The 57,671-nt window shown below is 40.2% G+C and carries 48 protein-coding genes and 6 tRNA genes (1 of these 54 only partly in view); 33 read left to right on the forward strand and 21 right to left on the reverse strand.

The annotated features are described in order from the left end of the window. The first annotated feature begins 301 nt into the window (after positions 1-301). The 7 genes from KCG35_RS26630 to KCG35_RS02135 all read left to right on the forward strand — a co-directional run bounded on the left by KCG35_RS26630 (position 302) and on the right by KCG35_RS02135 (position 9,839). On the forward strand, positions 302-427 hold the full coding sequence (locus KCG35_RS26630) for a hypothetical protein (RefSeq protein WP_255561858.1): 126 nt from the start codon (positions 302-304) through the stop codon (positions 425-427). A 261-nt stretch (positions 428-688) separates the two neighbouring features. Next, positions 689-1,366 (forward strand): hypothetical protein, encoded by a 678-nt coding sequence (locus tag KCG35_RS02110; RefSeq protein WP_215818015.1) that lies wholly within the window; start codon positions 689-691, stop codon positions 1,364-1,366. A gap of 182 nt (positions 1,367-1,548) precedes the next feature. Beyond that, entirely contained in the window at positions 1,549-3,168 is a 1,620-nt protein-coding gene (locus tag KCG35_RS02115; RefSeq protein WP_215818016.1) for a hypothetical protein, read from the forward strand. A gap of 29 nt (positions 3,169-3,197) precedes the next feature. Beyond that, entirely contained in the window at positions 3,198-7,010 is a 3,813-nt protein-coding gene (locus KCG35_RS02120; protein WP_215818017.1) for a hypothetical protein, read from the forward strand. 12 nt (positions 7,011-7,022) lie between these two features. Beyond that, positions 7,023-8,210, forward strand: a complete 1,188-nt coding sequence (locus KCG35_RS02125; RefSeq protein ID WP_215818018.1) for a leucine-rich repeat domain-containing protein — start codon at positions 7,023-7,025, stop codon at positions 8,208-8,210. Next, positions 8,203-8,586 carry a hypothetical protein gene (locus KCG35_RS02130; protein WP_215818019.1) on the forward strand — a complete coding sequence of 128 codons (384 nt, stop codon included), beginning with the start codon at positions 8,203-8,205 and terminating at the stop codon, positions 8,584-8,586. Before KCG35_RS02125 ends, KCG35_RS02130 begins: the two co-directional genes overlap by 8 nt. A gap of 359 nt (positions 8,587-8,945) precedes the next feature. After that, positions 8,946-9,839: a hypothetical protein gene (locus KCG35_RS02135; RefSeq protein ID WP_215818020.1), complete on the forward strand. Its 894-nt coding sequence runs from the start codon at positions 8,946-8,948 to the stop codon at positions 9,837-9,839. 220 nt (positions 9,840-10,059) lie between these two features. Here the strand turns inward: KCG35_RS02135 and KCG35_RS02140 are convergent, their stop codons facing one another. After that, positions 10,060-10,668, reverse strand: a complete 609-nt coding sequence (locus tag KCG35_RS02140; protein WP_215818021.1) for an HAD-IA family hydrolase — start codon at positions 10,666-10,668, stop codon at positions 10,060-10,062. 1 nt (position 10,669) lies between these two features. Further along, positions 10,670-10,894, reverse strand: coding sequence for a hypothetical protein (locus KCG35_RS02145; RefSeq protein ID WP_215818022.1), 225 nt, complete (start codon positions 10,892-10,894; stop codon positions 10,670-10,672). A 97-nt stretch (positions 10,895-10,991) separates the two neighbouring features. On the opposite strand from KCG35_RS02145, the gene KCG35_RS02150 reads away from it, so the two are divergent. From KCG35_RS02150 to KCG35_RS02165, 4 genes are all read left to right on the forward strand, one after another. Continuing rightward, positions 10,992-11,855, forward strand: coding sequence for a LysR family transcriptional regulator (locus tag KCG35_RS02150; RefSeq protein ID WP_215818023.1), 864 nt, complete (start codon positions 10,992-10,994; stop codon positions 11,853-11,855). Positions 11,856-12,060: 205 nt separating this feature from the next. Continuing rightward, positions 12,061-12,543, forward strand: a complete 483-nt coding sequence (locus KCG35_RS02155) for a cupin domain-containing protein (RefSeq protein WP_215818024.1) — start codon at positions 12,061-12,063, stop codon at positions 12,541-12,543. Positions 12,544-12,962: 419 nt separating this feature from the next. Continuing rightward, positions 12,963-14,138 (forward strand): hypothetical protein, encoded by a 1,176-nt coding sequence (locus KCG35_RS02160; protein ID WP_215818025.1) that lies wholly within the window; start codon positions 12,963-12,965, stop codon positions 14,136-14,138. Further along, a complete protein-coding gene (locus tag KCG35_RS02165; RefSeq protein ID WP_215818026.1) occupies positions 14,116-15,273 on the forward strand; it encodes a hypothetical protein in 1,158 nt (385 codons plus the stop codon). Before KCG35_RS02160 ends, KCG35_RS02165 begins: the two co-directional genes overlap by 23 nt. An 86-nt stretch (positions 15,274-15,359) precedes the next feature. On the opposite strand, the gene ggt is transcribed toward KCG35_RS02165, so the two are convergent. Together ggt and KCG35_RS02175 are read right to left on the reverse strand one after the other, a co-directional pair. Continuing rightward, complete coding sequence (gene ggt / locus KCG35_RS02170) at positions 15,360-17,135, reverse strand: gamma-glutamyltransferase (RefSeq protein WP_215818027.1); 1,776 nt, start codon at positions 17,133-17,135, stop codon at positions 15,360-15,362. 391 nt (positions 17,136-17,526) lie between these two features. Next, positions 17,527-17,772, reverse strand: coding sequence for a GrxA family glutaredoxin (locus KCG35_RS02175; protein ID WP_215818028.1), 246 nt, complete (start codon positions 17,770-17,772; stop codon positions 17,527-17,529). 588 nt (positions 17,773-18,360) lie between these two features. Here KCG35_RS02175 and KCG35_RS02180 point away from each other — a divergent pair. After that, a complete protein-coding gene (locus KCG35_RS02180) occupies positions 18,361-19,614 on the forward strand; it encodes a YfiM family lipoprotein (protein ID WP_215818029.1) in 1,254 nt (417 codons plus the stop codon). 428 nt (positions 19,615-20,042) lie between these two features. Here the strand turns inward: KCG35_RS02180 and KCG35_RS02185 are convergent, their stop codons facing one another. Further along, positions 20,043-20,615 (reverse strand): hypothetical protein, encoded by a 573-nt coding sequence (locus KCG35_RS02185; RefSeq protein WP_215818030.1) that lies wholly within the window; start codon positions 20,613-20,615, stop codon positions 20,043-20,045. A gap of 312 nt (positions 20,616-20,927) precedes the next feature. Between KCG35_RS02185 and KCG35_RS02190 the strand changes: the two genes are divergently transcribed. The 3 genes from KCG35_RS02190 (at position 20,928) to mepA (ending at position 23,775) form a co-directional block, all read left to right on the forward strand. Next, entirely contained in the window at positions 20,928-21,389 is a 462-nt protein-coding gene (locus tag KCG35_RS02190) for a GNAT family N-acetyltransferase (protein WP_215818031.1), read from the forward strand. 222 nt (positions 21,390-21,611) lie between these two features. After that, on the forward strand, positions 21,612-22,745 hold the full coding sequence (locus KCG35_RS02195) for an acyltransferase family protein (protein WP_215818032.1): 1,134 nt from the start codon (positions 21,612-21,614) through the stop codon (positions 22,743-22,745). A 109-nt stretch (positions 22,746-22,854) separates the two neighbouring features. Further along, positions 22,855-23,775, forward strand: coding sequence for a penicillin-insensitive murein endopeptidase (mepA, locus tag KCG35_RS02200; RefSeq protein WP_215818033.1), 921 nt, complete (start codon positions 22,855-22,857; stop codon positions 23,773-23,775). 416 nt (positions 23,776-24,191) lie between these two features. Here mepA and KCG35_RS02205 read toward each other — a convergent pair whose 3' ends face one another. The 3 genes from KCG35_RS02205 to KCG35_RS02215 all read right to left on the reverse strand — a co-directional run bounded on the left by KCG35_RS02205 (position 24,192) and on the right by KCG35_RS02215 (position 30,857). Further along, complete coding sequence (locus KCG35_RS02205; protein WP_215818034.1) at positions 24,192-25,979, reverse strand: M20/M25/M40 family metallo-hydrolase; 1,788 nt, start codon at positions 25,977-25,979, stop codon at positions 24,192-24,194. A 163-nt stretch (positions 25,980-26,142) separates the two neighbouring features. Next, entirely contained in the window at positions 26,143-27,225 is a 1,083-nt protein-coding gene (locus KCG35_RS02210) for a Glu/Leu/Phe/Val dehydrogenase dimerization domain-containing protein (RefSeq protein WP_215818035.1), read from the reverse strand. A gap of 86 nt (positions 27,226-27,311) precedes the next feature. Beyond that, entirely contained in the window at positions 27,312-30,857 is a 3,546-nt protein-coding gene (locus KCG35_RS02215; protein ID WP_215818036.1) for an indolepyruvate ferredoxin oxidoreductase family protein, read from the reverse strand. Positions 30,858-31,643: 786 nt separating this feature from the next. Between KCG35_RS02215 and gltX the strand changes: the two genes are divergently transcribed. The 7 genes from gltX (at position 31,644) to KCG35_RS02250 (ending at position 34,220) form a co-directional block, all read left to right on the forward strand. After that, complete coding sequence (gltX, locus tag KCG35_RS02220) at positions 31,644-33,155, forward strand: glutamate--tRNA ligase (RefSeq protein ID WP_215818037.1); 1,512 nt, start codon at positions 31,644-31,646, stop codon at positions 33,153-33,155. Between the two features lie 531 nt (positions 33,156-33,686). Beyond that, positions 33,687-33,762: transfer RNA gene (locus tag KCG35_RS02225), tRNA-Ala, on the forward strand. Between the two features lie 16 nt (positions 33,763-33,778). Further along, positions 33,779-33,854 (forward strand) — tRNA-Glu (locus KCG35_RS02230). Positions 33,855-33,860: 6 nt separating this feature from the next. Further along, positions 33,861-33,936: transfer RNA gene (locus KCG35_RS02235), tRNA-Gly, on the forward strand. Positions 33,937-33,961: 25 nt separating this feature from the next. Continuing rightward, positions 33,962-34,037, forward strand: a tRNA-Glu gene (locus KCG35_RS02240). Between the two features lie 6 nt (positions 34,038-34,043). Next, positions 34,044-34,119: transfer RNA gene (locus KCG35_RS02245), tRNA-Gly, on the forward strand. A gap of 25 nt (positions 34,120-34,144) precedes the next feature. Beyond that, a tRNA-Glu gene (locus KCG35_RS02250) sits at positions 34,145-34,220 on the forward strand. Positions 34,221-34,385: 165 nt separating this feature from the next. Here the strand turns inward: KCG35_RS02250 and KCG35_RS02255 are convergent. From KCG35_RS02255 to KCG35_RS02265, 3 genes are read right to left on the reverse strand one after another with little or no spacing between them, the layout of a single operon-like run. Then, on the reverse strand, positions 34,386-35,612 hold the full coding sequence (locus tag KCG35_RS02255; protein WP_215818038.1) for an SAM-dependent methyltransferase: 1,227 nt from the start codon (positions 35,610-35,612) through the stop codon (positions 34,386-34,388). Beyond that, positions 35,605-36,381, reverse strand: a complete 777-nt coding sequence (locus KCG35_RS02260; RefSeq protein WP_215818039.1) for a DUF1365 domain-containing protein — start codon at positions 36,379-36,381, stop codon at positions 35,605-35,607. Before KCG35_RS02260 ends, KCG35_RS02255 begins: the two co-directional genes overlap by 8 nt. After that, positions 36,378-37,676 (reverse strand): NAD(P)/FAD-dependent oxidoreductase, encoded by a 1,299-nt coding sequence (locus tag KCG35_RS02265; protein ID WP_215818040.1) that lies wholly within the window; start codon positions 37,674-37,676, stop codon positions 36,378-36,380. The genes KCG35_RS02260 and KCG35_RS02265 overlap by 4 nt, the downstream gene beginning before the upstream one ends. Positions 37,677-37,853: 177 nt before the next feature. Here KCG35_RS02265 and KCG35_RS02270 point away from each other — a divergent pair, with 177 nt between their 5' ends. Continuing rightward, a complete protein-coding gene (locus KCG35_RS02270; RefSeq protein WP_215818041.1) occupies positions 37,854-38,609 on the forward strand; it encodes an SDR family NAD(P)-dependent oxidoreductase in 756 nt (251 codons plus the stop codon). A gap of 90 nt (positions 38,610-38,699) precedes the next feature. Here KCG35_RS02270 and KCG35_RS02275 read toward each other — a convergent pair whose 3' ends face one another. Beyond that, the gene (locus tag KCG35_RS02275; protein ID WP_215818042.1) at positions 38,700-39,626 is read right to left on the reverse strand and encodes a MerR family transcriptional regulator; all 927 of its coding nucleotides are present in this window, start codon (positions 39,624-39,626) and stop codon (positions 38,700-38,702) included. A 145-nt stretch (positions 39,627-39,771) separates the two neighbouring features. Next, positions 39,772-40,740: a YbgA family protein gene (locus KCG35_RS02280; RefSeq protein WP_215818043.1), complete on the reverse strand. Its 969-nt coding sequence runs from the start codon at positions 40,738-40,740 to the stop codon at positions 39,772-39,774. A 226-nt stretch (positions 40,741-40,966) separates the two neighbouring features. On the opposite strand from KCG35_RS02280, the gene KCG35_RS02285 reads away from it, so the two are divergent. Next, positions 40,967-41,428 carry a PAS domain-containing protein gene (locus KCG35_RS02285; protein ID WP_309227266.1) on the forward strand — a complete coding sequence of 154 codons (462 nt, stop codon included), beginning with the start codon at positions 40,967-40,969 and terminating at the stop codon, positions 41,426-41,428. 40 nt (positions 41,429-41,468) lie between these two features. Here KCG35_RS02285 and KCG35_RS02290 read toward each other — a convergent pair whose 3' ends face one another. From KCG35_RS02290 to phrB, 3 genes are read right to left on the reverse strand one after another with little or no spacing between them, the layout of a single operon-like run. Beyond that, a complete protein-coding gene (locus tag KCG35_RS02290; RefSeq protein WP_215818044.1) occupies positions 41,469-41,987 on the reverse strand; it encodes a DUF2878 domain-containing protein in 519 nt (172 codons plus the stop codon). Further along, positions 41,984-42,418, reverse strand: a complete 435-nt coding sequence (locus KCG35_RS02295) for a nuclear transport factor 2 family protein (protein WP_215818045.1) — start codon at positions 42,416-42,418, stop codon at positions 41,984-41,986. The genes KCG35_RS02290 and KCG35_RS02295 overlap by 4 nt, the downstream gene beginning before the upstream one ends. Further along, entirely contained in the window at positions 42,415-43,839 is a 1,425-nt protein-coding gene (gene phrB, locus KCG35_RS02300; RefSeq protein ID WP_215818046.1) for a deoxyribodipyrimidine photo-lyase, read from the reverse strand. The genes KCG35_RS02295 and phrB overlap by 4 nt, the downstream gene beginning before the upstream one ends. Positions 43,840-44,157: 318 nt before the next feature. Here phrB and KCG35_RS02305 point away from each other — a divergent pair, with 318 nt between their 5' ends. Both KCG35_RS02305 and KCG35_RS02310 read left to right on the forward strand, forming a co-directional pair. Continuing rightward, positions 44,158-45,060, forward strand: a complete 903-nt coding sequence (locus tag KCG35_RS02305) for a TIGR01777 family oxidoreductase (RefSeq protein ID WP_215818047.1) — start codon at positions 44,158-44,160, stop codon at positions 45,058-45,060. 134 nt (positions 45,061-45,194) lie between these two features. After that, entirely contained in the window at positions 45,195-45,440 is a 246-nt protein-coding gene (locus KCG35_RS02310; RefSeq protein WP_215818048.1) for a hypothetical protein, read from the forward strand. Between the two features lie 321 nt (positions 45,441-45,761). Here KCG35_RS02310 and KCG35_RS02315 read toward each other — a convergent pair whose 3' ends face one another. Further along, positions 45,762-46,121, reverse strand: coding sequence for a phasin family protein (locus KCG35_RS02315; protein ID WP_215818049.1), 360 nt, complete (start codon positions 46,119-46,121; stop codon positions 45,762-45,764). 284 nt (positions 46,122-46,405) lie between these two features. Here KCG35_RS02315 and KCG35_RS02320 point away from each other — a divergent pair, with 284 nt between their 5' ends. Beyond that, positions 46,406-48,217 (forward strand): alpha/beta fold hydrolase, encoded by a 1,812-nt coding sequence (locus KCG35_RS02320; protein WP_215818050.1) that lies wholly within the window; start codon positions 46,406-46,408, stop codon positions 48,215-48,217. Between the two features lie 17 nt (positions 48,218-48,234). After that, entirely contained in the window at positions 48,235-49,059 is an 825-nt protein-coding gene (locus tag KCG35_RS02325) for an alpha/beta fold hydrolase (protein WP_215818051.1), read from the forward strand. 109 nt (positions 49,060-49,168) lie between these two features. On the opposite strand, the gene KCG35_RS02330 is transcribed toward KCG35_RS02325, so the two are convergent. Further along, positions 49,169-49,600 carry a PA2817 family protein gene (locus tag KCG35_RS02330; protein ID WP_215818052.1) on the reverse strand — a complete coding sequence of 144 codons (432 nt, stop codon included), beginning with the start codon at positions 49,598-49,600 and terminating at the stop codon, positions 49,169-49,171. A gap of 242 nt (positions 49,601-49,842) precedes the next feature. On the opposite strand from KCG35_RS02330, the gene KCG35_RS02335 reads away from it, so the two are divergent. From KCG35_RS02335 to KCG35_RS02345, 3 genes are all read left to right on the forward strand, one after another. Then, a complete protein-coding gene (locus KCG35_RS02335) occupies positions 49,843-50,766 on the forward strand; it encodes an ABC transporter ATP-binding protein (RefSeq protein ID WP_215818053.1) in 924 nt (307 codons plus the stop codon). 20 nt (positions 50,767-50,786) lie between these two features. Further along, positions 50,787-51,560, forward strand: a complete 774-nt coding sequence (locus KCG35_RS02340; RefSeq protein ID WP_373687349.1) for an ABC transporter permease — start codon at positions 50,787-50,789, stop codon at positions 51,558-51,560. A 249-nt stretch (positions 51,561-51,809) separates the two neighbouring features. Further along, positions 51,810-52,172, forward strand: coding sequence for a cupin domain-containing protein (locus tag KCG35_RS02345; protein ID WP_215818055.1), 363 nt, complete (start codon positions 51,810-51,812; stop codon positions 52,170-52,172). Between the two features lie 74 nt (positions 52,173-52,246). On the opposite strand, the gene KCG35_RS02350 is transcribed toward KCG35_RS02345, so the two are convergent. The 3 genes from KCG35_RS02350 to KCG35_RS02360 form a co-directional block, all read right to left on the reverse strand. Then, the gene (locus KCG35_RS02350) at positions 52,247-52,537 is read right to left on the reverse strand and encodes a hypothetical protein (protein ID WP_215818056.1); all 291 of its coding nucleotides are present in this window, start codon (positions 52,535-52,537) and stop codon (positions 52,247-52,249) included. A gap of 1,047 nt (positions 52,538-53,584) precedes the next feature. Then, a complete protein-coding gene (locus KCG35_RS02355) occupies positions 53,585-54,970 on the reverse strand; it encodes an adenylate/guanylate cyclase domain-containing protein (RefSeq protein WP_230408951.1) in 1,386 nt (461 codons plus the stop codon). Between the two features lie 259 nt (positions 54,971-55,229). Then, a complete protein-coding gene (locus KCG35_RS02360; RefSeq protein WP_215818057.1) occupies positions 55,230-55,952 on the reverse strand; it encodes an endonuclease V in 723 nt (240 codons plus the stop codon). Between the two features lie 161 nt (positions 55,953-56,113). Between KCG35_RS02360 and KCG35_RS02365 the strand changes: the two genes are divergently transcribed. Continuing rightward, positions 56,114-56,755, forward strand: a complete 642-nt coding sequence (locus tag KCG35_RS02365; protein WP_230408962.1) for a nitroreductase family protein — start codon at positions 56,114-56,116, stop codon at positions 56,753-56,755. A 767-nt stretch (positions 56,756-57,522) separates the two neighbouring features. Then, positions 57,523-57,671, forward strand: partial view of an XrtA/PEP-CTERM system histidine kinase PrsK gene (gene prsK / locus KCG35_RS02370; protein WP_215818058.1) — the 5' end (the start) only. The gene runs 1,957 nt beyond the window's last position; only the first 149 of its 2,106 coding nucleotides appear in the window; its start codon is at positions 57,523-57,525; the stop codon falls past the right edge of the window.

Raw genomic sequence — 57,671 nt, forward strand, 5'->3', positions numbered from 1 at the left:
CAAATAAAATTGTAATGCCTCGTATTGAACTGTTAATTTGATATAACACATCGTTACAAAATAGTGTTGCTGGTTTATTTGTTGTGTTTTTTGTGAAAATAAGAAATTTTTTGTTGAAAGTGGATGGGTATTAAACGCAGCTAACACTTAATCACAGATTAAATCTGTAAAGCAGTGTTATGATTGATAAGCTTTTAATCTGCAGCTGTCGTACAGTAAATAACAGTATAACGCTGACAACAAACCCCTAGGGGTATAAAATTGATTCGTGAAGGATATAATCCTTTTTAGAGTGTATTTTATGTTAGAAAATCAATCTTCACACCCGCAAGAAAAAAATCAACCTGGTAAACAGGGTAAAGTACCTATAACCGAATATGCAATTGAAAAACTGAATTTAGGTAAAAATATACCCTCAAATTTGTAAGAAAACTTTTTAGAGGAACGACTTGTTATTATCTGTAATAAGTGTGAAGTTGAATTTACAACAGAAGTAGATACTACTTCGCAAAACTGTCCATTTTGCGATAATAATATTGAGAGTGTAGCTCATTCTAGGAAACTCATTAAACCAGGTTCATTGCTGCCTTTTAAAATTAGTAATGAAACGGCGAAAAAAAGATATATCGCTTGGCTAAAAGGCTTATGGCTTGCGCCTAGTTTATTAAAAAGAAAAGCGAAACTCGAAATGCCGATAGCGGCCGTTTATATTCCTTATTGGACGTATGATGCTGAAACGGTAACGAATTACAAGGGGCAACGTGGAAAGTATTATTATACTACTTCAAGACATACAAGAACGAATTCAGATGGTAAACGAGAAACATATACTAAAAGACACCAACACACACGTTGGCATCCAGCTTCAGGAAAGATAGCTAACAGTTTTGATGATGTCTTGGTTTTGGCCAGTAATTCATTACCACGAAAAATTGCTGATGAATTGGAACCCTGGGATTTAGAAAATTTGGTGCCTTATCAAGAAGAGTACTTATTAGGGGTGAAAGCGCAGAGTTATCAATATGATTTAAAGGAAGGTTTTAAATGGGCGAAAATGAAAATAAAAGAAGAACTACGCACCAAGATAGAAGAGGATATGGGGGGAGATACGCAACGTATAGTCTATATAAATACAGAGTATAGTAATATTTACTTTAAACATCTTTTATTACCGATTTGGCTAAGTAGTTATCGATATAAAGATAAGGTTTATCGCTTTTTAATTAATGCGCGTACGGGTGAGGTGCAGGGCGAGCGGCCTTATAGCAAAGTTAAAATAGTACTACTTCAGATACTGGGTGGAGTGTGTGTTACTGGTGGATTTATCGTGTTTGAGCACTTTAAACGAAAATTTGGACTCGATTAACGCCCAAATATCCCGCCTTATGGGTATAAATGATGAGAGCTGGTTAAAAATTTCTAAACGCATGGTTTGTTATTATATCCACAATTATATATTCGCTTAAGTGTATCTACTTACATCCGCTTAAAGTCAGCCCCGTAGACCTTTTTTGGCGATTAAACAGTGAAGTTTAAGGATATTAAAACATGCGTTTTAAACCGCTTGACATACGCCCCTTTGGGGAGCGATTAAAGGAAGACCCTGACTACGACATTACCCAGGACCGCTACTGGGAAGCCGATCAAACCATGTCGATCTATGGTGATCCTGAACTGGGTACCTCTGTTTGGGATGATGTACGTAGTATGGAAGTCAAGGACTTGGGTGTTCCACTGTTACCTTATGTGATACGTGAAAAAACACCACCTATTTTGGATCGTGTGGTGCCTCCCGTACCTGAGCCAGATACCTCACCTGATTTAAGCTATAAAATTGTGGTGGAGGTCGCAGGAATAAAACATAATGGTAGTCAACGGTTGTATTTAGATGCAGATCGGCAGAATGAGTTGAGTGTTGATTTAAAAGCCGCAGAAACTTGCCGTAAAGAGGGTGAGCAATATCGTAGCCTGGTAGCATTCAATAATATCCCCAATATTTCGAGAACCATGGGCATCCGTATTGCTATGCATGGCCGTGGGGAACCGCCTTTATTATTGCCCCTAGGGCAAATTCAGCCAGTGTCTGATACGACAGAAAAAACACCTTGGGATAATATTATTATTCCGGTTAAACCACTGGGCTATATTACTGAGAAAAAAACTCGCCCTGAGTCTGATGTTTTACAAGAAGGGGGTTGGGTTTATGTATTTTGGAAAAATAAGTTATGGCGCGAGTTACAGGTAGGAAAAAACCAAACATATCGTGACACGCGTCTCGATTTTTATCGAAGAACACGTAATAGTCGTTTGGCGCCTTCTTCATCATCTGAGCGTGAACCATTAGGAACGGAATACGACACCATTTGGTTACCCTTTAAGATTAATGGTGAAGTACAGCAAGGGAATAATGGCATTAAAATGCTGTTTAGTAAGCGGCAACTTTCATGGACTCAAATTGACAAGCTTGAGGGTAATAGCACAGAGCTGGATAAGCAGGCAACCACGGTAGATGCTGTTGCGGTTTATGATAGTTTGAAAGGGTTTGATTTGGATGATGGTCCTGTTGGCCCTATTGCGCCCGCATTGCTTGATCAAAATACGGACGTTGCACCGCCCCCTCAAAACCCTCGTGTATCATCAGCAGCACAGTATCTGGATCGTAATCGCCAGCATAAGATCCCAGTCGTTTACCTGGATAATGTGCCTTATGTCTATTTAAAACTGCAGTTGCTGGATGATGATGGTGAGCTCCTGATGAATATGTCTTATACCATCAAGCTGGAATCCAGTTTTTTATTCGACCAGCAAAACGTTAAGTACCTTAAAAATGCACCAGCACTTAGACAATGGGAATCATCAGGCAATACCGATGCTGAGGGCATATTAGAAGTCAAAGTACCTGCTATTGCTAAGTTTGCAGTGATTTATTACACACCAGAAGGTGAATCTGAGCCACTTTCAAGTCTGATAAAAATTGGAGTACTAGCGCCAGAAGACACTATAGAAGGTCAAAAGGGTGCATTAAATAATTTAAGCATTCACTCTGGTTTTATTGATCAACAAGTCGATGAATGTTATCAGGCCGCAGTAGATGACTTTAAAGCTGCAACAGGGGCTTCAGATCAAGAATGGCTGCAAAAAATTACTGATAAAAAACAGTACTGTTAACGCTTGGTAGTAGAAAGGAATAGGAAGTAATGGATAAGCAGCAAATTTATGCGCAACATGCTAATAATCTTGATAAAGAGCAAATACAATTACTGAAGGAAAAAGATGAGCTAGATGCGAAAATTGCTGATCTTGAAGTGCTTGCGGATGAAAATGGTTTACCCAATCCTGGGCGCTTGGAACGTTTAAAACAACAAAGGGCCGTTATCATTAAACGCCTTGAACAGGAAGGTATTGAACAAAAACAGCTTTATCATGATTATAAAGTTGAGCTGAAGAAGCTTGATCAGCAAGCAAAAAGTAAATTGGAAAAAATTGTGGCCTATTTTGAGAATAAGCCAGATTACACACACCAACAGGTAGAATCCTTTGTTCAGCGGCACCGTGAATTAAAAAAAGAAGATGTCGTCAATGCACTGCAAGCATTTCGGATAAAATCCGGTTGTTTTGATCAACTACAGTTGTTGTTAAAACATAAAATTGAAGAAGCAAAAAGAATAAAAGCAGGAGCGTCAGCTCATTCAACAGCTATTATTTCCCGTCGTCATAGTTATGCAGAGCTGCTTAAAGAAATAGAAAGCGTTAGCCAGCGAATGGATGAGTTCCAACAACAAAATATTGAAAGCTATAGAATTGTGAATAGTTTTTATAAGGAACTTAATCTGGCAAGGGATTGTAGTGCTTGTAAAATAACAGATCAGGATATTGCCATTTATCAGCGGTTACAGTCTCTGCAGACTCATGATCAAGACTATCCTCATGATGATGAGACTAAAGTCACTAAAGTATTGATGCGTAATAAAGGCTGTGGTATTCGTTTTGTCTATGCGGATAAACCCTCTGAGCCAGTCCGTTATGGAACATTAATTCACTGGTTATATGATCTCCGTGATGACGCAAAACTGGCTGGAGCCAGTAATTCGAACACTATGGCGGGATATACATCACTTCAAGTTTGTCGAACGGATCATGGTGGTTATGTTCGAGGTGGTGAGTCATCCATCATCGGTGATCGGCAGTATTATGTAGATCTGGAAAAACAACAGTTAAGTGTAAAGCCCCGTTTGGATCATGACTTTTTGAGCAAAGTAGACACTATGGCTCGGGAAGCGCCTAATATTAGCCAGGCCTATTGGAAAGCAATGGCTAAAAAAGATCCTGATAGTTCACAGGACTTTAACAGTTCCAGTCCTGTATTTCGGCCAGCTAAACCCGGTCTTCAGCCATTAACGTTAAGTATTGAAAATCAAATAATGGCTGACATCATTAGTTATGGACTTGGTGCTAATAATTTATCCAAAACGCTGGATCAATTCTCTGAAGTCGCTAATGTCAGTGAGGAAGATAAGCATACAAAAACAGAAATAAAACAGTATTCAGAAACATTTCGGCGAAATAGAACCTATGGCTTTTTGTGTTACCCGGTTGATCGTGGGCCTCTTGTGACTAAACCCGTTAATGAGTTAACGGACATGGTGACCCCAGAACACACCGGTTTAAGGGTTGAAAATATTGCTTGGAAAGGCAAGCCAGAGTCACTGATCAGTGATAAACAAAAAGTCACTAAAGGTGATGATGGTTACCCTATTGTTACGATTAAAATCCATTGTACGTTACCCGAGTGGGATCGACGTATTTGTCTGGCTATAGATGAATTAGCGGAGCTTCAAAAGCAGCAGCAAGAAATTTTACAACCCTACTTAGCACAACAGGGTAACCTGATAAAAATGGTTGAGCTGAGTAAAATGCACTATATTTTTAGGAATCAAACCACTCCTGAAAGTGATGCACATTTAGTTAAAACTCACCAGGCAATATCAGAATTAGCCAAATTCACCAAAAAGCAAATAGACTTTTTGGGAGTAGAAACGAATATTTCATCGAAATTAGAAAAAATAAACCGCGCGATTCGCGCCAAAGCAGAATATTTATATGAATTATTGTGTTCTGTCGCATTTCAGGCTGAATTGAAAAGCTATTTGGATGAAATAGAATGCCAAATGAATAAAGCCTGTGGACCCTATATGGAGTCTGAGCCATTTTGGATTCATATTTTCGATACTATTGCCAAAGCCTATGGTGTCCTGGCTGCCACGCATATTGGTGATACTATTGGTGAAAAGGAAATACCTATTATATTAAATGGGATTGCTGGGCATAGTTTATCGGAGCCTCTGCTTGAGGAGCAACATTATAAAAGACCGTATGATACGTATAAAGAACAATTAGACCATTACGACTATCGTGGAAAAAAATATAAATCAGGTATTACTCCATATGATAAAAGGGTCATAAAAGCACAGAGTAAGGATGGTAAATCCTGGCGTGATAGTTTTGAAAGTGCACAGGAAGCTCAGGCAGGGCAAATTGGCCCTTTATCAACCATGTTAAACTATGAAGCCATTTGGGATATTAAGAATTATTATCAGGAAAATTTAAAATCAACGCTCAATACGTATGTGAATAATATCCCTGGTCCTCCTCCTGTGCTCATGGTAGTGCTGGATACTTATGCCTATTTTGTCGGTAAACGGCTGAAAAAAATCAGCAATAAATCCAACAATTTTCATATTCGTGCGTTAATTTCAGTCATGAATCTGGCAGGTATTTTTAAAACCCAGGAAGGTAAAATTAATACTAGGCGAGTTCAGGCTATTCATTTGACTATGTTTATGCGTCAACGTAAACATGGTGAACAGGCTGTGATGAGTGCGCTATTTGGTAAAACAGAAGGAAGTTTTTCAAGTAATCTCTCGGATAATATCCAAGCATCAATACATGGTAAAATTTATAGGGGGACTTTAACATTTCTTAACCTTGCTATTGCAATAGAAGATTTTACTAACCTGGCATGTTCAGACGCATACGAGGAATATAAAAAGAAAGGCAATGAAGCAGAGTTTTGGTATGACTTTGCGATGAAAAGCATGTCCGTAGTGGATGCAACCGGTAAAGCCGTAACATACGGAGCCAAACTATCAACGCGATTTAACAATTTATTAAATAGCAAAGGCATTTCGACTAAAATTACTGGAGCACTCAATGTGTTTGCTTTGATAGGCTGTATTGAAAGTACAGTTAATGCTACAGTCGCTTTAGCCAATTACTTAGAAAGTAATCCAGTATTTCCTGATCATGACAGTACGCTGACAACGTTTATGTTGGCTTCTGACTTAGTAGGACAGTTCGCTTATACCGTTGGTTTTTTAATTTCTGATATACTGCCTATGATGGGTATAAATTGTATTCCAGGCGTGGGTCAATTCTTATTTATCATTGGTACCATAACAGTACTTGTTAAGTTTGCGTATGATCACTGGGATGAATGGTTTGATGCAAACAGTTATCAGATAATAAAAGCACGTTGGGAAACTGTTAAGCAATCAGAAGCGTTTAGGCAACTGATAGGTGTTCAATATGAGTCAAACGCCCCAGATATTCAAGGTGAAAAAGATGCAAGAGGGTTAGCGCTGGAAGTAGATCAATTAGTTAAGGATGATAGCCATTGGAATACCTTTAACTGGCGTGCAGTGATTCCATTAAAATTGAGTGGTTACACGGAAGATCAAATACAAGACTGTGTATTTATACATGGCTCAGCACCCTATAAAAATCATCATATGCATCCCATGAACACCCGAAAAATAATTGAGTACTATACTCAATTAAAAGAATTGGTGAAAAAAGAACCAAGTGCACAGTTTAGCTCTGGTCGAACATTTACAGATGTTATTGATTTATTAGAAACTGGTACCTTTGAACCCAGTAGACATCACCCTGAAGACCTCGATGGTCAAAGATGTACATGGGCCTATGAAGAATTCTTAAGACCTATTCATTAGAGGTGGTAAGTAATGAGAGCAATAAAGTTTGTATTACTTATATTATGCTTTGCGTCAAGTTTTGCACTGAGTGTTACTGACACAGTGCAAAAGAAAATAGATGAAAAAGTCAAAATACTTAATGATGCGATTAAAACAGATGTAAAACCTGAAGTGTTTATAATAGGCAAAGATATTAAAAGAAAAAAAGCCATTAAAGATGATGGTTTTCATAAACCTAGCTTTCAGCTTATAGATGTCTGTTCAGTGTGCTACATATTTGAGTCTGACGGGTCTGTATCAACTGTTTACCTTAGAAAAGCTAAAGAGGTTGATTTGCAGTTAGTAAGCAAAGCCGGCAGTATAAAGCATATCATTATTATGGATGCCAAAATTAATAATTTTGACAGTATTGAGAAAATTGGAGACTTGGTTTTTGTTAATTTATTAGAAACAAGCTTTGATAGTGATTCTATAGTGCTTTCGAATAAAACAATCAAGTATTTTACTTTAATGTTTACTGACATAAAAAAAATAAAGTTTGGCCCATTAGGTCAGGTTAAATATATTAATGTTTCAATCAATAAAATAGAGCGAGTAGATGGTTTTCAGAATATAGGTAGTGTAGAAACCCTTAACTTGAAGGATAACAGAATATCAGATTTGTCTGGTCTTAAGCCTCTAAAAAATTTAAAAAAATTATCTCTGTATAGAAATCCAATCAAAGATGTAAGCTTTTTGGTTAATAAACCTTTATTGGAAGAGCTGCAAATTGTATTAGAAGCACCAAAAGAGCAATATCAACTATTTTCAGAACTGAAAAACTTAAAAGAGCTTTTGATTCAGGCACCCAATAACATTACTGATCTTTCCGATTTGCCTGAAATGCCATCATTGCAAGCGTTGAATATACCTGGTGCTGCTCAGCATATTACGGACGGTAGTGTTGGTTTAGGCAGTATGCAAGGGCTTAAACGATTTAAAAATCTAGAATTTCTTGCATTAAGCGGCCATAGGTATAAAAAAATAGAAGGGCTGGAGCATTTACCTCATTTAAAAGAACTACATATCAATTATACCCCAATTGAAGATTGGAGTGGCTTATCTAAGGTATCAGAGAAGCTAGAAGTACTTTATGCCGTTGATGCTAAAGCGCCAAGTGTAGGCCGAGTTGAGGAAATTGAAAAGCTACGTAAGAAAGGAGTTATGGTCTTTGACTAAATGGTATAATTCAACCCCGTTTCATATCTTCTCATTAATATCATGTGGTTTTCTGTTATTTATCACTATTCCTCATGTTTTAAATGGCGAATATCAACAATATACGCCTTTTATGTTTATTTGGGTTGTCTACTTAACGCGTTCTTTAAAGTATCTTTTTGGAAGTGAGGATAGTTCAGTTCAAGAAGAAGCTAAAGCAAAGGTAGCGAAAAAGCTTAATCTTAACCCTATGAAATTGACTACTGACAATGTAAGGCAGCTTTACCGTGATGGGTATGAAAGTCTGGCATTTAGGCAGTTTTGTAAGCTAAAAAAACATAAGTCTTATACCAAAGAAGAACTAGCGGTTAAATTTGCAGACTTTGTTAAAAAGTAAATAATGGGCTGTTTTAGCCTTTACCCTAAAGTGATCTGCGCCATAAGCCATTATTTGTTCATCCGCAGCAGAAGGCCATCCTTGGCCACTGCTGCTTACCGTGTTCCCGACACGTGTTTCACAAACAACAGCTCACGACGCTTGCCAGCTTTAGTGTTGATATACAGATCAAGGAATTATCACTTTTGAACGATTGCTATTTTTAATAGATCGAAGATTAAATTTAAATGCGCCTAACCAAGTATCCTAAGACTTCAGCGTACTAAAAGATAAAGATAGAAAGCTTAGCCTGAAGGTCTGTAAGATTGTAATGTACAGGTGCTAGATAAAACGCTTTAAGCCTGGAGTTCAGTGCTGTAATGGAAGTAGTAAAATACAGTAAAGACAAGTATCTGTATGAATTTAGTGAAACCCAGCTTAGAGTGTTTAACTGGAAAGTCGCTAAAACATACCAATGGCTTGATGTCAGAGACTACTTCGCTGATAAAGAAGGCTTTTTACATATTATATTTAAGTGCGGTTATACCGTTAGCTTTCATTATGAACATGATAGTAAAGCATATGATGCATCGATATTATGCTTGATTAACTATCTACCACCTGCAAACCAAAAGCGAAAAAAATCTGTATTTAGTGGCTTTTTCTCACGCTATAATTATTCTGACAAAAAAACAGGAAAAAAAGTTATACAGTTGATTCGTAAAACGTTAACAGTTACATTTTTTCTGGTGATAGTGTTTGCTTATATTTTAATGCCAGTTTTCATTGTAGTATTGCTTGATGTGCTCACTCCAAGCAGTATCACTACTAATTATGGACTTCTATTTGGGGCTGTTATCTTTACCGTTCTTCTCGGGAGTATTCCTTGGTATTTACGATTTCCATCATTTTTAAAAAATACCTTTAGTAATGTTAGAGTAGCCATTACACATCAAAGCAATAATGTGTTATTGGATATTAAGCCTTTGGTGCTTAACAAATTTCATTTCCAACAAACTTCTTTTCCTATACAGAATATTTTTCCTCCAACAATTGAAACACATTATATTAAAGGAGGACGTCACTGTGATCCTTACATAGTTCGAATGAAAGTATGTAGAATCTCTTTTAGGGTATTTGGTCAAGATGGTACCTTTGAACTTGAACTAGATCCTAACGACCTCTTTACGATTTGTCACTCTATTCAAGAATACGCTGAAAGAGTTACAGATATTACGGTCAGTAAGCCACCAATATTAACTCCAAATAATTAACTTTAGGTCTTTTTGGACAATTCTATGTTGTTTCAAAGAGTAACCATGGGGCAAAATAAAAGCTGGCTAATTGACACTGAACTGTCTGCCGCAAGGATGCGGCAGTCAAGCGTCCAGGGAAGGATTTACAGTGGGTTCAGTGTGATTAGGTAGCTTTTATTAAAGGCTGTGCAGGCTTAGAGTAATTTACATCCTTGTTCTCACAAAAAAATCACTATTTTTAGAAGTGTCCAATAAGACTATAATAGTCGTGTATTGATGTTGATGAACTTGATTTAGTCATATTATTTCCAGTAACTTTGATTACGTTACAGCCTGCTTTATATGCGCTTTCTATACCTGCATCTGAGTCTTCAAAAACAAGACACTTGCTAGGGTGAATATTGAGAAATTTTAATGCATTTAAATAGGGTTCAGGATGCGGTTTTCCTTGCTTACAATCTTCTGACGATATTAATAATTCAGGAATGGGTAAATTACAAGCCTTTAATTTTGAGTGAGCTAGTTTATTCGTTGATGATGTTACAATCCCCCAATTCATTGCTGGTAATGAAAGTAAGAAATGTTTTGCTCCGGCTATTTCGTTAGCAAGTTGTGATAACGCTAATTCTTGATCCTCCAACCATTTAAGCTCTTTGTAAACATCTGCTTCAGGTAAAAATTGTCTTATTATGTCTTCACCTCTAACACCATGACAGCATTCTTTAATAAGAGGGTAGTTGATATTAACTTTTGTAGACCATTTACGCCAAACATTTTCTACAATTTTAGTGGTATCAACTAAGGTTCCATCTAGGTCAAAGAGAAAATATTCATACTGTAACTGCATTTTAACCTCGTAATAGTTTATTATTTTTTAATGCATTGGCTAGTTCTTCCCAGGTAAAACGGTTTATAAATGAGCGGCGTGCGTCTTCTGCATTGTTTGCCTCTATCAGCACGGGGGCTAGTATGAATCCTTGCTTAAATAAACTTGTTATAATTTCTGCGGTATCACTGCAAGAAATGTCTTCTAATATCAATATGTTATCTTTAGATAGAACACAGAACTCCATCTTCAAACCCCTTCACTTGATGACATTTTGCATAGCATTGTATCAAAGGGTGTGATAACGTATATTGAAAAATAATCAATAGTGATAACTTTAGGTTATGAGATTAAACATCAAACACTTACTGGCTATAGAAGAGCTGGCGAAGGCAGGTAATTTTAGAGTAGCATCACAGAAACTATGTATTTCACAACCAGCACTTTCTAAACAAATAAAGTATTTTGAAGAACTTTACGACATCGAAATATTCATTAGGGGGGCTAAGGGCATAGAGTTATCGGATGCCGGGAAGGCGATTATTCAAGAGATAATAAGCTTGAATAGACATGCAGAGAAACTTGATAAATATATTATAAATGCAGCCAAAAGTATAAGTAACTTACACATTGGGTTTGGTAAATCAAGCAATGATTTTCTTCCTGGCTTAATACGAGAGTTCAAAAAAAGCTATACCTCTTTATGCATCTCATTAATTGACCTTCCGTCTTATGAACAGGAAGAGCAATTACTGACAGGTGTTATAGATGTTGGGTTTATGAGAAAACCAAAAACAAATACATTAAAAAGCGTAAAAGTATCCAGTGATGAATTTGTTTTAGTGGTTTCAAAACATATACACAAGACTAATAAAGTTGAGTATTATTTGAAAGAATATGATTTATTAATGCTTAGTCTCTTTGATAAATCTGAAATGAACAATCAGATATTGAAAATAATTAGTGGTCTAGATTATAAAATTAACAGTATTTCAACCGATATTCAGACAACAATTACTTTAGTTATGTCGAATGTAGGGGTCTCAATTTTACCTAAAAAGTCAATTTATAAAGATTGTAGTGATATTGTTGTTATTCCGCTTGGTAAAAATACAAGTTGGGACATTCATATGGTGTGGGATCCAAATAGAATGTCTAAGTCTATTAACTTATTTGTAGAGTATGTAAAAAATAATTTGAATACTTAATCTTTTAATTCATTTTTATATGCCATAAAAGCTTAAATATGAGGTTTATCTTATGTATGTTCTTTGCTGTGGGCATACCTTGCGCTGTGAGCTTTGTGTCAGAATGATATATAAGCCTGTCTCTGTTTGTGTATTTGAACTTGATCATTGAGTAGAAGGTATATTAACCTAACAGAAAATAAAATAACTAAAAAGGTCTGATGGTATGGATAAATATCTAGTCACAAAAGAAGAAATTGAAGATTTTGAAGGGATAGATAAAACACATTTTCTGAATCCCAATGCTCGCAGAAGAAATAAGTCCCTTGGAGATTTAACAGGACTGATGGGGTTTGGTTTTCATATTATAGAAATTAAATCTGGTTATGAGTCCACTGAATTACACAAACATTACCATGAGGATGAATGTGTATATATTCTGGAAGGTGAAGCAACTGCCACTATTGGCGATCATGACTATAATGTTAAACCAGGTGACTTTATAGGTTATAGGGCTGGTGGTTTACCCCATAAGTTAACTAATACAGGGGATACAACCTTAAAATGTATTGTCGTGGGGCAGCGATTAGACCATGATGTGGGTGACTACCCAAATAAAAATAAAAGAATTTATAGAAACAAAAATATGAAAGCTAATTTAGTAGACTTGACAATTATTGATGAACCTGTTGTAGGTAAAAAATCATAATTTTATACTGTAGTTATTATAGTAAAGTTGCTTTGGTATGTTGACAAAGAAGGCAATGAAAAGTCTTTTTTGTTAACATTGAACTCCATATTCTAGGAAATATTTATTTGGTACTGTTTTAATCCCCTACATATGAGTTTATACTTTAGCTTGACTGTTTATATATTGCTAATACTGTAGAGTATATCCTTCACGAATCATTTTTAGGGTTTGTTGTCGGCATTCTTGAACACCAAGGATAGTGTGAATGCAGTTTATGCAGGAGCATTTAACTGCCACCCCAGTCACATATTAATATAAGCTCCGAGGGCAGGGAGCTTCATCGTTTGACAGCCGTCCCTAAAAACCCTTCGTTTTGGGTATATAATAAAACGTACTTTAAAATACGTGATCAACACGCATCTCTCAGGGAGGTGAGAGTGATTAGGTATTTAACTATTTTACATTCAGGGAAAGGAAAACCATTTGATATACGAGCTATTTCGTCATTTAATGGTAAAGTTATTATCTTTATTGGTGGTTTGCTACATTTAAATGGGTTTGAGCTTGGGGCCGGTTTAGGTGCGTTGTTACATTCATTGTGTTCAAAAAGTGGTTCACACTACTTGATATGTACTGTCGTTTTATCAGAAAAACCTATTATTTCAGTTCATAAAAAAGATATGCATGCCGCCGCTAAGGATGGTGTATTATTACCTTATGCTGACCAAATTTCTCTAGACTTGCTATTTCCCAGAGAATTGATATCGCTTTGGAAGGGGGTATCTGGTGATAAGCAATTAAATACCATGTCGGCATATTTTAAAAAAATTATTTTTGTGGGCTATTCATATGGTAACTCTATAGTACAACAAATAGAGTATTCAATACGTATGCAGTTTAAAAGGCATGGTTTACCATTACTTCCTTTAGAAAATGTTCAGGCTATTAATATTGGACCATGTATATTGCCACGCCTATTCTCTAGCATTAACGGTGAAGTTGTATCATTAGTGAATAGATCGGAAATTAACAGTAAGAATAATGAGCATTATGATCAAGGAGTATTTAATCAGGTTTTTTTTATCTTTACTCAAGACAGATTTATGATAGATACTATTGGTGATGAACTTCTACCTTATGATTATAATGATATCCAAATTTGCACTTACTATATTAATAATAAAAGATTTATAATTGATAATGGAGAAAATAGTTTGACTTATAAGCTATGGGTTAGGCAGTTACCTTGTGGTAGTTTTACAGGTCAGCTTGATTTTTGTAATGATCCTTTTGCTCATGATTTAACGACGTATTGTAATATAGAAACTGTTATTAATACACCTACTGAGGGGGATGTTGTTACTTATCCTTCATCTTTTTTGGGGGAAGCTATTCGTATTACGATGAATGCAATGATGAATGGTAATTATGAGCACCAATTACTATCGTTTTCATCTGTTAACAAGATCTTTTACCGTTATCAAGAAAAGAAAGCCAAACTTGAAAGCCTCATTAATAAGTATCGACACTCAAATTTGAGTGAGAGTGTTGGACTTGTTCAGCGCGAGTTTGCTCGAGTAGGAGAGCACTATGGTTATTATAGAATACGATAAAAGGAATTCTAAAACAAAAAGCCTGCTTGAGTATGAAAATAGTTTTTCAGTCTTAGTAAAATCTATTGTTGACACGGTACTTGGTAAAATTAATGAAGAGAAAAATATTACATCAGGTGAAATTGAACGACACTATCAGTTAGCGTTACTTCTTTCCTTTCTGAATATCGAAAGCTTAAAACAAAGTTTAATTAAGCAGGTAATTCCACAATTTGTTAAAGGTGATAAATTAACACAATGGTATTATGCGCTAATGTATACCAATAGCATAAAAATGCCTAAAGCTGAGGACATAAGGCCTGCGCTACTATCTTTACCAATACATGTTAATGATACATTTGAGTTGGCGGTTAATGATTGTATTGTTCGCCACCTCATGTTCTCGCTTAAAGAGATTATTAGAAAAAAACTGATAACGACTAGGTATGCCATTGATATCTGTGATTATATTGTGCATATCATAAGCCCTAAAGTAGACGCGAAAGCTATGAGTTCATTATGTAAAATGGTGGGTGAACTTTATGCTAATGACCATAAAGCATTAATCTATTTATCTATTGGGTGTGGTGACGGACACGCAGATAGCCGATACATTAAGTGTTTAAAGAATCGATATCCTAGTTTGGATTTACATGTGGTTGGCTTGGAGAAGTATGTTTCATCTGAAAAGCATCCATTTGAGTATTTATTTGATGGAAAGTTAATCTATATTTCTGATAATACAAAATATGAAAGCTACCCTACACTGGCGTGCCAAGCACTAGGTGATATAGATGCAAATGTATTGTTGGTAGAACGATTTGCCCTACATCACCTAGGAATTTCTTTTGATTGTTTTAAAGAGAGAATTGATGGATGTCCGTTACTATCAATTGAAGAGCCTGTGAATTTTTATGAAAGAACTCATTTATGGATGAGAGTGGCACGTATTGCTTATGATTTGTTAGTGAACTGGTGTTTTGATCAATATATTAATCAGAACTGGATTTCTTCGGCACTCGAGTATACTAATCCTAAATCAGGGCAATTTAATGTGCTATATCGTTGGGTTGAAAAAATTCCTGTAGAAAATACCCAGGTTAAAGGCATTTACCCAAGAACAGATGTTATTCCGTACCGTCAATTTGTGCATTAAATGTAAAAATACTTTTTAATGAATAAGAAAAAGGGGAGCTTTGCTCCCCTGTAAAACAACTAGTAATATGAAATCCTAGTAATGTTTTAAAGTCCCATCGCTGAGGACGTACTACGGCGTGGGTCAGCAGCACCATAAAGTGTACCGTCAGGCCCGACCAAGATACTTTGTATTGCTCCCATTGCTGGTTTCTTTGAGACAGTGTGTCCCATAGACTCAAGAATTTTAACGGTATCAGGGCTAATGCCTTGCTCTACGCGAATTTCATCAGGTAACCATTGATGGTGGATACGTGGAGAATTAACGGCTGTTTGAACATTTAACTTGTGGTCTATGACATTCATAATCACTTGTAGGGTGGTGGTGATAATTCGCGAACCACCAGGACTACCAGTGATTAAAAAGTTTTTGCCCTCTTTTTTTACGATAGTCGGTGACATAGAACTGAGCATACGTTTGTTGGGTTCTACTTTATTCGCATCACTACCAATTAAACCGTAAGCATTAGGTTCACCTGTTTTAGCGCTAAAGTCATCCATTTCGTTATTTAGTAAAAAGCCTGCACCGTCTACGACAATACCTGAACCATAACTAAAGTTAATCGTATAGGTATTGGCAACGGCATTGCCCCACTGATCAATAATCGAAAAGTGTGTGGTTTCATTACTCTCATAACCAGGAGGGGTTCCAGGTTTGAGGTCTTTACTTGGTGTCGCTTTATCCAGTGAAATTTGTTTCCTTAGGGTTTTTGCATATTTTTTATCGATTAACCCTTTGGTTGGAACTTTAACAAAATCACTATCACCTAAGTAAGTGGCTCGGTCAGCGTAAGCACGCTTCATGGCTTCTGCCATTAAATGAATTGTTTTTGCTGAGTTGAAACCGTAAGAACCTATAGGATAACCTTCCAGAATATTCAAAATCTGTACGATGTGAATACCACCAGAGCTGGGAGTCGGCATAGAATAAATATCATAGCCACGGTATGTACCATGTACAGGTTTACGAATTGCTGGCTTGTAGTTTTTTAAGTCATCATGAGTCATTAAGCCATCATGGCGCTGCATTTCTTCAACAATAAGGTCTGCTGTTTTTCCCTCATAAAAACCAGTGACACCTTCTTTAGCAATGCGTTTTAGTGTTTCTGCAAGATCCTTTTGAATAAAAAGTTCACCGGGTTGGTAGGGAGAGCCATCAGCCTTATAAAATGTTTTAAGTGAAGCAGGCCATTTTTTAAGCATTTTTTCTGCATCTTGAGTACCTTTGGTAAAGCGTGGTGGTACTTTAAAGCCTTTTTCGGCTAGCGCTATGGCAGGAGCAAGTGCGCGTTCACGAGAGATTGTGCCATGCCGTTTCAAGGCCATTAATAAGCCTGCTACTGTACCTGGTACGCCAGCCGCTTTATGAGTAAACCGGCTACGGTTCTGTACCACATTGCCTTCTTTGTCTTGGAACATCGTTGGTGTTGCTGCCGCTGGTGCTTTTTCTCGGTAATCAATAGTCTCAATGAGTTTGTCCTTATCCTTGGAAATAAGCATAAAGCCACCACCGCCGATATTTCCTGAACGAGGCTGGGTAACTGCAAGGGCAAAGGCTGCTGTGACTGCGGCATCAATGGCATTACCCCCTTCGTTGAGTACATCGACAGCCACTTTTGTGGCTAGCGTATGGCTGGTGACAACCATTGCTTTTGAGGACTCAACAGGAAGGCTGCGATCTCCCTCAAAAATGTATTGTTCAGCAGTTGCTGCCCAGGTGTTTATACTGATGATTGATGCGGCTGTAAGGCTTAAACTACAAATGATGTGTTTATAATTTATTGTTTTTCGGCGTTGAAAGCGCGTGAGTATTCGCCAATTCATTTTTATTCCCTGAGTTGTTTATGTATTTTATACCCTTTACAGAGGGTAACTGTTTTTGCATTTGCGACAGAATTAACTCAGTTGAACCACCGTGCTGCAAATGCTGTTTTAGTTTTTTCGCATTAATAAAAAGGTGGAGTTTTTGGGCGTTTTAACCTGCTTATAACACTTTAAAAAGTGGATATAATTAACCGTTTTGAGGTAACCCTAAGAGGATACATCAGAAGGCGTAAACTTCCCGGTACACATCTTATGCTGCAGAGAGGCTTGAGACAAGAGGGATAAGTCCCCTTGCTTGTAAATAAATAGCAAATGGGGACTTTTTTATTCAAAGAAGAACGTTGCAGGTTCAATTAATACGATAATTTTATTGGTCATTGAATAAAACAATTTAGTTGAGTTTAGCGTGCTGTAAAAATGCTTCAAACTCTTGACAGCCACCTATATAGTCTTGCCCATGAAAAATTTGAGGTACTGTTTCTACAGGTTTGCCAATTGTTTTTTCCAAATCTGCTTTAGTTATATTTTCAGCGTGAATATCAATGTAATTGAAATTCAATTGTTTGTCTTCGCATAGTTGTTTGGCTCTGCGACAAAATCCACATCCCTCACGACCGAAAATAGTAATACGTTGCATGTTAATGTCCTCAAAAAATGAGTCTGTTAATCTCCTGGCAGTATGGCAATAGTTTAAAGCCACTATTTCTGCTGTTTCTTATTGATTAATTGCACCATAGTTTCCAACATCAAGCTAATAACATTAAACAATGCTAATGATTGAGAAAAACTATAGCCTAGTTGGCATCAACAGTATTAAGTGATGGCTGGGTATTCATTTGTCAGGTATAACAGGGAAAAAATGTCGTCTGTTACTAAAGTTAACTATATCCCTTAATAGATCAATGTTTTTGAATCAGGGAATAGTTCAGACTGTTTATTCAAATCACTTTGAATAAACAGTAGCTTTAGCTATATTCGTGCTGTTGGGTTGTAGTTTTTACTCAACAAAGGGGATAGCGTGCTGCCTAAATACTTTAGTTTGTAGCTTAGCTTAATATTGTAATAGGTCGTGCGAAGGATAACAGGCTGCGTAGTATTGGTATTAGTAAAAGGTTATGTAACAACCAGATGATTGACGTTCTACTGGGATTTCGTCAGTAGTTGTAGAGGTATTCTCTAGTAGTGGATTGGGTTGTTATATCCTTAGAAGAAGTAGTAGGTGGCAATGAAACGATTGTTAATTATGTTGGCAGGTACTGTTTCGTTATTATTGGGAGTTGCTTTCTGGTTGACTGACAGTGAATCAGGGGTCGCTATGACAGCAAAGCCAGCTCCCTTACAACATCTGTTGGAGAGGCATACACCCACCTTTCTTCCTGTGGAGGGTGTGTATGAGATTAACGCAACGGAAGCTGATCTCAGGCAGCTCTTGGTTACATTGGTACACAAATATCCACAATGGCATGTCACTGGTATAGATATTGAGCTATTGGAGCAAAAAGCGCTTATACGCTCATCTGTACAAGTTGGTCCACGTTATCTGAATGTCACATCGCTGGTTGGCATAAGAGGCGATAAACCCGAATTGATGGAAGTGCAATTGGCTGATCAGGTGCTACCTGACTGGTTGGTTAACCTGGTGCTTGAGCATACCCAGCAAACTGCTCGTTTTGAGCCTGTATGGCAAATGTATCAGAATATCGAACGCGTTCGTATTGCGCCGCAGAAAGCTGTTCTGGCTTATCACTGGTCTGAAAGAATGGTCGCTGCGTTAAATAAACAGGGCAAAGATTTTCTGTTTTCTCCTGCCGATCAGCAACGAATTGCACTGTATTTAGTTGCGGCACACAAATATGCAGAACAAAGTAAAGTGCAAAGAGAGCCTTTACCTCAACTATTCCAACAGCTTTTCCAGTTAGCACAACAGCGTACGCAGACAGGTGAGTCGGCAGTGGATGAAAACCGCGCTTTACTGACAGCGTTAGCACTTTATCACTCTAATTTGGATTTATCTGATTATAAGGTGCCTAAGGCTCTGCTTAAGCAACGTAAGCGCTTTTATCTGAACAAAAGAAAAGACTTAGCCAGACACTTTGTATTATCTGCGGCAATGTCGCTCTATGTGGGTGACCAACTTACAGATAGCGTGGGTTTGCTAAAAGAGATGAATGATTCGCGGAATGGATCAGGTTTTAGCTTTTATGATTTAGCCGCTGACCGAGCGGGTATTCGTTTTGCACGACAAGCAACCAAGTCAGAAGCCGTTGCTAAACAGTTACAAGCGATGATGGCCGTTTCTGTGAACGAAGCAATGCTTGTACCTGCCTTCAATAAATTACCTGAAGGGATGACCTCAAAACAGTTTGAAGCTGAGTTTAAAGATACAAAAAGTACAGGCTTCAAGCAGTTAATACACTCTATTGATCGCCAGATTGAGGCGAGTCCTTTATACAGAAGGCCAAATGCAATTGCTGAGTAGTCACTTGGCCTTGGAATGACGTTGAGCAGGGTAGGATTGCCCTGCATAAGGGGATTGGGTATTCTACGCGCCTCAAATAGAACGTATTCTGGTTATAAAGTGATGAGGTAATGACGAATGTATGTTGATGCATCTGTAGTAGCGAGTGTACTGGTGGTTGTGGGCGTTTGTGCCATAGTAGTGTTTGGTGGTCGATTTATTGCTAAGCGGATGCGTGAAGATGCTAGCTAAGGCCTGTTAACAAACCTTAGTAAAAACGTCTGAAAAGATTAAATAAAACAGAGGTGTCGGGACCTCTGTTTTATTCTCTGCAAGCTTTGCTGTAAACACTAGACGTATACCCTTCACAAATCATTTTTAGGATTTGTCATTAGCGCACTTTTACTCAAGTCTATTTTTTCTTTTCCACATTTAAAAAGCCAACTTGCTTATCGACTCATCTTCTTAACGATGGCTTGCAAATGCCCAACATGTTGTTTAATGCCAGTAATAGTTTGCTGGGTTATGCCTTGAGGCTTCATATTTTTCCACTGCTGTCCAAAAAGTTGTTGTCCTTGTGAGTTAAAAAATAATTTGACTTCGTGGAGTTCAATACTGATTGGCCCATCATTGTTAAGTACTTTGTGTGTACTTTTTTCAGCATAGTGAAATAGGCGACCTTGTGAAAAATAATACTTGTGGCTTCCTTCTATACGTTTGCCATCCTTGCGCCGTTCTTGAATAAAGCGCAGCTGGCCTTGTTCAAGGAAGGCATCATATGTTGAAAAAGAATCACCATCCTGCCAGGTGCCACTGATTTTATGTAAGGTGTCTTGTTGTGCCTCAATCAATAAGGCTTGTTTTTTGAGCGCAGCTAACTGAGCATTATCTTGAATCGCGGCGACTTCTGGTTCTGGGGCATTTTGGTAAGGCTTGGCTTGTTCAACCAAGCACCCACTTAACAGTGGTAGTGTGCAACTTAGCACAACTGCAGACCGTGATAGCGTTAGCAATCCTTTCATTATATGTTTAACCTCATGATGCATTGTTGTCTGTTTTCTTGCAGATGGTTGCGAACAGAAACTATGCAGTTTAATAGCCCACTGCGTTTAACTCATGGTTTTATGTGTGGCTTGCTTCTCAATTACAAAATATACCCTTCGAGTTGTACATTAAACATAGCATTATAACTTTGAGTTATAGTTGTATTAGTGGCTTACTTTGCTCCCCGTTATTGGGTTTTATTCGCTTATATTTAATTCATCAATGAAATTAATAACGATAGGTAAAATCAGTCGTTATTAATGATATGCACTGTTGGTTTGGAGAGTGATGTGCAGTCTAATTATCGTGTAACACATGGCAGTTGGGATGAAGCCATGCAGGTTATTTCACAATTGCCAGAGTTTGAACGAGACTATTCTGTTGAGGTGCTTACTCAGCATGTGGCAAACCAGGAATATTTGTTATTGATTGCCTGGTACGGTGAGCGACCTGTTGCATTTAAATTAGGTTATGCCCTTGATGATGACCGCTTTTATAGCTGGTTAGGAGGGGTAATACCCGCTTATCGTGAATTAGGTATAGGAACGGACTTGCTTGTTCAGCAAGAGGCATGGGCTTTAGCTCAAGGTTATGGCGTATTGGAAGTAAAATCCAGAAACTGCTTTCCAAAAATGTTGCGTTTATTATTGAAGCAAGGCTATTTTATCAGTCATGTTGAACCACAGGGGCAAGTGGATCAGCATATCATTTATTTTTCTAAAACGTTTTCACGGCTTTTGCAAAGTACCTAAAAAAAGTACCTAAAAGAAGTTGTTTTAACTGATACGTGTCGAGGCTGACTGCCTTGACTCCCTTTTAGCTTACACTCACTCTGTGGCATTTCACCGCAGTTAGCCATTAATCTCTATGTAAAAAAACAGGTACTATGGTGCTTGTAGGTGGGGTTTTAAAGGTCATGTAGGTGTATAGGTAACTCCACCTTACGTGTTTAAAATTTCAAGGAACTGAAGATAATGATAATTACAAATCGATTATTGGCTATAGATATCTTTCGAGGTTTGGCTGTTGCCTATATGATTTTGGGGAATACACCAGGCAGTTGGGATTATGTTTTTCCAGTATTACAACATGCCAAATGGCATGGTTGGACCCCCACAGATTTAGTGTTCCCTTTTTTTCTGTTTATTGTGGGGCTGGCAATGGCTTATTCCTTGTCACACTATTCTGATATAGATCGAAACAAGAAAATAATTCGTCGTAGTGGCCTGATTTTTTTGTTTGGTTTTATGCTTAATGGTTTTCCCTATACGCTGGAGGCATTTGAGCACTGGCGAATTTTGGGGGTATTACAGCGTATTGCCATTGTCTATGGTGTCGTTGCTCTGTTGATTAATAACTTAACGCATCGTCAGTTACTTTATTTTATGGTGATTAACTGGTTGGTATATTGGGCTGTCTTAGCGTTGGGGGCCTCTGGGAGTGATCCATTTAGTCTGGAACATAATGTGGTTCGCCAATTTGATTTATGGTTCTTGGGAGCCAACCATGTGTGGCAAGGGCATGGTATACCGTTTGATCCTGAAGGCGTATTAAGCACGTGGCCTGCATTAACAACAACACTGTTGGGGTATTGTGCTGGCGTGTGGTTAAAGCAGTTGTTGCCCGCCCAACGCATACCGCACACTTCACAAGCCATTATGAGAGAGACAGGTTTAAAAATGCTGGGTGTTGGCGGCGCACTTATTCTGGCAGCTTATCTGTTAAGTGCCATGGGGCTACCAATTAATAAATCGCTATGGACGCCAAGCTTTGTGTTATTAAGTGGTGGCTGGGCGTTTATTATTCTGGGCATACTAATCAATTTATTTCCAATGTCACATACACCAAAAACACTCTCACCTGTGCTGGCTTTTGGCTGCAATCCATTATTGGCTTATATCATTGCTGACTTATGGGTAAGAATATTGTACTCCGTACACATCACACAGGCCCAGGATCAAACAGCCTATGAGTGGTTATTTAATCAGGTTTTTATTCACTGGGGAGGACCTTGGTTAGGCTCTTTAAGCTTTGCTGTTACGCATGTGTTAATTATTGGTCTAATTATGTATGGCTTATATCAAAAAAAAGTCTTGTTTAAAGTTTGATTAGGCAACACATTCAGCCAGTATTTGCCATACTTGTGAATAGGGTTTGTGTGTTCTCAGTGGATTACACCGTATCATTGAGTCTCTGTTTTTATATCGTGAGTGTATTATGTTGGTTAAGTCGTTTGGTATACCTTCAATACTGTTGTCATGTAGCCTATTTGCAATATCTGCTTTTGCTGCCAGCAAGCCTTCAGCCCCCTGGCTTTCATTAACGGTTCCCAATACGGGTAAATCGATGGCGATTGGTTCTTATGCCGCAGGTTGTCTCGCGGGAGGTGAATCACTACCACCCAATGGTAAAGGGTTTCAGGTAATGCGTTTATCTCGAGCGCGTTTCTATGGTCATCCTGAACTCATTGGTTATATTAACGATTTGGGAGGGAAGATTGCGGATAGACAGTTAGGCACGTTACTCGTAGGGGACTTGGCGATGGCCAGAGGGGGTCCCATGGAGGGTGGACATCGAAGCCATCAAAATGGATTGGATGCTGATATTTGGTTTACGTTGGATAAGAAGTATCGGTTAGACCTGTACCAGCGTGAAGCGTTGAGTGCTTTTTCAGTGATTGCAAAGAAACGCTATACACTGGATACGTCGCGTTGGACCCCCAAACATGATTCTGCATTACAGTTAGCCGCTCAAGATGGTCGGGTAAATCGTATTTTTGTCACACCGCTAATTAAAAAGCGTTTGTGCAGTTTTAGAAAAACAAAGCAGGATGATATCTGGCTACGAAAAATACGCCCTTGGTGGGGGCATGATGATCATTTCCATGTCCGTTTGAACTGCCCTAAAGAAAGCCCTTTTTGTCGACCGCAAAAAGCTATTCCAGCAGGTAATGGCTGTGATAAAAAGTCACTCAAGTGGTGGTTGACTGTGACTGCTCAGCAACATGCAAAAGCACAAAAGGCTAAGGTGGTCACTAAGAAAAAAACAAAAAAAGCTGGAAAACCATTTTGGCAAAAAGTTAAATTGCCAAAGATGTGTCACAAAGTTTTTGCGGATAAGGCACGGTATTTAAATTGATTGTTTGTTTGAGAACAAAAAGCTCATATTCATTATGGGCTTTTTTTAATGCTGAAAAAATAAGTAGCTAAAGAAGAGGCCGATATGGCTGTAATTGCTACACAAAAAAATGCCCGTAAAAACGGGCAAAATGCATTAGGGAAAAGAAGATTTACAAGCCGAAATAGCCCTGCAATGAGCTAATTCGAGTTTCATTATAAATTTTCTGTCAAATTTTTAAATGGCTATTGTGATACTAATTTGCAACTTTAGTGTTAAAAATGTTAACCAACTGTTGTTGCCTGTTACGATATACATGTGAAAATGTTCATGTTTTGTTGACATAGCAACAGTTTGTTAACAGTAGTTATTTTAAATAGTCCCTTTTGGGAAGAGATTTATTGCATCTGGTGTGTATTCGTCAAATGTAATAAATTTCACATCTTTGTCGCAGCGTTCTTTTTTGTTAACTGTGTTGGGTTTTCTTGTGATTGACTATTCAAAATTTTTTCTTTAGCCAGTTCATATAAAATTGTTGTGCTTTGTAAAAGCATTTCTAAAGGAACGGCTTCATTAATGCCATGATAATTTACGGGTGGTCCTGCAATTCCACCTAACATAGGTCCTGCGGCAATGAGTGGTAAGAAGCCTTTTGCATCGGTACCACCACCAATCGCGTGAGCAGGACAATCTTCCCCCATCACTTTGCGGTAGGCATTATTAACGAGTTGAAAGTTGGGGCTTTCAGTATCTCGAATATCTGGGGTAACTCTGGTGCTAGTGTTAAAACTGATTTTGGACCCTAGGTGTTGCTTATTAAACGCTTGTGTAAGTTGAGTAAAAACAGTTTGAAATTGGCTTTTACCTGGTAGTAAGCCAAATGTTTTACCATCCCAGGGCTTATCCTGATGACCAACAGCATAACGAATATCAACGGCGAGTGTTGCCTTGTTATTCGTTGGCTCTGTTTGCAGTCGGGTAATCGCGTAGGTGGTTCCTGTGGTAAATATTTTATCTTGCTTTTGAAGTAGGGTGGGGTGGTGCTCGCCAAAGACCTTAGTGCCCCAGGTCCAGGCCACAAACTGGCTAAGCTGACTTAGGCCATTTTTTTGTAATGTGCCATTATCGGCCAAGTGAGCTAAAAAGTTAGTGATGGATACCAGCGGGTTGGCACCTTTTTTACGGTTGGCATAGGGCACTGAGCCATGTTGAGCACCAATGACTGAAGTGGTGAGTTTGAGTTGGGTAGAACTGATTCGGGTGACCGTCATGGGTGCTCGATGGTATTCCGGGTCATCAAATGCATAGTGCTGGTAGTCAGATTGTATCTGGTTAGCAAGATCATCGAGCGCTTTAGGGGCATTACTTTGGAGGATTGTAACGGTTTCACTAGGGATCTGGTTGGTTGGGCTGTCTCTTGGTGTATTAATACTGTGTATCCAAATACCTTGCTTAGGTGTCGTGCCTAGCGTGGTAAAAAACTGGGGACGTTCGATCCCTTTTTCGGCGCGAATACACCATGAGGCGTCAAAGACGATACCCAGGTCAGGTAATGCTTGTGGGTTCTCCGCCAAAAACTTAGGCGTTGCCATATCTGTTTCTTCTGACGTATCAAACCAGACTTCCAGTGTCATGTTGTTTAAGGTGGCAGGCGTCGCGTCATAATCTTTTGCTAATTGCTGCAGAATATTCAGCGTTGCCATTGCCGGGCCTTTGTTATCGACTGCACCACGCCCAACCAGGAAGGGTTGCGAGGTTTGGTGAAGCTCACGTTGTTCAATTCGAGGTTGAAAGGGTTGCCAATCCATTCCTCCTGGTGCCACGGTATCTAAGTGGGTGATAAAGGATAACTTTTCAGGCCCATTACCCAGTCGATAGCCAAATAAACGGTAGGGGTCACCAGGCTGATCTGCACGGCTTTTCTGCCACTCAAAGCCTTGAATTTTCAGGTGCTGTTGTTGTTGGTTAAAACCTTCAATACGTTGGTCCAGAACGGATTTAATTTTGCTAAAAGACTGTTGAACTTCATGACTGGAACGACCCTCGCTACGATAGCTGGGAATAGCAACCAACGCATTGGTATCTTTAATAATCGCTTCGGCCAGAGGGTTTTTTTTGATTGTTTCCGGAAGGATTTGCTGATGTGTAGGATTTTGGCTGCAACCCGCCATAGCGGCGAGTGTTGTTGCCAAAAATGTAACTTTTAATTGTCGTTTATTGAGCATTTATGACCATCCATGGATGTGTGTTTATTCTTGTTTAAGAACGACTACAGTATTTTGTCATCAGTTATAAATAATAAAGTTTACAAAACAAAAAGCGATTAAAATTTCACTTATGGGCACCTCTGGTGAAGCCTTAGAATCATTGACTAACAACTTCCAAGTATTACGAGGCGAGTTTATGTGGCTTTATGGGGCAGCTTCGGAACCGTTCTTCAGCCATTTGGTTCGCAACGCGGTTTGTTGAAGCCTGCTCACTATCCGCACGCTGAAATATTTCCAGCAACGTATCGCCAATCCCTTCCACATGTTGCTTGACTTGGAGTGGGTCATAGCCTGTACGTTCATGGGCCACATCGATAATCCCTCCAGCGTTAATCACATAGTCAGGCGCATACAAAATGCCATGATGGCGCAGTTTGTCTCCATGCAGTTCATCTTGTAGCTGGTTATTGGCAGCACCTGCAATGACGGAAGCGTTTAATAGTGGGATGGTTCTGTCATTGAGTACGGCACCCAATGCACAGGGGGCAAAGACATCGACGGTTTGACTGTAAATCGCATCAGGCTCAACAGCAATCGCCTCAAGCTCATCTTGTGCTCGTTCAACTTGTTCTGTCTGTATGTCAGTAACCCAAAGTTTGGCTCCAGCCTTGTGTAAATGCTCTGCTAGACGATAGCCCACATGTCCAAGGCCTTGAATTGCCACACGAAGCCCTTCCAAGTCTGAGCGGTCAAGGTAGTATTTGGCACTAGTACTGAGACCAACAAAAATGCCATAGGCGGTCATGGGGGATGGATCACCACTTTTGATATTGCCTTGTAAGTCTTTTTTGGGAGCAATTCCCACTACGTGGTCTGTTGTTTGGGCCATTATTTTTAGATCTTCAACACTGGTACCCGCATCTTCGGCGGTAATGTAACGCCCCCCCAGCCGGTTAATGAACTCAGCCATTGCCATGAATAATTCTGGGCTTTTGTCTTGGCGAGGATCACCAATGATGACCGATTTCCCCCCACCCAGAGGTAATCCGGCTAGTGCTGATTTATAGGTCATACCGCGAGATAAACGAAGTACATCGTAGAGGGCGTCATCATCGGTAGCATACGGCCACATCCGACAGCCACCCAAGGCTGGACCTAATTCTGTATTGTGAATAGCAATAATCGCTTTCAGCCCTGAAATAGGGTCATGACAAAACAAAACGTTTTCATGTTGATCATATTCGTGGTGAGAAAATATGCTCATGTTGATCCTCTCTTTGTTAGCAATCTCATTTTTTATTGTTTTACTGTGCTGCCTCTTATTTTTGACGTTCGTGACGATCAAATTGTTTAAGTTCTGACCTCATAGTAGTTGATAGCACTTTCTTTATTGGCAGGTGTTTTTGTCGGCATAACAGGCTCTCGGCCTACGTCTAACGAGGGTGGTGCAGTGAATGACTCAAGTAAAGCCGTTAGTGTTTTGGCTAAGCGTTGATAGTTTGCCATTTTGATATGGCCATACCCTCGGATTTGAGGGATAAGTCCAGCCCATTTAAGTGCAACAGCATAGTTTTGTGTGGTGAGATGGGTGATGATTAGGCTGACTGAGTGTTCGAATTGATGAACGAGTTGGCGCTCAAAACGGCGATCGTTAGTCCAGCTAAAGGGATCAAAGGGCGTCCCACGAAGATGCTTACCATGCTGAAGCAGTTTAAATGTGGATTTTAGCCAGCCACCATAGGCACGTTTTCGAGGTAAGCCCGTATAAGGATCACGACGGCTTAAAAAGGGCGGTGCAAGGTTAAATTCAAGGTTGTAGCTTCCTGTGAATTGCTCATCAATGAGTTGTTGGAAGCTTGGCTGACTAAACAGACGGGCTACTTCGTACTCATCTTTATAGGCCAGTAGGTGGGCATAGCTTAATGCAACCTGTCGACTCAGTTGATCACCACTGTTAAGGGCTTGCTCACGCTGTTGCACTCGACGCACAAGCTGCTCAAAACGGTCTGCATAACGTTGATTTTGGTAGGAGGTCAGTCGCTTTCGCTGCTCAGCAATAATTGTGTCTAGGTCACTGATCAGTTGAATAGGCGTAGTTTCTTGCTGGGGATCATTTGCATGCGAGAGATGTTTCATGACCTCTTCAGGTTGATGGGCATAGCGCCTACCCCAGGAAAATGCCTGTTGATTAAGTTCAACCGCAACACCATTTAACGCAATGGCTTTGCTTATGGCATCTGCAGAGACGGGCAGTAAGCCATGTTGGTAAGCAACACCCACCATAAATAAATTGGATGCGATGGCATCACCTAACAAGTTGTTGGCAACGGTGTGCACATCCATTGCCCATTGCTGGTCAGCTGCTAAAGCTTGCTGGACAATATTAAGCATTTCAGTGGCGGGCAAGCTGAAGTCTGCATCACGGGTGAATGCAGCAGGCATAGTCAAATAGTTGTTGATAATACCCGCAGTGTTAGCGTTGAGTTTCTCTAATACGTCCTGTTGAGCAGCAACCATGAGGTCGCAGGCAAGTAATAAGTCTGTGCTTTTGGTGGGGGTACGAACACTGTTGATTTGACTCTGCTGGGGAGCAATACGGATATGGCTGGTGACACCACCATATTTTTGTGCGAGTCCTGTTTGATCAAGCACAGAGAAGCCTTTACCTTCGAGGTGAGCCGCCATACCCAGTAAGGCGCCGATAGTGACAACGCCCGTTCCGCCAATACCCGTCACCAGAATGTTATAAGGCCGGTCCAGTGGTTGCGTTGTTGGTTCTGGTAACGGTGTGGTCCAATCTGTGCTGATTTGCTGCCCTTTACGCAATTGTCCGCCTTTTACAGTAACGAAGCTTGGGCAGAACCCTTGGTTGCAACTGTAGTCTTTATTACAACTAGACTGGTCGATAGTGCGCTTACGGCCTAGAGTCGTCATTTTAGGTTGTATGGATAAACAACCACTTTGTTGACCACAATCACCACAGCCTTCACAGACTTCAGGGTGAATAATCAGTCGTTTGATGGGGTCAGGAAAAGCATTTCGTTTTCTTCGACGACGCTTTTCTGCGGCACAGGTCTGGGCATAGATTAAAATGGTTGTGCCTTCAGTTTCTCTCAGTACCTTTTGTACATGATCCAGCGTATCACGGCTGAATACCTCAACCCCCTGAGCAAAGTCTTTAGGGTTTTGGTAGGCTTCAGGTGTATCAGTGACCACCACCGTTTTAGTGACGCCCTCGGCTGCCACTTGCTGGGTGATTTGACCAACACTGAGGGGGCCGTCAACAGGCTGTCCACCAGTCATGGCAACGGCATCGTTATAAAGAATTTTGTAGGTGATGTTGACGTTTGCTGCTACCGCTGCACGAATAGCCAGAATACCTGAATGATAATAAGTGCCATCGCCCAGGTTCTGGAAAATATGTGAAGTCTTGGTAAAGGGCGCCTGGCCTATCCAAGTAACGCCTTCACCTCCCATTTGAGTGAAGGTGTCAGTGTTGCGGTCCATCCAGGTCACCATATAGTGACAGCCGATTCCGCCTGTGGCACGGCTACCTTCAGGGACTTTGGTTGACGTATTGTGCGGACAACCAGAACAGTAATGAGGGGCTCTTTGCACTGTTGGTGTGGCAATATCGTTGTCTGGTGTTTGCTTGAGATACTCTAATCGGCGTTTAAGTGCACTATGGTAGGGTAAACATGTGATGAATGACTCGCCTAATGCTTGAGCTATCAAGCCGGCGCTTAACTCAAGCTTACTCGTTAAGCCTGTATGTTGACTAAGAGGGGACGACTTCCCGAAAATTTGGGGGCGCTGTGAATCGGGGAGATGATAAAGCAGTTGTCGAAGCTGATCTTCAAGTAAGGGGCGCTTTTCTTCAACAACCCAAAGGGTTGGGTACTGTTTAGCAAACTCAGTTATTCGGGTGGGTTCCAGCGGCCAGACTAGACCTGCTTTGTAAATACCTATACCTGCCGCAGCGGCTTCTTGTTGACTAATCCCCAGAAGTTCTAGCGCTTGTAAAGTGTCGTAGTAGCTTTTTCCTGAAGTGATCATTCCCAGGGTGGGGGTGTGCGTAGGCTGGAGTTTTACTTGGTCAAGCTGATGGTGGTACACAAAGGCATGGATAGCTGGGAGCTTGAAGTCATGAAGACGTGCTTCTTGCTGTGCGGGTGGGTCAGGCCAGCGAATATTAAGCCCAGCTTCAGGCAGCATAAAATCGGGCGGAGGGCTGAGGTCAAGGGGTTGGCTATCAATATTAACCGCCATGGTTGAATCCATGATATCGGCTAACGCTTTCACGCCAACCCAGCAGCCACTAAACCGGGAAAGGCCATAGCCAAATAGCCCGTAATCAATCAGCTCTTGCAAGTTACCAGGGTAGAGCACAGGAATCATGGCGTCAGCAAAGGCATAGTCACTTTGATGAGGCAGTGTTGAAGACTTGCAGGCGTGGTCATCACCCGCCAGGGCCAAAACACCACCAAAGCGGGAGGAGCCTGCTGCATTGGCATGCTTGAATACATCGCCTGTGCGGTCAACGCCTGGGCCTTTGCCATACCACAAGCCAAAAACACCCTGGTACTGTGCTTCTGGAAATAAGCCTACCTGTTGACTACCCCAAACGGCTGTGGCACCTAAATCTTCATTGATACCTGGTTGGAAGCGGATATGGTGTGCATTGAGGTGCTGTTTGGCTTGCCAGAATGTTTTATCCAGTCCTCCTAGGGGGGAGCCACGATAACCCGAAATAAAGCCTGCTGTATGTAAGCCACGAATTTGGTCATGTTGTTGCTGTAGCATTAACAACCGAGTTACAGCTTGTGCGCCATTGACATGGATCTTGCCCGAGGTACGAGTATATTTATCGTCGAGATTGACGTCAGCTAAGTTCATAAACTTGCTCCTCATCCCCCTATGCAGAGGGGTGTATAGGCCATCCGTTGACCTTGATGTTTTATTATTTTTAAAAGCTGGGTGCTTAAAATATGAGTTAATCTAGGCGTTGGGTGTCACCTAAATTTCATTAAGCACGCGCTCTATTTGCCTCATTGGTGTAAACCATGAAGATGCTATGAGGTGCGGTAAAGGTGGGGAGGGGGAGGATTAGCGTTATTCGTTGAGCGGGGGTTAAGGTTATGACCAAGGCATATAAGTAAGAGGTATTTAAGGGAGGGGAGTAGTCGAGTCATTTTGCTTTTCTCCTCTTGCAGGATCACTGCAATTTGGTGTCTGTTTTGTTGTTATTGTTAGTACTGATTGCTTTGTCTGCTTAGCGTAAAGTGACATCTGCTGAAAACAGATGTGCTTTCCTTTTGGCTGCTGCAAGTGTGGTTGCAAGCTCACTTCATTGTGAAAAGCAGCATGTTATTTTTCTATCCAGTGTGAAACACAGCATGGGTAATGCAGTGCTTTTTGGCTCCTTGTGGGAGCGCTACACACAATTTACTTTGTCGTATTGTTGCGTGCTAAGCTCTAGCAAAGCAAGGCTTGAATAGTTTGTCAATAAAACTTCATTTGTAGTGCTTTGCAAGTTTGAATACTCAGTTTTATTTGATAGGGATGTAACCTTGGCGTAACAGTCGTATTTTGTTTTTCTGTTAATGACTGGTTTTAACCAGGCCAGTTTTCGTATAATCCCACTCTTTTAGACACCCAACTGATTAGGTAATCAAAGAATCTATGACTGTCCGTACGCGAATAGCTCCATCACCCACAGGTGATCCTCATGTGGGTACGGCCTATATTGCTCTATTTAACTACTGTTTTGCTCGTCAACATGGTGGTCAGTTTATCCTTCGTATTGAAGATACTGATCAAGCGCGTAGTACGCCTGAATCGGAACGGATGATTTTGGAATCACTGCGTTGGTTAGGGCTGCAGTGGGATGAAGGGCCTGATGTGGCAGGTGGTGCTGGACCTTATCGCCAAAGTGAGCGGATGGCTATTTATGGTAAATACGCTGAGCAACTGGTTGCTGATGGTCATGCCTTCTACTGTTTTGCTACCGCAGAAGAGCTGGATGAGATGCGTCAACAGCAGATCGAGCGTGGTGAAACGCCTAAGTATGATGGGCGTGGGTTAAAGCTCTCAAAAGAGGAGGTTGAGCAACGGCTGGCAGCGGGTGAACCCTATGTTATTCGTATGAAGATACCTGAAGAGGGTGTCTGCCATGTGCCTGATATGCTGCGTGATCCAATTGAAATTAATTGGAGTCAGGTTGATATGCAGGTCCTGTTGAAAGCTGATGGTATGCCAACCTACCATTTAGCCAATGTCGTTGATGACCACTTGATGGGAATAACCCATGTTATTCGGGGTGAAGAGTGGATTAACTCAGCGCCTAAGCATATTTTGTTATACAAGTATTTTGGCTGGGACATGCCGGTCTTGTGCCATATGCCTTTGCTGCGCAACCCAGATAAAAGCAAGTTGAGTAAGCGGAAAAACCCAACCTGTATCACCTATTACCAGCGTATGGGCTTTTTACCTGAAGCATTGCTTAACTACTTAGGTCGTATGGGATGGTCAATGCCTGATGAACGGGAAAAGTTTTCGCTTGATGAAATGATTGAGCACTTTGATATTACACGGGTATCACTGGGTGGACCGATTTTCGATCAAGAAAAACTAAGCTGGTTGAATGGCCAATGGTTGCGTGAACTTTCAGTTGAAGATTTTGCAAAAAGTATGCAGGCGTGGGCCGTTAATGCAGACTATATGATGCAGATTGCTCCACTGTTGCAAACTCGCGTGGAGCGTTTATCTGATGCGGCTTCGCTGGGAAGTTTCTTTTTTGCAGGATTACTTGATATCCAGGCAGAGCAGTTTAACCATAACAAGTTAGATGAAGAGGCGATCAAACGCGTTGTGCAGTTTGCCCTCTGGCGTTTAGAAACTGTGCGTCAATGGGAAAAAGATACACTATTTGCTGAAGTTAAAGCCTTGAGTAAGGCTATGGACGTTAAGCTAAAAGACTTTTTGTTCCCACTATTTGTGGCAGTGACAGGCTCACCTTCATCTGTTTCAGTCTTTGATGCAATGGCAATTTTAGGCGCTGATATAACCCGTGCCAGACTGCGCCATGCTATCACAGTGCTGGGTGGCCTTTCCAAGAAAGTCGGTAAGCGTTGGGAAAAAGAGTTTCAGCAACTGATAGCTAATATGTTGGAAGAAACATCCGCAGCAGAGTAATTTATACTTGTTAACGATAAACAGGGTAAGTGCTTTTTGAAGAGCTTACCTTGCTTTAAACACAAGTGATTGCAAACGTATATTCCAAAAAATACAGTAATATATACCCAAAACGAAGGGTTTTAATATCCTTAGGGCACAAGGGGGCGGCCATCAGGTGATGAAGCCCTGGAGCTTATATTAATAAGTGACTGGGGTGGCAGTTAAATGCTCCTGTATAAACTGCATTCACACCATCCTTGGTGTTCAAGAGCGCTGACAACAAACCCTAAAAATGATTCGTGAAGGGTATACATCGGATGTTGTTTACTTAAGTTAAATCGCAGCTAAATGCTTGACAGCATGCAACAAGCGCCATAGAATGCGCACCACGTTTCGGGGGCAACGCCACCGAAATAGGTAGTACCAGTATTTTGGCAGCTGATGATCCGCAGCAGGTAAAAAGCTCAGTTGTGATCATTATGTTGTTGGCGCTGCAAAGTGAAGTTAGAAAAGTTAGATTGGAATTTAAGAAGTATTTTACTTCTATGTGGGGCTATAGCTCAGCTGGGAGAGCGCTACAATGGCATTGTAGAGGTCAGCGGTTCGATCCCGCTTAGCTCCACCAAAAATCGAAGGTTTACGTCCCCTTCGTCTAGTGGCCTAGGACACTGCCCTTTCACGGCAGTAACAGGGGTTCGAGTCCCCTAGGGGACGCCATATTATGCGGGAATAGCTCAGTTGGTAGAGCACAACCTTGCCAAGGTTGGGGTCGCGAGTTCGAGTCTCGTTTCCCGCTCCAATTTCTAACGTTTTGTGATTGTTGCGTCCCCTTCGTCTAGTGGCCTAGGACACTGCCCTTTCACGGCAGTAACAGGGGTTCGAGTCCCCTAGGGGACGCCATATTATGCGGGAATAGCTCAGTTGGTAGAGCACAACCTTGCCAAGGTTGGGGTCGCGAGTTCGAGTCTCGTTTCCCGCTCCAATTTCTAATGTTTTGTGATTGTTGCGTCCCCTTCGTCTAGTGGCCTAGGACACTGCCCTTTCACGGCAGTAACAGGGGTTCGAGTCCCCTAGGGGACGCCATATTATCAAGTGTTCATTATCTAGAATGATTAGCAATATCAGTTTAATGAGCCTTAGTTTGTTTTGAAAATATGTTTACCGCCAAAAAAACCGACTCAATGTAGTCGGTTTTTTATTGTCTGAATTTTTCTTGAAATACTTCTAAATAAGCAATATTTGTGAGTACTAGTGACTTAGCGTTAATTGCACAACATTAATTTTATTAATATTGAAGCCGGCTTCGCAGTAATGCAAATAGTACTGCCATGTTCTCTGGAAACGATTATCGTACCCCATAGCCTGTAATGTATCTTTATGCTGATGAAAATTATCAGCCCAGCAACGAAGTGTTTTAGCGTAATCAGGACCAAACAAAAGACAGTCTTTAATCGTAAACTGGTGTTCTTTAGCAAGCTGCTTAAGGTGCGTCAGCGTGGGTAACATACCCCCAGGAAAAATATACAACTGAATAAAATCTGGGTTTTGTTGATACTGTGAGAAAATGGCTTCATCAATAGTGATGACTTGAATAACTGCACGCCCACCTGGTTTTAAGCATTGTTTTAATTTCTGAAAATAGGTTGGCCACCATTCTTGACCAACAGCTTCAAGCATTTCAATAGAGACAATGTGGTCATATTGACCAGATAGCTCTCGATAATCGCAGTATTGAAAAGAAGTAAGATGACTTAAACCAGCATTTTCTAACCGTTGCCTTGCGTACAGTAACTGCTCTTTGGAAAGGGTTATGCCTGTAACCTGTAAGCCATGTTGTGCTGCTTGCTCGGCAAACCCTCCCCATCCACAACCAATTTCGAGAATATGTGCGCCAGAATGAGGATTAAGATTGTCCAGTAAGCGTTGATATTTTCGTTGTTGAGCCTTGAATAATGTCAGTTCATATTGGGAAACACCCTCGCCATAAAAAGCGCTGGAGTAGGTCATACTTTTATCCAGCCAGTGTTGGTAAAACGAGTTACTAATATCATAGTGGGCTGCTATATTGCGCTTGCTTCCTTTTACTGTATTTTTATTAGACAAATGTTGTATAGAATGTAGCCATTTAATGATATTTGTTTTTTTTCCTAACGCATGATAATAGGGTTCGTTAAGAGCAAAAAAAGTAAGTAGTTTACCTAAATCATTTGTCTGCCAATGATTATTTATATAGCTTTCAGCAAACCCTATATCTCCACGCCAAAATAAATACCAAAGTAACTTTAATGGTGATTGCACTTCCATGTTTGCGGAAGGCCCTGCTTTTGATCCATGAAAGTTAAGACTATGTTCACCGACTTTTAAATGTAGGTTGCCATAATAAGTTTGATTAAATGTTTTTATAAGAGGCGTTAACCACCATCGGGTCGTTTGGGGTGGACGACTTGAGCTTACTAAAGTTTGCTGGTCAGCCATGAGAAACACCTTTTTTATGCTGCTTGGGATGACTGAATATGGGTACTTTTTGTAGCCATAATTTCAAGGCATGCCAGTGAATCATTGTGATCACTTTCCAGGTCATAAGAGGGATAGATAAAAATAATTTAATAAGTTGTTTATTATTGGCAGGAATTCGCTGGCTGTGTTGTGTGGCCAACAGCATGAGTTTTTGGTCTTGATAGGTTTTAATATGAGTAAAAACCTTGTCATTAAATGGACTTAGTCGAAACTCATAGTCCATATCCATAGCCAAAAAGGGTGAAACATGAAAGTTTTTTTCTCTTTTGGCGTAAATGGTCGTTTTGAAATGATCATGATTGGGAGATAGAACATAATAGTGACTTTCATTAAAGGTATTGCTCACTTCTAAGACAATTGCTTTTAGCTCATTCTGTTCATCAAAACAGTACCAATTTGCAAGTGGATTAAAACTGTAACCTAATACTCTCGGAAAACAAAATAAGATAATACGTTGAGGGTTAAAGAATAATTGGTGCTTATATAATAGGGATTTTATCCATTTAGCTAAATCGGAACCATCTCGGGGACCTAAATCTTTTGGATAAAAGCTAAATAAATTAAATCGATTGACGGAAAAAAAACGGCATTGAGTATGAGCGCTTTCTAGTTGCAGTACGTCAATAGCAATGTTAAACACGGAGTAATTAAATTTATAATTTACAGGGAAAAAACGTTGATGCATCACATTGCTTTTATAGAGCATTAAAGCAGGCTTATTTTTCATTGCTGTTTTACGCTTTGTGAATGTTTCCAAGGAGTTGAGCAGCCTAAATGATTGGCAACAGCTATGGCTGACTGTAAACCATCCTCATGAAAACCATAGCCGCAATAGCTGCCACAAAACCAGGTATTTTGTTTACCTTGAAGATTTGAAAGTAGTAGCTGCGCCCTTAAAGCTTCCACTGTAAAGACAGGATGGTGGTAAGTGATTTGACGAATAATATGTGAGTCTTTTGGTGGTACTAAAGGATTTAAAGAGACAAAATAATTACTTTTACACGTAAGTTGTTGTAATAAATTCATCCAATAGGTAACTGAAACAGAACTGTGAGCTGCATGATGGGAACGGGACTTTAAATAATTCCACGCTGACCACACGCGTTGCTGTTTGGGCATGAGTGCTTGGTCGCTATGCAGGTAGGCAATATTTTTTTGATAATTAAAGGCTTCTAAGACCTGCTGTTCTTCCGAAGTTGGATCAGCAAGGACGGGCAGCACCTCATCAGCATGGCAGGCAAAAATGACTTTATCACAACAAAGCTGATGTTTAGCGGTGGTTACGACAATCTGTTGTGCTTGGCGATGAACTTTTGTGACTGGGTTATTCGTAAGCACTTTGCCCTGAAAGCGTTGTAATAATGCTTTGATATATTGGTAGCTGCCATGAGTTACTGTGCTCCATTGTGGCCGGTCATTAATGCTGAGCAATCCATGATTGGAAAAAAAACGTAAAAAGCTGCAAGCAGGAAATTGTAGCATTGTTTCATCAGGGCACGACCAAATGGCTGCAGCCATAGGAATTAAATACTGTTGTTGCAGCTCCAGTGAAAAGTGATGGTATTCCAGATAGTCATTAAGTGTAATATCAATTGGAATTTGTTTGTGTAGGTCTTGCTTTGCTTGTTGATTAAATCTGACAATTTCTCTCAACATTTTCCAGTAGGAAAAATTGATAATGTTTTTTCGTTGGCCAAACAGCGTATTGAGGTTGCTACCCGCATACTCTAACTCACCATCATTGATAGATGCCGCAAAGCTCATTGAGGTGGGTTGTGTTTGTACGCCTAAATGCTGAAACAGTTGAGTAAGGTGAGGGTAGTTTGGTTGGTTATAAACTATGAAGCCTGTGTCGATTGCAAGCGGCTTATGATCGTCTTCAACTTCAATAGTATTGGTGTGCCCCCCTAGATAGTCATTTTTTTCAATGAGTGTCACTCGATAGTGTTGGCTCAAGAGCCAAGCCGCAGCAAGCCCACTGATTCCACTACCAATTACAATGATATGTTGATTTTGACTCATGTCTCACAAACCATCTCTTGTCTTTAGGTTTAATGAAATTGTGCAACTATCAATATAATATGTTATACATAAAATATAATATTGTATAAGAAATATAGGTGGGTCTGTAAAAGAAAGCAAGCATGTAAATTAGGTTGGCGTTCACTGTCTTACCTTCCTTAGCAAAGGGTGAAAAAAATGAATATCGCAGAACAGACTTTCTGGTTGGTGGGAGCAAGTAGTGGTATCGGGCGTTCGCTTGCGTTGAAGCTAGCAGCACAAGGTGCAAATGTGGCTGTGTCAGCGCGTAATGCTGAGGCTTTGTCTGAGTTGCAAGGGTTGGCTGAATCTATGTCAGGAAATATCCATGCATTTCCACTGGATGCAACAGATCGTCATACTTGTCATCAGGTTCTTGTGGAGATTAATAAGATACTTGGCCCTGTCCATATTAGTATCCTTAATGCTGGGGTCTATCAACCAATGACGGTGAGTGATTTTGATGCACAGGCGTGTGAACAGATATTTACCGTTAATGTCATGTCTGCAATTAACTGTCTGGAAGCGTTATTACATAAAGCAGATGGTTTGGAACAAGTTTTGATTACAGCCAGTGTGGCAGGTTATCGAGGACTACCATTAGCCGGTGCTTATGGGGCAAGTAAGGCTGCATTGATTAATCTTGCAGAAGGTTTTAGGCCTGGGTTTTTACGACGGGGTATTCAGTTGAGGGTCATAAATCCTGGGTTTGTTGAAACGCCAATGACAGCAAAAAATACCTTTAAAATGCCAGCACTCATAACTGCAGAGGAGGCGGCTAGTGAAATTATTGAAGGGCTATCTCGAACAAGCTTTGAAATAACCTTTCCTAAACGCTTTACTTGGTGGCTTAAGCTGCTTCGGGTGCTGCCTTATTACTGTTATTTTCCTTTATTAAATCGCCTTAAACCATAGTTATACTCTTTACGAATTATTTCTTATGCGCGCTATCCATAGCACTTATCCTAATGGCCACTGAGGCAGTGAAATTAAACCTTAGTAAATCTATTGTAGATGTAAACTTATTTGTTTAATTAAGTCTGCATTATCTGTGGCTGTTATGGTTGATGTGGTATGTAATTGCTGTTCATGAATCATTGTACATTGTCCCGTTAGGATAAGCGGAACCGTAAGTAACTGTTGTAAATGCTGAAGCTCTTTTTGAAGAACTTGGCGCTCTAGAGCCGATTGACTAAAAATGATTACGGCTTGACTTTGAAGTTTTTCCACCGCAAGAGAAACCTCGTCATAGGGTAATTTTCCCGCAAGAAGCTGTACATGATAATTGTGTGCACTTAATGCTAATGCAGTGAGTAACAGGTCAATTACCTCAAATTCGGTATGGATTGTTGTGGCTAATTGGGTTAACAGTAATTTAGAACCAGTTGTTGATTTATTATTGTGATAGAGGCGAGTTGTTAATTTTGCACGTAATTGTGTTAGTAAAAAACATTGTTCTGCAATCTGCCCAAATTGACCCTGCCAATTTTTTTTAAGTTGATTAATCACGGGTTTTATCAGGTTTTCACTGACTAAATCAATAGGATAAATGGCGAGTGCCTGATTATAAATATCATCCAGTTTATCTTCATTAAAGGTTTTTACGGCATTAATAAACTGTGTTTGTGATATTTGCCAGTTATTGACATCACTGTCAGGCGTATCCAGCGGTTCTGGTGTGGCAGCATTTGCTAATAAGGCTTTGACTTTACTTACAGCTACGCCGCGATTGATCCACTCTAAAATAGTTTTTATCTGTGTTACATGTTCATGATCATAAAGCCGATGTCCTTTAGCTGTTCGATAAGGTTTAATGAGTCCATATCGTCTTTCCCAGGCTCGTAAGGTGACTGCATTTACACCTGTTTGTCGGGAAACTTCCCGAATAGGAATTAAGCCTTCAGTGTTTTCTGGGACAACTAATTTGGTCATTGGCATTTCAACATAATGGTCATTATATGGCGCCTAGTTTAGCGTGCACTATCTGTGAGGTATAGGATAACAAGTTGTAACCATTGTGAAGGGCATTTACCAGGCGCATCCATCACTTGGTGTAATACTGCAGTGACAATGTTTGTTAAATAGCATTTCTTAATCCCAGTTCATCGGGGTAAGGCGACAAGTACATCTGCTGTTGTATGAATGTATTGCCATGCTGTTTAATAAAGTGCTTAAGCAAAGTAATAGGGACAATGAGAGGTAAGAATCCTTGGCGATACTGGTGTATTACGTGAAGGATTTCGCTTCGCTCTGCTTGGATCAAAGCGTGCTTTAGGTAACCTAGAATATGCATTAATACATTTGTGTGGGTTTTACGTGTCGCGCGTTGCTGCAAGGCAATCATGAAAATAGGCTGATAGGCGTTGGCGGTATCTGTCAGATTATTGGCTGATATATTGGCTACAAGCTGTCCTAGACGTGAATAGTCTGCAGGGGAGTGAGCAAGTACTATGTACTTATAGCGAGTGTGGAATTGAATCAGCGTATAAGGTGTTAGATTCAGCATAAGTTGTTGCCAGCTATGGTAAGCCATGACTCTATTAATAAAGTTTTCCTTGAGTATGGGGTCGTGTAGGCGACCTTCTTCCTCTACAGGTAGTAGCGGAAAATGTTTCATAATCTGTTGCGCATAAAGCCCTGTTCCTGAGTGATGATGGGGGTAGCCGTTGGATTGGTAGACTTTAACGCGCTCCATGCCACAACTGGGTGACTTTTGCATAAAAATATAGCCACTCAGTTGGTGCAGTTGTTTTGCTTGTTTTTCACCATATTCAAGTAAGGCTTTTGTTACATCGAGACCAGGGTTGACGGATCCAACAGCTCGGGGCTGTGAAGGATGACCGATGAGGCGTATAGGTTCTCGAGGAACTCCCATGCCAATACTTACTTCTGGACAAATGGGAACATAATTAACGATGCCGTTGAGCTGGTTTAAGCAAAAAGAAGATCGTTTGTGGCCACCATTGTATCGTACGTTATGACCCAACAAACAAGCACTGATACCCACTTGGATTTGGGGGGCAGAGGTAGAAGTTGATGAGTTCATAAAGCGGTTCCTGTACGTATTTGTACAAATATTAATTTCTTATACAAATATAGTTTTGTTGTACAACATTGTAAAGCATGCTTAACCTATTATTTGCTTATAAACATTTCACGAATTAGGAGTAAGTTACTGATTGAATCATTATTGGCGTAGTGGAACAGTAAGCTAGTGATATATAGTTAATTAAAAAGGTTAAAAATTGATAGGGGGGTAGAGGAGATGCCAGGTGATCACTGCTGAGTTAATGGAACGTTTGGTTAATGCTTCCAACGATGGTGTTGTTGTTGCTGAGCGTGAAGGCGATGAAAGCATCTTGATTTATGTAAACCCTGCTTTTCAACGTTTAACAGGGTATACAGCGGATGAAATACTATATAAAGACTGTCGCTTTTTGCAGGGCAATGACCGCCAACAAGAAGGGATTGAAAAGGTACGAGATGCTATCAGAAATAACCACTCCACTTGTCAGGTTTTGCGTAACTATCGTAAAGATGGTTCCATGTTTTGGAATGAGTTACGGCTAACCCCTGTGTTTGATAATGAAGAGCAGCTTCAGTATTACATAGGTATTCAGCGTGACGTCACTGCAGAGGTGGAAGCAAAGCAAAGACTACAACAGGTAAAACATGATCTTGACCTTTCACTGGAGCTACTGGCTGCTTATCAGTCAAAATTTGGGGCTCTTTAACGTGATGATTCGCTACTGAAAAGTTAGTTGGACTCAAGTATCAAGGTGTATTTACAAGGTGTTGTCTGGCAAATAGTTGAGCAAAGCTGAGTAAGAGTGGAAATAGAACGGCCCAGCAAATCCCAATAGTGATTAAGCCTATTGTATCAATAGTCACTGAGGTTAACTTACTTCCTGCAAAATAGCTTAGCGCTGCAATGGGGGGAGCAAGTAGCATGCTTAATAAACGTTTAGACTGAAGCCAGCTTAGACAGTGATTCAGCAGCGTGGCGAAAAGAGCCCATAAACAGCTGAGCCACAATGGGATGAGTAATGAGTGCGTGGGTAATTGAATAATATTCAGCTGTACTAAAAAGCTATCAAGCGCTGATCCTAATAACCAAGTCGTCAAAATAATATCGCGTTCAACTTGCCAACTACCAATCCACTTAAAGTGAATAAATAAAATAATCAATGTGGAAATGAGTGCAGGTAGAGAACCTGTCAGTACACAAATAAACCAGCCTACTTGAAAGAGCAGGGCATTGGTTAGCCAAGCATAAGGTGCTTGTAACTTCATGCAGCGGCCTTTTTCTTTATATAGCGAATGAGTTTTCCCAACACTGGGAGCTGTTCATAAAGTAGAGCACCTAGGTCAAAAAAGTCCTGATGATGCGTTACTAAACCTGTTGTATTAAAGTGCAGAAGGCTGACGCCTTCTACACTGATTTGGCGCTGAGGTAAGCGTCGGTGTTTAAATGTCATTGTCCAGGGCTGAGTTACATGGTCTGGAGGCGCCAGCCACGCGGGTTTAAATTCAAAGTGTAGGTAAGTTATCTCATAATACATGCTTTGGAAATAAGCTGTTAGTTGATCTATTCCTAGGTGAGTGCCGAGTGGATCGGAAAATACGACATCTTCAGTGTATAAGGATGAAATTGGGGCTAGGTTGTTTGCATCCAACTGCTGAAAATGGGTTAAAAACTGTTGTAAATAGTTTTCAAGGTTCATGTACTTAATTCCTTGAAGGCGGCAATAGTTTGTTCTCGCGCAATACTGTGATCAACAATAGGGCGAGGGTAGCCAGGAATCATTTCATCAGTGGGTAAACTTTTATAAGGGGCGTGAATTTGTTTATTGGGTAAATCAGCCAGTGCGGGCAAAAACTGACGTATAAAAGTGCCTTCTGGATCAAATCGCTCACCCTGTGTTGTAGGGTTAAATATGCGGAAGTAAGGCGCTGCATCAGTGCCTGTTGAAGCTGACCATTGCCAGCCACCGTTATTCGCAGCCAAATCACCGTCCACCAAATGTCGCATAAAAAAAGCTTCACCCAGTCGCCAATCAATAAATAAATCTTTGGTTAAAAACATGGCTGTTACCATTCGTAGCCGGTTGTGCATCCATCCAGTTTGTACAAGCTGTTTCATCGCTGCATCGACAATAGGGTAGCCTGTTTCCCCCTGGCACCAGGCTTGAAAGAGGTCTTCATCATGCTGCCAGACTAAGTTGTCAGTTTCTGGTTTAAAGGGTTTATGTTTGCTCACTGTGGGATAGCCACACAGAATATGAATATAAAACTCGCGCCAGATGAGCTCATTAATCCAGCAGTCAATACCAGGATTGCCACCCTCTATGTGGTTATTATTATGTTGAAATGCAGCGATCAGACATTGGCGCAGTGAAACGATACCTAACGTAAGATAAGCTGATAGTTGGCTTGTCCCGGCAATGGCAGGAAAGTCGCGTTCAGTTTTATAATCAACCGCTTTTTCACTAAGAAAATGGTTGAGTCGTTGTTGAGCCTCTGACTCTCCTGGTGGCCAGTGTTGGAGAATATTATCGACAGCAGATTGGGTATACGTTACGTCAAGCGAGTCACTCAATACACTGATTGTTATGGGACGCTGAGACTGAGGCATTGGTAATAAGTGACAAGGGGAGCGATAAAATTCAGCGAGGAAAGCACGCCGAAATTGGCTATATACTTTGTAGAACTCTCCTTGTTTGGTCAGTAATGTACCTGGCTTGCAGATAACTGCATCAGTATGCGCTTCAAATTGGAGACCATGACTAATACACATTTGTGTAACTTGTTGGTCCCGCTTGATTTCATTGACTCCATATTCTTTATTGCAAATCACAGCTGAACATTTGAGCTGAAGAGCTAAGTGCATCAGGTAGTGGGCTGAATCTTCATAGCGATTAAGCTGTTTAATAATAAGAGGAATATTGAGCAACTGTAATTGTTGCTGTAATTGCGCAGCTGATGCTAAAGCGAGTTTGATTTTATTTGGGCTATCATTGTGATGTAGCCACTGGGCTGGATACAGGCAGTAGACGGCAACCACAGGCCCACGTAGTGAAGCTTGATAGAGTGCAGTATTGTCCTGGACTCTCAAATCGTTACGAAACCAAACCAATGATGTCATTTAGAATCCTTGTAAAATGTTGTTGATTACACTTTTCTTGCTCAGAGGTGCTTAATGCTGGATAACCACTCAGGTTTGGCTGTGTATTACCAGAGTATAAACATGAGTCTGTATGTTAAACTTGTTCATTAAACACCTTTGAAAAAAATAAATTATAAAACGTTAAACTAAAGCGTCTTATACACGTAGTGTCTTCAATTCTATGTTGCTTGGTTGCAATATTTTGTCTTGAAACTGTTGCATTGAGACCAATGTCTTAGGATTATATATAATATTGTACATATTTTTAATATTGTACAATTTTTTAGTGGAGCGACTATGCAGATTTTAATCACTGGAGGAACGGGTTTTATTGGTCAAGGTTTGGTTAAACAGTGGCTAGCCAAAGGGAGGAGCTTAACTGTATTAACGCGGAATGTATCACAATGGCAGCAAAAGTTGCCGCAAGTGAGATGGTTTAGCCATTGGGATGAGTTAGATCGAAACGAAAATTGGGATGCCATTATTAATCTAGCAGGAGAGCCTATTCTTGATGCCCGTTGGACAGAACAGCGCAAAGCCTCCTTACTCGCCAGTCGAGTTGGTGTGACTCAACATTTATGTCAGTACGTGACATCCCTTGCTTATATGCCCAAGCGACTAATTAGTGGGTCTGCGATTGGTTATTATGGTTTTCACCCTCCCGAAGTCGAATTAACTGAAGATTCTCAGCCTGGTCAGGATTTTGCTGCCCAGCTATGTGTTTCCTGGGAACAGGCTGCTGATGAGATTCGCCAGTTGGGGATCGCAACGTGCTGTGTAAGAACAGGTGTTGTGTTGGGGCATGGGGGTGCGCTGCAAAAAATGTTACCCCCTTTTAAATTAGGTTTAGGCGGACCCATTGGTACAGGAAAGCAAATATTTTCATGGATTCACTATGAAGATATGTTGTCTTGCATTGATTGGTTGCTACAAAATCCAAATGTTTGCGGGGTGATTAATGCAACAGCTCCAGAACCCGTGACTAATGCAGAATTTTCAACACGACTTGGTAAAGTTCTTCATCGTCCGGCATTTTGCCGTGTTCCTGCTAAGGCGCTTGAATTAATGTTAGGTCGTGAAGCTTCTGCGATGTTATTACAAGGCCAGCGAGTAATACCAAAGCGATTGTTAGATGAAGGATTTATATTTAAGTATTCTGACATTGCAAGTGCGTTAACTAATTTATTAGAACAAGACTAATAATTAAATGGCCCCTTCCACTATAGAGCACCTCAAAAAAGTAATAACTTTCATGAGCATAAGGACGATATACATATTTTGGGCTACGCTTCAGCTAAGAAGCATGTGTGTTTAACTTTGTAGGGGGGGAATCTATGGAAATTGTTGGTGGTATTTTTTTACTAGCGGGTGTCTTAGTGAGTTTATTTTATGGAATTATTATTTTAATAAAAGCATTTCAAACATCTATTTTATGGGGGCTGGGTAGCTTATTTATTCCCCTTGTAGGGCTGATTTTTATCATATTACATTGGCAAATAACAAAACAACCCTTTTTAAGATCGTTAATTTCGATCCCATTGATTATTGTGGGTGCGATGTTGATGCCGCAGCAAATGTAATATGGTTGTTCCTTTTTAACTAACTAATGTGCTAGTTTATTATCAGTTATGTAGTTAATTTAAACTTCTGAGGTGACGGCCCAGCTAGTCTCACTAAATATCCTTTGCTGTGATATAAGATGAATAAGTCGTATTTTTTTAACTGATGTGCCCTATTGTATTTTGATTGCAATTGGATTTAACGGAATAAAAGCTGGTGATATTATCGCTTTATATGAGTAGGAAATATCAGTGAATGGTTATAAATGACTATGCTGTTTTTTTCTTCTAATTAATGTCTATGTGTAAATTAACGTTCTGTGTGTATAGTTAGGACTTGATTTAAGAGGCTTTACGGGTGCCTGATGGAGAGTGAGGTGCATTGAGCTTATCTAATGTGCTGCTTAACAAATTAAGCTCGCGTTTAAGTTTGTTTAGTTCTGTTTGAGGGTTACCATTCAGGCTATTTTGTACAATGGTTGATACTTTACCAATAGTTTGCTTTTTCAGATTATGGGTAAAACGATCCAGTCGATTAAGTTCCCGACGCTCAATGATTTCACCTTGATCGGCTAGGTAATTGAAGAGCTTTACCCCTTCATTGACTGCTTTACCAAATAACACTAAAGTTCCAAGTCCGGCTAGCCAAAGTTGTTGAGGCAAAAGCGTCAGTTTTAACTGTGGAGTTCTATGGTTTGCCATAAGTGGTGCCTAACCTTACACAGTTGTAGGGAAGATGTGGGGTATGTTACGCTGAATACGACACAGGAAGTGTAGTGTTCTTAGTGGAAAACATAGTCAATAATTATGTTATCGACAAGCAAATTTTAAATTCAGGCATTAGCTTTCATTAAATTGCAATCGCCATGTTCTCACAATAGTCTAGCTGGGAGATGAAAAATACCTACTTTGCAGGGTATAACTTGGCAAGACGGGGGAGTCAGGCGCTCATTGTAGGCAAGGCTGTAAATAGGACATGAACTGACATGGATGCTCAAGCCGCAAAAAATATTTCTGAGAATATCTCACAAAAAATTGCAGATTTATCACAAGCAATTGACTATTTAGAGAACGATGACTCTCAAGCTGCAAAACGTTTTCGACGGCAGTTGAAAAATACTCTAGCTAATCATGAAGTGGATCAAGAAAGCTATATTGATTATGAAAATATGGCGGGTCCTAACCCAATTATTGGTATTCATAGCAAAGATGTGCTTGATACACTAATGGTCATGTTACAACAGGCCTTGTCGAATCCTCGCTCAATTTTTCAGCAAGCGTTACGTTTAGGCGGGGATTGGCTACAAGTGTTGTTGGGTAACTCCAGTCTGCGGCCAGATGCCCGTGATCATCGTTTTCAAGACTCTGCCTGGTATGATAGTCCTTTTTTTCGCCGATTAATGCAAGGGTATTTTTCCTGGCACCATCGCCTTCATGAGTGGATTGACGAGAGTGAACTAACAGAATGTGATCGGCGGCGAGCGACCTTTATATTGTCGATTCTTACAGAAGCATGTTCACCGACAAATACTTTACTTAATCCTGAAGCGCTTAAACGATGCGTTGAAACATCAGGGTTAAGTTTAATTCAAGGATTTCGACATTTTGCTCAAGACTGGTTACATAATGGTGGTTTGCCATCTCAGGTTAATATGAAAGCATTCTGTGTCGGTGAAAATATTGCTGTTTCGCCTGGTGTGGTGGTGTTTCGTAATGAGTTACTTGAACTTTTGCAATATCAATCGACCACAACTGAAGTATGGCAGCGGCCATTATTTTTAATTCCACCACAAATAAATAAATATTACATTTTTGATCTTACGCCTGAGAAAAGCTTTATCCAGCATGCCACTCAGCAAGGAATCCAAGTGTTTGTTTGTAGTTGGCGTAATCCCAAAATTGAGCACCGGGATTGGGGGTTGGAAAACTATGTTGTTGCGTTGGAAGATGCCATCGATGCGGTGATTGAGATTACTGGCAGTCGTGATGTCAATGTCATGGGAGCCTGTTCTGGAGGAATGACTGCTGCAACATTATTAGGTTATTTGGCTGCGGCTAATAAAACGAAAGTGAATAGTTTTACCTTAATGGTTAGTGTGTTGGACCTTAATATTGATAATGATGTTGCGTTATTTGCAACAGATCGTTCATTGGCTCAGGCAAAAAGTTACTCTCATCGAAGTGGTGTGTTGGAAGGAAAAGACTTAGCACGTGTATTTGCCTGGATGCGCCCCAATGATTTGATTTGGCATTACTGGGTTAATAATTACTTGCTCGGTTATGAACCACCTGCAAATGAGGTCTTGTATTGGAATAATGATACCACGCGACTGCCTGCTGAACTGCATGGTGAATTTATTGAAATGTATGAGGCGAATCCTCTACATAAACCAGGCTTATTAAAAATATGTCATCAACCCATTGATCTTAAACAGGTTACAGTTGATGCCTATGTAGTGGCGGGTATGACAGATCATATTACTCCTTGGGAGGCCTGTTATCGCTCTTCTCATTTGTTGGGAGGTAAGTGCCAGTTTGTACTGAGCAACAGTGGCCATATACAAAGTATCTTAAATCCACTTAATAACAATAAAAGCTATTACTTTTTAAATCATGAACATCCTAAAACCGCTAAAGAGTGGAAGTTAGGCGCACATCGAATTGGGGGGAGTTGGTGGGCACATTGGACTGACTGGATTAGTCAACGTTCTGCTGAGAAGATCCCAGCACCACAACAGTTAGGTAGTTCTTCTTACCCAGCTTTAGATATAGCGCCAGGCACTTATGTTCATGAGTAGTTGTAGAGTAAGTTTTTATGTATAAAGCGGCGGTTGTGAGTTCTGTGATGGTGGATGAAACGGTTAATCAAGCTAGCAAAAGAGCATTCGAGATTGATTTTTTACAGTTAGGGGAATACAACGTACGTGTAGGTATTGTACCTGGAAACCGTCAAAAAATACCTATGTTATTGTTTAATGGTATCGGTGCTAGTTTAGAATTTGCACAACCCTTTGCTGATGCTTTAGATGATGTAGAGTTGATTACCTTTGATATTCCTGGTGTTGGTGGTTCACCAACACCGCTTATCCCTCCTCGATTTCCCCAGTTGTCGTTTTTAGCTGAGCAACTACTCGATGAACTGAATTATGGTCAGGTGAATGTTATTGGCTACTCCTGGGGGGGCGCGCTTGCACAACAGTTTACTTATGATCATCCACAGAGGGTTAAACAACTTATACTAGCGGCAACGACAATGGGAATGATAGCGATACCTGGCTTGCCTATAGAGTTGCTCAAGTTGTTGAAGCCAAATCCTCTATTTCGTTCATTTAAAAACGTGTCTGTTCGCCAAATCATTAATCATCAGTGGGTGATTCCTCAACAAGGACCTCGGGGCTTTTGGTATCAGATATTGACTGGATGGGGGTGGACCAGTGCTTATTGGTTACGCAAAATTAAAACAAAAACACTCTTATTAGCGGGTGATGATGATCTGATGGTACCTGCTATGAATTTGAAAGTCATGCAGCAGTTGATGCCCAATGCTCAGTTTCGTTCCATCAGCGGTGATCACTTTTTTATGGTGACACAACCTCGTGCTTGTGCCCGTATGGTAGGGGAGTTTTGTGAGTATTATTAATAGGTAATAGGGGCACCCATATATCCCTATACTCACTACAGTGTGGGCATAAGGATATCACATGGGGTATGTGGTTTTTTTAGTGTCTATTGCATTAGTAAATACAGTATTAGTGGTAATCACCTGGTGAAGTAGGAGCTTGAGTAGGTTGTAATTGACACACTTCATCATCCCAATCAAAGCTGTCTTTAGCATCCTGAGCCGCAAAACGTTGCTCCTCTAACATTTGAAACTTTTGAATCTCTTCGTCAGGCATAAAGTGAAGACAGTCACCACCTAGTAACCACAGTAAGTCACGCGGTAAAAGGGGCGTGAGCTGAGGGTAGTAGGTGATTAATTGGTTGATAGTCTCCTGACCTAGAAACAAAGCATCAGGTGTTTGGTCAGACAATGCCTGCTTAAGCTCATCGAGGCGGGTAAGCCACGCAGTATATTGATCAGTATTGGAAAATAACGTCTGCTGTTGTGTCAAGCATTGCTTCACGTGGTCAATACGGTCTATTAAACGTTGTAGCTGTTCGGGTAGTTGAAAGTCAGTCACGCGGCACTCTTTCCTCTTTCTTTCATGGCGTTAAAACAAGATTAGTGTGATTGTAGTGTAGGCGTAAAGCCGCTTGACAGCAGTGCTTTAACCATTAAACCAATAATGAGGTATTTTTTACAAAAAAATATTGAACCTACGTAGCCTAAATACCTTGTAAAATGAATGGTTAGTATTTCAGGATATGAGGTATACAATACCTACTTTTAATTGATTTTGCAGCAACCGGCTAAAGAGATGTTATGGCAACCGCACTTGAAATTACTGATTTACATAAAACATACAGCAATGGTCATCAGGCGCTGAAGGGAATCAGTTTTGCTGTGCAAGAGGGCGATTTTTTTGCATTATTAGGTCCTAATGGGGCAGGCAAGTCTACCACGATTGGAATTATATGTGCTTTGGTGAATAAGACATCAGGTCAGGTAAAGATCTTTGGTGATGATATGGATCTGAGTCCTAACAAAGTAAAGCAACACCTTGGCATGGTGCCTCAAGAATTTAATTTTAACCAATTTGAAAAAACAGAAGATATTCTCATTACTCAGGCTGGATATTATGGTATTCCCCATAAAGAGTCTGTTGAACGGGCAGAGCTATATTTACACAAGCTTGGGCTATGGGATAAGCGTCGTGAACAGTCACGTTTGTTATCGGGAGGAATGAAGCGACGTTTAATGATTGCTCGTGCGCTTATTCACCAACCTAAGTTACTTATTCTCGATGAACCAACCGCGGGGGTTGACATTGAACTCCGTCGCTCTATGTGGGATTTCTTGCAGGAAATCAATCAGCAGGGTATCACTATTATTCTTACTACTCACTATTTAGAAGAAGCAGAGCAGCTGTGTCGTAATATTGCCATTATTGATCATGGGCGACTGGTACAAAATACCAGTATGAAAGCACTATTACGCACGTTACATATGCAAACTTTTATTTTTGATTCAACAACGTTGCTTCCTGATCAGTTACATTTATCAGGTTATACCTATCGTCCACTGGATGATCACTCGTTTGAAATTGATGTGGACCATGAGCAGGACTTAAATGAGTTATTTAACCAGCTTTCTGCACATAAGCTCTCTATTTCAAGTATGAGAAATAAAGCTAACCGATTGGAAGAGCTTTTTGTGTCATTAGTTGATAAGAATTTGCAGCGTTAATTTTAGGAGTGTTAGCCATGATGTGGCAGCAATATTGGACAGCATTTGTCACAATTTATATTCGAGAAGTACGACGCTTTCTGCGTATTTGGCCTCAAACTTTACTACCTCCAGCCATTACGATGGTGTTGTACTTTATTATTTTTGGTTCTGTCATTGGTTCTCGTATTGGACAAATGGAAGGTTACAGCTACATGGAGTATGTGGTACCTGGCCTGATAATGATGTCAGTAATTACGAATGCCTATAATAATGTAGCTTCCTCATTTTTCAGTAATAAATTTCAGCGTAGTGTTGAAGAGCTTTTAGTTGCACCTATTCCCAATAGTATTATTTTAGCGGGATTTGTGCTTGGTGGGGTAACGCGTGGATTAGCGGTAGGCTTTATTGTTACCTTATTATCGTTAGCATTTACAACACTTCCAATACATAATATCTGGATTACTATATTAGCAGTATTATTAACTGCCATTGTATTTTCACTCGGTGGTTTTATTAATGCTATTTATGCGGATAAATTTGATGACATTTCAATTATTCCAACCTTTATCCTAACACCATTAACGTATTTAGGTGGGGTATTTTATTCAGTAAATATACTACCTGACTTTTGGGGCTATATTTCTTTAGCAAATCCTATTCTCTACATGGTGAATGCATTCCGCTATGGTATTCTTGGACACTCTGATGGAATCAGTATAGGGTTAGCGATGCTTATTCTTGCTGGCTTTGCTGCAGTACTCAGTTATTATTGCCTGTATTTATTACGGACAGGGAAAGGACTAAGGCATTGATGATTTGCTTATCAGCAAATGTATACCCTTCATTCATACAACATTTCCATTTTTTTAATTGGTAGTCTTGACCACCAAGGACGGTGGGAATGCATTATATGGAGGGTATATTTATAACTTTTTATGATATATGAATCGTAAATTATATTAGAGTTTTGCTGAAAAATTTGGTGCGTGGGCTATTTGGACAATAGCGTATAATTACCAGTGATAGTTAGTTAACGTAGTCGTAGTTATAGGGAAAGACGTGTGAAACATTCAGTATTGAATATACAGGAGAAGTTTTCAACGTTTGACTCACTCTGGTCGCCAAAAATAATCGCAGAGATGAATGACTATCAGTTTAAACTGGCAACGGTCCAGGGGGAATTTGTTTGGCATTCTCATACTGATACAGATGAAGTATTTTTTGTTATTGAGGGTGCTCTTGATATTGAATTTCGAGATGAAAAAATAACCTTAAATTCAGGAAAAATGTGTGTCATTCCAAAAGGAGTTGAGCATAAACCTTATGCAGAAAAAGAGTGTAAAATCATGCTTGTGGAGCCTAGAGGTGTGGTTAATGCTGGTGATAACGATGGAGAGCTTACAGCAGAAGAGGAATGGGTTTAAATCTATCTTTAGCTATGGGTGGAGTTAAGGGCAGATGCATCATTTAGCAATTCTGCCCATACAAAGTTTAATAATTAGTACGCAATTGCTCTATAAGCTAAGTAGACTTCTCCATAATGTTTCCAGCTTCTTTTAATTGCTGTTACAGAAACATCACTGTTTTTTGTATAAGCTGAGCTTAAAATGAGAAGTATGCTTAAGTCTGCTTGGTCAATATAGCATGACTCTCCATTGGCGAATGAAACTGCATAATAACCATCAGTTCCGCCAGGGAAAGCTTGAATGCTAGATACTTTTGTATCCCAAATAGGGTTGTTAGAAGTGCTTTTTGCTACTTTTTCATTACATTTAACTGGAAGTTCCATTTTCCTATCCTTTAAATGAGTATTATTAGCTACTTTAATCAAAAGTCCTTTTATATCAATAAGTTATTTATTGAATGTGGGTTTTGATTAAACCTTTTTTATTGTTTGCTAGTCTTGTCGTTTTCGACGTCAAATTAAATGTAGCACTCATAGTAAATTCTGCATGAATTGTGTGTTAACTTTTGGAGTGAAGCATTACTTTTGTACTGTATGAGTAAATAAATACTGGCGGTACCTGTCTAGTATTGGTGCAGTAAATAAGTAGGTAACTTTATTTGGCGTTCGTATAATAATTATATTTAAAGCGGGATGATTGACTTTTTACTTACTTTAAAGAATTATATGAAATTGCCGGGCAATTGCATATAAAAATAATTTGTGATGAGTATAGATTGTGCCAATGCAGCGCATGAATTAATTTGTTCCTCCTACAGCAGAAGAGCTTCCCTGGTCTCTACGGCTCACGGTGCTCCCAACACCTGTTTCACAAACCCATTCAAGCACTGCAAAACCACGCTTTGCTATACCTCAATCATGATTAAATGAACAGCTGTGGTATTTCGATGTACGCCAAAGGCTGGATAATGCCCATCGAATGTTTGCCGCAAGGATGCGGTAACTATCTTGACAAACAGCGGCCTCCAGGAAAGGATTCGCCGCGTATTCGAAGGGCGTTATGCAGATGTTGGACAAAGGTGCTTTAGAAAATGGCTTTTATAAAGGTAAAGTTATACCCATAACGAAGGGTTTTTAGGCGCGGCCGTCAAGTGATGAAGCCCCAAGAGCTTATATTAATAAGTGACTGGGGTGAAGAACGCTGACAACAAAGCCTAAAAATGATTTGTGAAGGGTATATATGCGATTGCCCTGGGTGAGGTTGTTTTTTAGAGGTAAGCGTTGCGTATAAACTTACCTCAATATATGCTGATTATTGGAATAGTGAGTAGATGTTTTAAAATACTTTCCAAAAGGTGTCGCAGTGTTTGATGGAATATTGATCGGTTGAATAAATAGTTAATAAAAGTTGAACGAGTTAATTAATAAGCCTTAAATAATAACCTGGTCGCGCAATGTTTGTGCTGCTTTTTCAAGCGACTTGATGATTTTTTCTTTATCGTAGCGTTCAACATTTGCTGTATCTAAGTACATGGAAAAACCTTGTATTTCATGCTCAATAAAACTTTGTCGTGCCCCCAAGTCTCTTCGGAAGTCAACAACCTGATAAATAGGAACTGGGCGACTAAAACCTTTGACTGAAATTTTTCCTTTATCACGGCACATGATGACGTCTTTGATCATGGAGTAAGTTTCGTAAGCAATAAGGATTTCATTTGGTTCAGCACTACTTTCCAAGCGACTGGCTAAGTTAACTTCCTTACCGATCAGGGTATAGTCCATTCGGGACTCAGCACCGAAGTTACCTACGGTACAGTACCCAGTATTTATCCCCATGCGAATTTCGAGTGGTTTGCGCACGCCTTGACTGCGCCATTGTTGGCGGAGCACTTTCATATGCTTGCGCATGGCAATTGCCATTGATACAGCCGCAATGGCATCTTTTTTAGCTCCTTGGCTTTTGGGGTCACCAAAAAACACCATCATGCTATCACCCACAAATTTATCAATGGTGCCACCAAAGCGCAGTGCGATTTTGGACATTTCGGTGAGATAATTATTCAATAAATCTGTGAGTGCTTCTGCTTCCATTTCCTCTGATAATTCAGTAAATCCTTTAATATCAGAAAAGAATATAGAGAGCTTTTTACGCTGGGTTTCTAGGCGAATATCACGTTTACCTGAGAAAATAAGATGGTGTAATTGAGGAGAGATGTACTTGCGAAGGTTGTTCGCAATGATCATGTTTTTTTCTTTAAGTAGCTTTACTTCTTCCTGAGCATGACTGTACTCAACAGCTAACGAATAAAAATAGTAAGCCACATACAGTATGTAAACGCCACCACTAATACCACTACTAATAATCACTAGAATAGGCGGCGCAGAAGCTAGCATACTGCCACCGAATAAATAACCCACCATGGCACTGGCTATTAAGAAGAGATTGCTGGTTGCCAACAACCGTGTTCCAGCAAAGATTAAAGTGCTGAACTCAAGCATGATGATGAAGATTACGGTTGAGGCAACTGAAAAGCCAATCAGTCCAATCAACAAGCCACAGTGGACCGCATCAAAGTAGTGTAAAACCCGCCTTGTGGTGAAGTTATGTTTTACTACAAAGTGTCTGGAAATGAGATAGCTAATATGAGGGTATATTAGTGCATAGATAAGCAACCACAGGGTATTATGCGCCAGATGGTTGGTATAGGAGGCGGCTGCGATCATCACTGCTGCGGCTAAATAAGCCAGTATGCGAATGTTATAGTCGCGAATAGCAGGACTTTGACTCAGAGTGGTACTACTGATCCTTTTCTGCATGGTAATTAAACTGCACTTATACTGCGAGCTGACTATAAATCACTAATTGATTTGCCTGACTTACAAAATCATTGAATCACTATGGATTCAGATTAGCTCTTAAGTTGTTCCCTGCAACACCTTTACACAAACCTAATGATGGCAAACAGTAAGTTTAAAGCAGGAATATACAAGCTGGGTAGGCAAAAACCGGAAATTTTACGGGACTTTATCATAAAGTATTAATGCTCGCTCATTTTATTTTCCTGACTGGTAAGTTTTAGGCTGACTGTTGTATAGCTGTTGCAGCTGATGTATCAGATGGTTGCTTGGTTAACACAAGACCAAACGGTTGAGGACAATACAATGCCGATAAGCGGGCATTATCGATAGTTTCAGGGATGCACAGTAGGGTGTACTTCAATGCGGTTTTAAGGTCAATACGGTGACCAATTGAAATATAAACTGGGGGTAACGGACTACACACCCGAAGGAGTGCACTGTGGTATAAGTTATCTGTCTTTAAAGGGAACCATGCCCCACGGTTTTTACCTAACCGCTGGCTTATCTCGCCAGGAGGTGCTGAACGGATACCAAATGTTGGTGTGTTCGTGAGTAAGCCAATGTGACTGGCAATGCCAAAGCGGGTTGGTGGGATCAATCCTCGTCCATCACAGATGATTAGGTCTGGTGTTCTTTGTAGCTGCTGCAATGTTTTAACGATCAAGGGTGCTTTGCAGAATGAAAAGACGTTAGGTGCCAGAGGGTCTGACAGCTTTTCTGAAAGCACATATTGCTCAACAATTTTCAGGTCTGGCAATGACAACAGTGAGACTTTAGCACTACCACAACCATTATGTTGGTTGTAGGCAAACTGAGCCCGAGCGATAAAACGAACAGTACGAACTTGATTGTCCGTTACTATCCATTCCCGCAGATATTTTTGAATAGCCTCCGCTTGTGGTTGTGTCACTTGCCAGGGATGGAGTTGATGTATTTTCATGCAGTGCTTGCTTAATTCACACTATCAATATTATTTATGTCACAAAACTGACTAATCCTAGCTTGAGTCTAGAAGGAATGGAAGTCGATTTAAACTAAAAAAATCGATAGACTGCCATGCAAATGAAAATAAATCTCATTTAGTAGGTGTTTATTTCAGTGATGAAGCCTAACGTTATTACCTTTAGGCGAGTTGCTGTTGTTCTTAAGAGCCACTATGAAGCAATGTTGATTGGAACAATTATGGATACACTGACAGCACTACATACACGCGTTTCTTTTCCCCGTCTGAGTGAACCTGCACCCAGTGAAGCCCAGTTAGAGGCTATATATCAAGCAGCTTTACGTGCACCAGACCATGCGATGCTGAGACCCTGGCGCTTTTTAACAATCACAGGAGAGCAACGGAGTCAGTTAGGTCAGCTTTTAGTGGAAGCAGCTAAACTAGCAAGCCCACAATTAACAGATGCAGAAGAAAATAAGCTGCTACAAGCACCCTTGCGTGCCCCTTTGTTAGTGGCTGTTATTTGCTCTCCACGCTTTCATGAAAAAGTACCAGAATTGGAGCAGCTGTTATCAACGGCAGCGGCAGTACAAAATATGTTACTTGCAGCCCATGCACTTGGCGTAGGTGCTATGTGGCGAACAGGGCTGATTAGCTACCATGAACATGTGAAACAAGGTTTAGGGTTGAGGAACACCGAGAAGCTGTTGGGCTTTATCTATATGGGACAACCACTAGGACAGCCCAAGCCAATACAGCCCCTTGATACCAAGGACTATTTTCAACCCTGGCAAGGTTAATCTCGTTTAGACTGGGCAGCAGACTTTGTCGAGTACCTATTTGTAAACAGAAAGTGTGCTGCTTTAGCTAAAAGGGTTGATTGGAAGAGTTGAAGTGATTAAGTAATTACTCACCCATAAATGACTAACATCCTCAAACTTATTTTGTATATAAATAATGAACTGTCAAAATAATATACAATCCACTTGAGAAAGCCCTCATTCCCGTCTATTAGTTTTTAAATGAATCTTCTTGATTGAATCTTTATGGTTGCTGCTTGATCGATTTCAAGAATATGGTTGGTTACTTAGTCAAATGAGTTTCGTGAGGTGTTTTTGCGATCATTAGTGTGATTAGTGTCTCATGAAAAGGCTCTATTCTTTCGACGTTATCTTATGGCCTTCACAGAAATAGCGAATGTGAATTGTTAAACTTGTCGTTATTACTAGGCCTAATAATGAAGTAGTAACCTAATTATTTTCATTAATGCTTTAACTAAGTGAAGTGTTAATAAAACTGTGTATGGATTTGGCCTGTAATCAGTGTCTATTTTCCTGCCTATTTGCATCGACATCATTAGCATTTATTAGATGAGGTGTATGTTCAACGCCCTTTAAGCAGGAAGGTTGGTCTTGCTTATTAAGGTTGCAATGAGAACTTAGCAGTGCGCGACACAAGGTTGATTCAACATCGGCGCTTTATTTCAAACGTAGTAAATAAATTTGGCTCCAGTGACGGATTATTACTGGGACTTAATAAGGATGGCATAATCAGCTAGGTATCTTTGATGGATTATCTGGGTCTGTTTAGTTACAGCGTGACTGCACTGGCTTATTTTGTACTAAGTCTGTTGTTATGCACCAGTTTACGTGGACGATCATTAGGGGGCTTGTTACTTGTTGCCACAACTGCAACGACTATCTGGGCAATTACAGT

The sequence above is a fragment of the Zooshikella harenae genome (assembly GCF_018837975.1).
Taxonomy (GTDB): Bacteria; Pseudomonadota; Gammaproteobacteria; order Pseudomonadales; family Zooshikellaceae; genus Zooshikella; species Zooshikella harenae.

Coding starts and splice junctions, on each gene's coding strand:
- KCG35_RS26630 (WP_255561858.1), top strand. CDS start 302: ATGTTAGAAAATCAATCTTCACACCCGCAAGAAAAAAATCAACCTGGT.
- KCG35_RS02110 (WP_215818015.1), top strand. CDS start 689: ATGCCGATAGCGGCCGTTTATATTCCTTATTGGACGTATGATGCTGAA.
- KCG35_RS02115 (WP_215818016.1), top strand. CDS start 1,549: ATGCGTTTTAAACCGCTTGACATACGCCCCTTTGGGGAGCGATTAAAG.
- KCG35_RS02120 (WP_215818017.1), top strand. CDS start 3,198: ATGGATAAGCAGCAAATTTATGCGCAACATGCTAATAATCTTGATAAA.
- KCG35_RS02125 (WP_215818018.1), top strand. CDS start 7,023: ATGAGAGCAATAAAGTTTGTATTACTTATATTATGCTTTGCGTCAAGT.
- KCG35_RS02135 (WP_215818020.1), top strand. CDS start 8,946: ATGGAAGTAGTAAAATACAGTAAAGACAAGTATCTGTATGAATTTAGT.
- KCG35_RS02140 (WP_215818021.1), bottom strand. CDS start 10,668: ATGCAGTTACAGTATGAATATTTTCTCTTTGACCTAGATGGAACCTTA.
- KCG35_RS02145 (WP_215818022.1), bottom strand. CDS start 10,894: ATGGAGTTCTGTGTTCTATCTAAAGATAACATATTGATATTAGAAGAC.
- KCG35_RS02150 (WP_215818023.1), top strand. CDS start 10,992: ATGAGATTAAACATCAAACACTTACTGGCTATAGAAGAGCTGGCGAAG.
- KCG35_RS02155 (WP_215818024.1), top strand. CDS start 12,061: ATGGATAAATATCTAGTCACAAAAGAAGAAATTGAAGATTTTGAAGGG.
- KCG35_RS02165 (WP_215818026.1), top strand. CDS start 14,116: ATGGTTATTATAGAATACGATAAAAGGAATTCTAAAACAAAAAGCCTG.
- ggt (WP_215818027.1), bottom strand. CDS start 17,135: ATGAATTGGCGAATACTCACGCGCTTTCAACGCCGAAAAACAATAAAT.
- KCG35_RS02175 (WP_215818028.1), bottom strand. CDS start 17,772: ATGCAACGTATTACTATTTTCGGTCGTGAGGGATGTGGATTTTGTCGC.
- KCG35_RS02180 (WP_215818029.1), top strand. CDS start 18,361: ATGAAACGATTGTTAATTATGTTGGCAGGTACTGTTTCGTTATTATTG.
- KCG35_RS02185 (WP_215818030.1), bottom strand. CDS start 20,615: ATGAAAGGATTGCTAACGCTATCACGGTCTGCAGTTGTGCTAAGTTGC.
- KCG35_RS02195 (WP_215818032.1), top strand. CDS start 21,612: ATGATAATTACAAATCGATTATTGGCTATAGATATCTTTCGAGGTTTG.
- mepA (WP_215818033.1), top strand. CDS start 22,855: ATGTTGGTTAAGTCGTTTGGTATACCTTCAATACTGTTGTCATGTAGC.
- KCG35_RS02205 (WP_215818034.1), bottom strand. CDS start 25,979: ATGCTCAATAAACGACAATTAAAAGTTACATTTTTGGCAACAACACTC.
- KCG35_RS02210 (WP_215818035.1), bottom strand. CDS start 27,225: ATGAGCATATTTTCTCACCACGAATATGATCAACATGAAAACGTTTTG.
- KCG35_RS02215 (WP_215818036.1), bottom strand. CDS start 30,857: ATGAACTTAGCTGACGTCAATCTCGACGATAAATATACTCGTACCTCG.
- gltX (WP_215818037.1), top strand. CDS start 31,644: ATGACTGTCCGTACGCGAATAGCTCCATCACCCACAGGTGATCCTCAT.
- KCG35_RS02255 (WP_215818038.1), bottom strand. CDS start 35,612: ATGGCTGACCAGCAAACTTTAGTAAGCTCAAGTCGTCCACCCCAAACG.
- KCG35_RS02260 (WP_215818039.1), bottom strand. CDS start 36,381: ATGAAAAATAAGCCTGCTTTAATGCTCTATAAAAGCAATGTGATGCAT.
- KCG35_RS02265 (WP_215818040.1), bottom strand. CDS start 37,676: ATGAGTCAAAATCAACATATCATTGTAATTGGTAGTGGAATCAGTGGG.
- KCG35_RS02270 (WP_215818041.1), top strand. CDS start 37,854: ATGAATATCGCAGAACAGACTTTCTGGTTGGTGGGAGCAAGTAGTGGT.
- KCG35_RS02275 (WP_215818042.1), bottom strand. CDS start 39,626: ATGACCAAATTAGTTGTCCCAGAAAACACTGAAGGCTTAATTCCTATT.
- KCG35_RS02280 (WP_215818043.1), bottom strand. CDS start 40,740: ATGAACTCATCAACTTCTACCTCTGCCCCCCAAATCCAAGTGGGTATC.
- KCG35_RS02290 (WP_215818044.1), bottom strand. CDS start 41,987: ATGAAGTTACAAGCACCTTATGCTTGGCTAACCAATGCCCTGCTCTTT.
- KCG35_RS02295 (WP_215818045.1), bottom strand. CDS start 42,418: ATGAACCTTGAAAACTATTTACAACAGTTTTTAACCCATTTTCAGCAG.
- phrB (WP_215818046.1), bottom strand. CDS start 43,839: ATGACATCATTGGTTTGGTTTCGTAACGATTTGAGAGTCCAGGACAAT.
- KCG35_RS02305 (WP_215818047.1), top strand. CDS start 44,158: ATGCAGATTTTAATCACTGGAGGAACGGGTTTTATTGGTCAAGGTTTG.
- KCG35_RS02310 (WP_215818048.1), top strand. CDS start 45,195: ATGGAAATTGTTGGTGGTATTTTTTTACTAGCGGGTGTCTTAGTGAGT.
- KCG35_RS02315 (WP_215818049.1), bottom strand. CDS start 46,121: ATGGCAAACCATAGAACTCCACAGTTAAAACTGACGCTTTTGCCTCAA.
- KCG35_RS02320 (WP_215818050.1), top strand. CDS start 46,406: ATGGATGCTCAAGCCGCAAAAAATATTTCTGAGAATATCTCACAAAAA.
- KCG35_RS02325 (WP_215818051.1), top strand. CDS start 48,235: ATGTATAAAGCGGCGGTTGTGAGTTCTGTGATGGTGGATGAAACGGTT.
- KCG35_RS02335 (WP_215818053.1), top strand. CDS start 49,843: ATGGCAACCGCACTTGAAATTACTGATTTACATAAAACATACAGCAAT.
- KCG35_RS02340 (WP_373687349.1), top strand. CDS start 50,787: ATGTGGCAGCAATATTGGACAGCATTTGTCACAATTTATATTCGAGAA.
- KCG35_RS02350 (WP_215818056.1), bottom strand. CDS start 52,537: ATGGAACTTCCAGTTAAATGTAATGAAAAAGTAGCAAAAAGCACTTCT.
- KCG35_RS02355 (WP_230408951.1), bottom strand. CDS start 54,970: ATGCAGAAAAGGATCAGTAGTACCACTCTGAGTCAAAGTCCTGCTATT.
- KCG35_RS02360 (WP_215818057.1), bottom strand. CDS start 55,952: ATGAAAATACATCAACTCCATCCCTGGCAAGTGACACAACCACAAGCG.
- KCG35_RS02365 (WP_230408962.1), top strand. CDS start 56,114: ATGAAGCCTAACGTTATTACCTTTAGGCGAGTTGCTGTTGTTCTTAAG.